Source organism: Alkalihalobacillus sp. FSL W8-0930 (assembly GCA_037965595.1).
Taxonomy (GTDB): Bacteria; Bacillota; Bacilli; order Bacillales; family Bacillaceae_D; genus Alkalicoccobacillus.
Map to the genome: position 1 here is coordinate 3284658 of CP150183.1, position 57671 is coordinate 3342328.

Consider the following 57671-nt stretch of genomic DNA (forward strand, 5'->3'; position numbering starts at 1 on the left):
AGCCTAAATCTCCAAGTCCGCCACCATAGCTCCGGTTGACCCCGTCACTAAAGTTTCCACCAGCATTCCGCTTTTGTTCCTCAAATCTTAAGCGTTCTCTTTTTTCTTCTGGGGTTTCTTTTTGTTGGTGTGCCATCAACTAACCACCCTCTTATCATTCTTGTTCCAACTCAGCACGTGCCTCGTCTAAACTCTCCACTCGAATCAGTACATCCCCTTGATCCCCATCACTCTCAGAACCCATGACGATCGTATCTTGATCATCAAAATATCCTTCAAAAATGGGATGATAGGAGTCGTTACTTGGATCCGCAATCTCAAGTGTAAACGCATCTTCAGCTGTATCTACAATTCGATATTCCTCCGTGCCACTTCTCATTGGCACATCTCCTTCGTCAATCGTCACCGTCTGATCATCAGATATGACTAAAAACGAATCCAATTTCACACCATCATATACAACCTGCCAAGTCCCAATCGCCCGGTCCTCATTTGATACACTACAAGATGTTAGCAAGCTAATTAAGAACAGACCACCAAACACTTCTTTCCACTTACTCATAATAGACGCCCCCTACAACAATCCTTTTTATTCCATACCCACTTACAATCGTTACCAATCATTATAAAAGGGGTGTAAGGAAAGGAATGTTGGAGCCGTCTTTCTATACCATTAATTGTAACAAATATGGTGAGTTTTAGATATGAGAATGTTCAGAATTTAATACTTTGACATTAAGTTTTACTCACATCTCTATTCCACTACTTTTTCTTTTTGATTGTCGTATAAGTCAGCATGGCTAATGAAAAGACCACAACTCCGATTAGAAAGAAGATAAAGAGATCAATAGTCAGCGTACTCATAATACTGCTCACCTCCACCAATACTTTATTTTACATATTACCTAAAATTATAAATACCAAACAATAATAGAATCTATAACACTCTATACAAAACCGGCTCCTGCTCCCGCCTCACATAAAGAGGATGCCTCGGATGCCCATCGCGCGTAGTCGTCAAACAGTAGACCTCCTTCTCATTAAGCAGGTTGAGCACCATTCGGTCCCGCTTTAACTTGTTCTCCATTGATCCCCATGCAGCGACCACTAGATCAGCCTCATGAACCGCTGCTAAAATCGCCGCATCATTTTCCGCCCCAACAGGCTCTGTATGTACAAGAAGCTGCTTCGGATCTGTAGAACGCAACGCAAACAAGTTCACCACTTCAAGTCCGCCGTACCCCCAGTCCTTCGCAAAGCCAACACATCGACGAATCGTCGGGTCATCCTCTCTTCCATCTGCTGTACTTGGATTTAACATCACAAAGACAACCTTTCCTGTATCTCGCTCCCACACACGGTTCAGTAAGTAACGGTAGGTTCCAGTCGAATCTAGAAATGCATCTGATGACAAGTACTTCATCTATTTCCCCTCTCCTTTTCGCAAAAAATCCACCACCGGACATTTTTGCCCGATGATGGATTTTATTCAACTAAGTTGGTAAAAAGAAGCCATCTTGGTGTTAGATGATTTTTTTGGATTAAAGAGAAACGAAGACAGTTATCATAAATACCATCATTCCTAATATATATGCATATAGTTTATTACATACACGAGGAGTGTTCTTAAATGACAGCTGTAGATCAACTCATAACAAATGCCGTATCATTTAAAAGACAAGGGAAGTTTGAAGAAGCAAAACAGTGTTATATCGATGCTCTAGAGTATAACCCACATGATCTAATGAACTACGTAGGTTTAGGAAAAATTGCTCACTTATCTAACGCACAAGGTTTAGCCATTAATTGCTATTTAGCTGCTGCACATTTACAAATCGCACCTGTAAAAAAAGCAATTGAAGACAATTCTTTGCCATTACCTTTAAAGTTACAATATGATCAAATTCCAGCTGATGTAATGAAACAGCTGCCTCATGAATCAGCATTTATTATTTTAATTGATGCGAACACACCTCGGCATTTAGCCCATTCTTTCGTTGATTTATCAGAAGATTTCTTGGCTAAAAATCCAGGTATCAAGAAGTTCAGTGAGATTTATAGTGCACATATCCTTGGAGATGGAAGCTATCAATCAACTTTAACCAAATGGGAAACCACACAAGACCATCAAATTGAAATGGATGAAACGTTTTATCTACCTGAAGGAAGAGATTTCTTGTTAAAGTACTTGAAATGGGGACAATTAGATTCTATGGATGTGTTGAGCCTTTACTTTAGATAAAAAGATGTGGACCACAGTTGGTCAATACTACGTAATACAACTACATCGTCTACCATCGGCCTTTTGTCGCCGATGGTAGATTCTTTTAATTAAACCCCTTCTGAGATCCACTCGGCACCCTCGCAACAATCTTCATCACTACAAAAGCCAGGCTAAACACAATCAGCCATTCAATCGTCTGATGCACCCAGCCACTCGCTGTTGCCTGTACGCTCACTGACACGGATAGATACGAAATGACAAAAGCAGTTAGCGTGAGAAACCAATTGCTTGATAGAAAAGACATAGTCAGCCCTCCCTTCCTCATGTATTTACTTTTCCAATATCCAATTTACAGGTATTTAAACATATTTTGTTTAAGCAGTCTGTAACCGGGTACTCAAACACAAAGACATGATTAAGGAGGATTGTTCTATGGTTACACTTAAACAGAGGGTAGATCATTCACATTACAGAACCATCATTTCTGGAATTGCAGTTATGCCCATCATCGCCATTCTAGGTTTTTTAAATGTAATTCCTGTCTCTAACACCGTAGCTTGGTTATCTCTAGCTGCATTCTTGATAAGTTTATTTAAGTTCTTCTTTACATTCAAAGGCAAGGACCCAGCAGAGGATATCAATTAAAGACATTCAAAGCGAATGTCTTTCTTCAACTCTTATAAGAAAAATAAAGCCCCTCATACTCCGGATCATACAAATAAGGCTCTTTCCGATTATTCACATGAAAGGCCACATTCCGCCCTGCCTCCACGCCAACATGATTATACCCCTCCTGCGTGTAATGAATGCCATCCTCTTTCATTAGATTCAGCTTGTCTGAGGTCATCCCAGCATAGAGAGTAGACACAAGCGTTGCATGGGGATAGGTCTTACAAAACTCCGTCTGCATCTGTATCATCGCCTTGTACAGATCCGTCCCCTCCTTATTGCCGATCCTAATCATGTAACAACGCTCGACTCCATGTTCCATCATCTCTTCAATCATGTTCGTAAGCTTCGGCACATAGCTATCCTTTGGCATAAGCGCATCTGTCTCTCCTTGGCACCACACCATAAACACATGCCGCGTCTCATATCCGTTCAACTCTAGCCATTCCTTTGTTGTGTGCAGTCTACCAATTGCGTCATCCAAATAAGCCGTACCAGGCTGCCATTCATCTATTGAACTCCCACCCTTTGATGCAGACACAGCTACAATCGGCACCTGCGTAATGAAGTAATACTCATTGATAAAGGCCGAAACGAGCGACCCCGTCTTCGTCTCCTCTGTAATTCCGTCCTCCCTGTTCTCATTCACACCAAAAGGCTCCGTCACAGGATAGAGCTTCGTCGGATCTGTGACTGCACGAAATTCAAACCCATGCCCTTCCGCCACAGTTGGCGCATCCTCTGCAACACCTCTGCCCGCAATATTTGACTGCCCCATAAACAACACAAGATTCACTATAATCACAATGTCCCCCCTTGTTTAGTCGTCGATTTCATCCATCGGAAAACCGAACCGATAGCTATTCCCTACCGCAAATTCACAACATAGTCTAATCTTTTCTTTCATCTCTTCAGTAAATAGGTACTTCTCATGTGTAAAAATAATTAATTCCTTCTCTGTAGCTTGAACCAGCTTAAGCTGACTCTCTACATCCGGGACATGTTCCAGACGCATATCCGTTCGATAAATCGTAAGACCCCTTGTCCTATCCCTTATACGCCCGTCTCGTCTCAATTCATCACACTGCTCAGCACTCAAATCATAACTACGGCGATCATCCTCCGAAGAAAGCAGCCCAGTCACGCCATGTTCAGAATGATCCTTAAATGCTGAAACAGCCTCCGCATTCCCCTCATAGAAATGCGTGCGCACAACCCGATCAATCGCAGCTGCCCCTCCCGTGATCCGGCTTAGCTCCCTTAGCACTTTCTCATAATCATTCTTCGCTTGATCATAAGTAGTAGACTCATAGCGCGACCGCACATTCTCCGCATGAAACCCCCACCTCAACCAATGAGCATTCTCTTGAAACTCACTGGCAAACGTCTCAGGAACCTGAGTCAGATCAAATGATTGATCTTCCGACTCATAAAACACATATCCACTATGCACCATGCCATATTGAAGGTGCATGTCTCTTAAGAAGGACAAAATCGGTTGATCAAACATGCTTGTGTAAGAAGAAGCATAGCGAGCCAAATCTTCAAACATAGTTATCATATCGTCCGTCGAGATATGCATAAAAGACTTCATTAAGTCACCCCTATAAGAAAGCGATTTCAAAAATACCTTGAATAAATCTCTATCTTCAAACTACACTGTAAGAATAGTGTAACGGATAAGGAGGAATGAATCATGTATTTACTGACGATTATTACAACAACTCTATCATTGATCTACGCAATCGTTTTATGGAACACACCTAATACGTTTACGATCGTGTTCACACCTCTGTTTATACTCTCCCTATCTCTAAGCTTCATCAATAAAAAACACAAGCTTACCCTCATAGGCATTAACGCTTTTCTGTTTTTCTTTATGCTAACGATTTTCTTCTTCAGATACATCTTCTTTGCCAATCCATAAATTTCAAACGCTTAGAAGGATTTTGTCTAACCATAGCGAATAAAAAGAGATATGTAAACGCTTAACTAAACCTTGGAGGGATCCACCCATGACAGCAACAACTCAAGACTTCTCATCAAAACATCTCCTAATCTTCGGAGACAGCATTGCACATGGCAATGAAAATAACTTAAAATCATTCGCCACAATGGCTGCAGACAAATTAGCTATGCCATACACCAACTATGCAAGAGGCGGCGCAACGATTACAAGCATCCCTCACCTAGAAAATGATCTACATATCCATATTGAAAAAGCATTAAATGAAGGTGCTAAAGCTAATTACATTGTCTTTAACGGAATGACCAACGATATCGTGGGCTCACGCAACGCGCCACTAGGTGAAGTAACAGAAGGCTACAACAACGAGTTTGATGAGAGTACATTCTGCGGAGGATTTGAATCCATTTGTAAAAAGTTTAAAACAAACTGGCTCGGCGCCAAAGTCCTTTACGTCCGCCCGCACAACATGAAATCAAGAGAAGCTGATAAACAAAAGGCTTTTGGAGATAAAGCATTGGAGATTTGCTAAAAGTGGAGTATTCCCTATGTGGACCTATTTACAGAAGGTGGCCTGAATACCTACTTAGAAGAAATGAACAATGCCTATACCATCAACCAAGATGGAACTCACCCGAATACAGAGGGGTATGAGTTGTTTTATGTGAATCCAGTTGTGGCGAGGTTAACTGGGTTGTAACGAAATGACTGATAATAGAATAAATAAAAGGACAAATCATTTATATGACTCAATGATTTGTCCTTTTATATTGTATTAGACAGAATCATTTGTAGGTATTTAGACTTTATTCATACTAACTTTAGAATTAAATTAGAAATTCATTGGGCAATTAGTGGTAGTATCAAAGAAACACATGATCTGCACAAGGAGAGTATATGGTTGATTCGTTTAAATCTTTTTTCATAACATTTGTGATAGCTCCATCCATTCTTGGAGTTGGGTTTGCCCTTACATACGAGCTCCTACCATTTTTATGGAGTCTAATTACATTTAAAGAAGTTAGTTTAGCATTTAAAAACGTTGGCCTTACCTTTCTTATAGGTTACGTCATGTACCTCATAATTATTGTATACAAAGCAGTTTCCTATAGATTTAGTAAAACAAAAGATGAATAGATTAGTGAATGGAGTTCAGGAGGATACAAAACATGCAGCTAGAGAACATCAAACAACTTGAACACTTCACATTGGGCAAGTCGTATATATTAAAACGAATGCAGTACACAGAAGACCTCGTGATCGAGAACGACCTGGGAGAACTAAAACGACTGGATCTAAAGGCGACTACCATTAGTGAGGTTGACCGAACCGAATTAAGATGGTTAGGTAGGTACTTTAACTTTACAAGTGACGAGAGTGAAATGCCTATGGTTCGGCAGACCGGGAAACAAAAAAGAGTAGTCACACAACTAAAAGTTGGGTATTGGATGTTTCTTGGTTTCGTTTGCATGGTCACTGTAGCTATCATGAATATACTTTTTCACTTTACTAACGCATGGATAGATCAGAATACGTTCTTCTTGCTCGACCTTCTTTATTTTGTCGTACAATTCATTACTGCAGGAGCTATTGGCTGTGCTATTTTCATGGTATATGAGCGACTCAGCGCAAGATATAAAAGAAAGAAATCAGGACTGCCGATGATAACATTGAGGATGGAACATATATAATTCTTCATTATAAAGTCTGATGCAAGGAGCTCTAAGATTAACTTCAAAGGAAGGTATAAATGGACCTAAATAAGGTGAAAGAAAAATTTATCAAACACGCTTAATTTATGAGGAAACAGGTAACTATAAAAGAGGCAACAAGTCATCAAAAATTCTCTTTACCTTATCTGAAAAAATCAGACGTGACTCAGTGAACGGTCCTATTATTATAGACAACCTCTTGGAAGAAACGAATCCAAGTGTGCTTATATGGACAAGTGTCATATCCATTCAAATGAACTATCGTAAAAAGGATTCGATTGCCATTCTTAGAAGACTTGCCAAAGATCGCAACATTGGTCAACAACGGTTTAATGCTGAAATGACTCTTAGGGAATACGGATAAAGCAAAAAACCTCTCAAATTCGATGAGAGGCTGTTCATGTTATAGAAAATCTTAACTAACATAATTAGGTTGAATCGTTTCCTTAAATTGGTCTAATCTCGTTTTAGGATTTCGAGTAATTTGAAGTGATTGGTCATAACGATCTCTGCCTGTACCATATGCCTTAATATAAGGACTTCCGTTAGTCGTCCTCATCGCCACAGTTCTGTTTGGTGTCTGATAATCAATTCCTAAACATTCTTGGAGCTCTTTAATACTTAGAAAGGCAATCTCACTTTCTCTAAGTCCGAGTCGTCCACATACAAATGCAAAAATGAATTTCTCGTTAGGACTCAAATCCCTTATCCGTTTCAGTTCCAATTCACTAAACTGAAACTGCCAAGTACTATCTTTCTTAGATTCAGAACTAGTCTTAGATAGATATTTAGAATAAAAGACATAATCGTAATTAGTCGTTATCTTATAAATCTGATTGGACTCTCCCTCTTCTATTATAGCCGGGACGAATCCTGTTTTAACTAACAATGATAGCAATGCTCCAAAGTAGAAGTCTTGCTTTGATAACTTCATACATAACCTCCTTGAGATTAATTATGGAGTATCACACCCCAAAGTTCTCAATTAAACTCCCTCTAATAATCAACCGATCCTCAGGGTCTTTCGCTCCAATTGGCGTACACGTTACTAACGTCACCACAGCTTCTCCTGTATCTTCTAAGACACTGACATCCGTTTCATGTACGACAAACACGTCTTCTACAACAAACACATACTGACCATAACGAGAGATCACGTCAATGGTGTCGCCTTCATCTACCTCACCTAACCGGTTAAATAGTTTTCCATCCGTGACTGAACGGTGGCCGGCAATGGACACATTCGATTTTCCTAATTCATCAAAGCTTGTAATGCTCCCTAATCCTCGGTCTAGATTCTCATTGCTGGCCCCTTCAAAGATAGCTAACTCCAAATCAATCGCTTCAAGTCTCAAGATTCCTACTACATCACTGTCTCCGATACCTTGCAGCCCATTATTAGACACATCAAGCGTATGTTCCTCGTTTTCATCGACGTCAATTGATGATAGCAGCTCAAACTCCCTTACTAAATTCTCTTGCTCTCCTGCAAAGTAGAATGCCTCTAGCTTTGGATAGAGTAATAAGCTCACCCCAACAATCACTAGAAATACAATCAATAGTTTTCTAAGCACAGCCTGCCCTCTTTTCTATAAAAAACCATCCCTAGGCTCCCCTAGAGATGGACTCTCTATCGTTTAAGCTTCCTTACGTTTTTTACGACCGACTGTTAAACCTAACGCACCTAGTAAAGCAGTAATGCCTAGCATAGTCATCCAAATAGGATATGCTTCACCTGTTTGTGGCAAGCTTTCTTTGTTTGAATCTTTGTTATTTGTTTTAACCTCAGACGTTTCTTTCCGATCCGATGTATCTGTATTCAAAACAAGGTCACCCTTACTAGATTCATTGTCTTCCACCGTTTCAGTCACTTCTAGATCGGTTTCTTCATTTTGCTTAATCGCATCCTCAGTTGCCTTAGTGCCTACCTCAGTATTTGTCTCTTTAACACCTTCAGTGACATCACGACCTGTTTGATTATCTTCAGTCTTTTTGTCGTCCTCGTTACTAACAGGTGTTTCACTACCTAACTCGTCATCCTTGCCTTCTTGACCAGTAGCACCTTCAACATCATCCTCTTCAGTTTCTGTTCCTGTTTCAGCTGGTACTTCAGCAGACTCTTCTTCCTCTGTCTCTGTACCCTCTTCTGTTCCTGGTTCAGTTGGAACCTCAGCAGACTCTTCTTCCTCTGTCTCTGTACCTTCTTCTGTTCCTGGTTTAGCTGGAACCTCAGCAGACTCTTCTTCCTCTGTCTCTGTACCTTCTTCTGTTCCTGGTTTAGCTGGAACCTCAGCAGACTCTTCTTCCTCTGTCTCTGTACCTTCTTCTGTTCCCGGTTCAGTTGGTACTTCAGAAGTTTCTTCCTCTTTCACAGGAGCCTCCACTTCCACGTCTTCTACGACAACAGTTCCAGTCTCACCATCACTAGGCAGCTCAGACCCTCCAATGGTTTCTCCACTTGTCGTAACAAATGAAACTGACGCAATCTCATATTCACCTGGATTAAATTGCGTACGGTCAAACTCAATCACATAACGCTCATTCACAACATCCGCTGCAAATGGAGTCATAAATCCAACACGTAATCCAGCTAATGACATACCGTTTGCAACAGCTTCTTTTCGAATGGTTGCTTCAGAGGTTACAGTGTGACCCGTTTCTTTATTTTTTAATGTCACGATCACTTTATCAAATTCAGAAACATCACCGTCTAACTCCACCTCTACTGCTACTTTGTCTGCACTTGCTGCTTCAACAAACTTAGCTTGTTTTACGTTTGGTGCTACAGGAGTGACATCATCTTTCTCAGGGAATTCTTCTTCAATGTTTTCGTCTCCCCAAACTAGAGGTACAGTTATTAAACCAACAAAGATACTCCCATTCGGACCATATAGTGCAAATCGAAAGTATACTGCTGATTGACCTTTTTTAATCCCTTCCATTGTCAGTGAGTCATCATCTAACATAAGCATACTTTCAGTACCCTTAATTGGATCCTCAATTGTTAGTTCAGTTGCGTCATCATCCATCATGACAGGATCTAGAGTTATTTCCTGACTATGCATCTTTATAGTCTCAATATGAGATAAAGCACTAATATCAGAAATTTCATTGTGGTGAAGAATGATCTCGGTAAGCTTTGTATTAGCAAACATACTTACATCTGTTAGATTAGACTCAGATGCATTTAATGATCTAAGACTTTCAATAGAAGCAATCATATCTAAATCAGATTGCTTAACAACCCCTCCAACGGCCAAAACTTCAAGATTCTTAAAACGGACGAGACTTTGAATGTCTTTTACTTCTGTGTGTCTAATATCTAAATTAGTTAAACTTTCATTCGAATTAATTAAATTTAAATCATTAAAATTACTATACGGGGTCAAAAAGGTTCTCAAAGTAAATTCACTAATTGAAGACCAATCTTTTACAATTGATGAATCTATAGAAAGTTCACTAAGATTTAACCCTTGCAGAAAATCGAGGTTATCTATCCTAACACCCATCAAGCCAAATGAATTTAAATTCTTGCTATTTGTTAAAGGTGACCAGTCTTTCGCTTTAACGCCTTCTAAATTTAGATGAGTTAAGTTTTTAGTATGCTCCAGAAAAGATAAATCAACCGTGTTATCAACAGAGTAAGTAGAACCGATATGCAATGACGTTAAGTCATGGATCATGGATTCAGTTACTTTACCATCTTCTGGATAATCCCAACTAAGAGTTTCATTAATTTTCAGCTGCTCAATTACATAATTACGTACATGCCTATCCTCTAAGAAATTATCACCATTAATATCTTGTTCGGACGCAGGAAGTGTTTTACCTTCAATACTTTCTTCTTCAACCTCATCGAATTGTTTTATATCTTCTTCGTATTGGTACTCTTCATATACTTTTTCTACGACCGGATGTTCAATGTTATCTTTTACCTCAGATTCTTCAACTTGCTCTTCATAATCCTCATCATCTATAAGGATCTCTTTCTCCTTATCTGCCTCTACATTCTCATTATTCTCTACCTCGGATTCTTCAAGCAGCTCTTCATGGTCCTCATCATCTTTAAGGACCTCTGCTTGCTCATCATCCAGTACATTCTCATAATCAACTAATTGCTCGATTGTTATACTGTCCATTTCTTCAACTTTTTCTGCATGTGCAGATACCGGTGCCACAACTGGCCCTAATGCTAATACGGTTGCTACTGTTAACTTAGTTGCTTTGTTCAAATACGCCATCCCCTAGTTTATAAAATAGTGTAAATTGGACTTCTTTGGAGAAACGATCCTTCGGATTACCAATAAATGTATTTATGTTTAATGCATTTCTTTACGTCTCTTTCGGAAAACGATTAAACCGAGTGCACAAAGTAATGCTAAAATTCCTGCGATCGTTGACCATATAGGATATACTTCACCCGTTTTTGGTAATTCCTCTATTTTCGGGTTCGCATTTTTTTCTTTCGTTCGGTCACTTCCTTTATTGAGTGATTCATTTTTAAGGTTGGGTAATAACGTTTCTTCGGTTTCCTTTTTCGCTTCCACTACTTTCTTATCCATACTCTTATTAGAGATTTCATCTTGATTTTCAGAACTTATCTCATCAGATTTGGTGTCACCTTTTGATTGGTTGTCTGGTGTAGTCACAACAGAATCCTGTTCTTCTTCATTGCTCACATCAAATACAGAAAACGTGCTAAAGTGGGTGGTAACAGCTGATACCTTTCCATCTGAGTACGCACCACCGATCAATTCCCACTCATTTGTTTTCTCATTTAAAACATGTACTTTTAATTGATTTGGATCGCTTGCTCCTGCTTCTACATCAAAAGTTAAAGTGACTCCTTCATCAAACTGACTGATATTTGAATGACCTTGTTGAATCGAGAAGTCATAGACGGAGCTTTTACTTTTATCAACTCTATCCAATTCCTTGAGAGTAATTGTTACTTCCTCATCTTGGTTATTGAATACGGAAGATGGAATATCTAATTGAACCTTCTCATTTACAATGGAGAGAGGCAGATTATTTTCAATAAGATGGCTCAATTGGTTAGCACTTAACTTAACCTCTGAGTGATCAAAAACGGAGACCTCCCCTGCATGATTGACTACAAATCCTTGAGCAGCTGGGAATGTGTTTACTAGATGTAACATGTCGATCCTTGAATAACTATCCTTACACTCAAAGGTCTCTCTATTCAGTTCACATAGTCCTCGTTCACTAATATATTCATACGATATTCCATTCTTCTCGTACGATAGAACGTATATACCATCTGAGATTAAGTGTTGAATGGTCCGATCATCGTCAACCGAATTTCCAAGCATTCTTATTCTCTTATTCTTATCTGCCCATGAAATCTGCTGAAGAGGAGAGATATCTGTAATGTTGTTATTGGTAAGAAGTATTTGCCAAAGTCCATTATTTGAATTCATTTCAATTAAAGGTGTAAGATTGCTAATGTTATTATCTTCTAAATATAATAGCCCTACCTTCTTTAAATTAGCTAATGGGGAGAGATCATCAATCTTGTTACCATTAAAAACAATTGCAATGAGTCCAGTTAAGTCAGACAACGGTGAGAGATCCTGTATTTCCTGATTCTCCAAACCAATCTGAGTTAAATTCTTTGCGTATTGAATGCCCTCTAGCGATTTTATCTTTGTTTCTGACTTGTCACCGTATAATGACAAAGTGTCTAATGTCAAAAGGTCCTCTTCAGTTAGTGGGGCTTTAGTGTTAAGTTCTTTTGCAATAAGTGCTTCCAGCTTCGCATCTTTAAACTGGACAGTCGGAGAAGATTTTTCTTTTTTCTCCTCATTGCTTTTTTCATCATCTACTTGTTGTTCTGGATCTGATTGTTCAAGATTACCTTCTTGCTTATCATTTAGATCTGTTACTATTTCTTCTAATTCAGTCTGTTCCTCCGTCACTACCTCGTCTGATACGTCCTCTTCTTCATCAAATTCAACAGTCTCTTCCAAATCTACTAAATCTGTTTCATCGACAAGCTCTTCTGCTTTCATGCCTTGTAGTGGCAACATGAACAACACGATGGTCATAGCAAACGTAAATAAAATCTTAGAACTATGTAATTTAAACATCCTATCACCTGCAACCTTTCGTTAGTTAAAGATTTAAACCATATGAATCATTTCTTAATGAAACGCTTCACGATCACTCCTTTATTCTCAAATTTAATGCTTACATACATACTATCGGTATAATAAGGATCTTTTTCAATAATTTTCTTCCGCTTTGACATATGAATATACATATTTCCACACTCGACTAAGAGCCCACCAAAATAACAGTTCTTAATAACTTATAATTATCCAAATTATACTATAAACAATCTAAAAAATCATGTAATTTAACGATCGTAGTATGTTAAGGTAAAGCTATTAGAAAATTTAGCTAACTGAAAAACATCCCTAGAGATGTTTATTTAAGATCAGAGTATAGTTGCTTTATACCGAACTTCTAATTCTCCTCTCTCATCAAAATCAGTTTAATCTCCGTCAACATCGTGCTCGCAGATTGCTTTAACTTCTTATAACACTCATTTCTTGAGAACATCTCTATTGCTTTTTCCAAGTAGTATAAAGCTGTGCTATATTGATTCACCCGCTCATACAATTCCACTACTTTATTGTTGTAAGATTTGTTCACTCATTGTTATTCGAAATCGATTCCAAAAAGCTCTCTGCACTCTTATAAGAACGAAGCTTCTAAAACAACAACACACTTAAACTCATCTAAATATTGATTTAATTATCTTTTTATACAATATATAATATTAAATATGAGAACTTCATTATTTAACTAATACTGTATAATGTACGATAAAGAAAGTAGAAGAAATAAGTGATATAGAAATGGAGATAGCCTATGAATCCGATACGTAAAATCTTCGCTGGACTAACATTTACATTAGTATTAGTCGCCTGCGGGGGACCAAATGAAGAAAAGATTCTTGGAGGGTGGAAGGTTGTACCAGAGGAATATGAAGAGATTGAGTTATTTCTAGAGATTTCAGATGAGCGAATGATTCACCGAGAGGTTTCTGATGATGACCCCGTGAGTATTGATTATCGTCTAACAAATACTCAAAATGATCGATTTATTATAGATTACACTGATCCAAGTTCTGGACAAAGCGAGTTCCTCTTTGAGGGATACTTTGAAAATAAAGATAAAATCATTATTGAGAATGGTAATGGAATTCCAGACTCATATGAATTAATTAGAGTAGACAATATTGCAAAAGAGATAGCGGAAGAAAAGGCAAGGCAGGAAAAAGAAGAGGCTGCCGCATCGAAGGAAAGAGAAAAGAAGTATCAAGAAGAGCAAAAGCGAGCAGCTAAAGAAGAAGAGAAACTACAAGAAGAGAAAGAGTTAGCTGAAAAAGAAGAAGAGAAACGTCAAGAGGCAAGTGCAGATGAAAAGGTAGGTGAGGATTCAAGTTCAAACCAAGGAACCTCTGAAACGGGACTCCAAGCTTCGTATTTGCGTTATGCAGATGAACTAGAGGCGGGTATCATGGCAGAAGCAAAGGAACTGTATGAACAGGACACAGAACCAGGCTTTTATGGTCAATACTATGAAGAATGGGATAGCTTGCTACAAGGGGTTTGGGATGAGTTACAAGGAATTATGCCTGAAGTTGAATTTGAGAATTTAAGATCAGAACAAATTGATTGGATTAATATGAAAGAGAGTACGTTTGCTGACATGCCAGCCGATGTAGCAGTAGAAAGATCACAAGGGATGGATTATCTTGCAACGGAAACGAAAGATCGTACGTATTATTTGATTCATCATTACTTAGACTAGTCTTTAGTTAAGGAAGCAGCACACAACGACATGCTTGCCGTAAAAATGCACGGTGCTTCCTTTATAATGTTCTGTTCGTTTTTGGAGCTCTTTATAATCAGTCTCCATTGGTTGCTCCAAATACAGATTTAGGTTAATTGTTTCAATTTGGTACTGAGCCTCTTCGTATTCAGCAGATGATTTCTTCACCTTTTTTAATTCAGCTATAGCTAAATCAGGCTCTCCTTCTCCTAGAAATTCTGCTGCTACAACCATATGATCGATTTGTTCAGCTTCATTTTCCTCAGGAGGTTCTTCTTCCTCAGTAGCACTTGCACGATTAGAGGAATCAAAAAGGCTGCTAACACGATCAAGTTGTTCATCCTTAAAAGTAGATACTGTATCTAGTCTATCTTTCACATGTTGCGTGACATCTCCAAAATGATTTGTTGGTTCAGTGAGATACATAGGTACAAATAGCATGAAAAATAACATACCTACAACAAAGACCGTTTGGAGCATAGCGATATAGGGGTTGCTCTTGGATAGTTGAGCAAACGATTGAGGCTGTACAATTACTGAGAAGACTAGACCACTAATCAGTGAAGAGAGATAAGAGATCCAAGGAAACTGAGGGAACGCATAGGTGTAAGCCACGATACTAAAAACCGATAGCCACATAAAAAGACTGTGATTCGAGTTCATCATGGATTTACCTCTAAGGAGCAGACCGATCTGCAAGCCGACTAGTCCAAGTAAGCTAATGCTAGCTCCTCCGACAACGTCATCCAGCGGTAAGGTAAAAAGAAAAGAACCTCCAATCATTCCAGTGACTATAAATAATAAAGTAAATTTAACAGATCCATAGACTCGCTCAAGTGGTGGTGCAATGAAAATAATAGCCGTAAGCATAACAATGAAATGAAAGAACCCACCCGTTTCAACAAAGATATAAGAGGCCACCTGGTACCACTGTTCAAACGGGTCACCTCCCAATTGGATCGCTCCAAAAGTGATAGCCATTCGATCAGAGCCATCTCGTAAAAGGTTGATACATAGGTACACACTACTTATCAATAGTACAAAAAAGATGACGGAAGGAAACCTGCGCAAATAAGATTTTAAAGTAGCTGAGTCGATGAATGAGAACATAAGCGTAATCTCCTTGTCTATACTTCAATTAAACTAAATTACCTTCTCCAAAACCGTCTTCTTCTTTTCCTTTTAAACTCAACTACGTTATCTTTAGGTTGTTGTTCCATGGTATGATAGTTCCTCGGGACACTCTCACCAACGCGTGGATTCTCCTTGAAATACGCTTCATTCATTCCTACTTCTGAAGGCGATAGTGTATTCATTAAAATTCTTTCATACCTGTCTTCCTCTTCATTTAACGAATCGATCTCTTCCCAATACTTTAAAGCCTTACAGTAATCCATCGAATACGCTCGTGCATCTCGTTCAACAAAACAATTGATATACTCACTAGCAGAAGTATACGATGTCGCGTAATATAAATCCGGATAATAAAAGTATTGATGCGCATGTCTCATTTCATGTGAAAGAATACTAATTAAATAATAATGGTCAAGAAGCTCAATATGATTCCGATCCGGATGATAGAAACCACCCATTCCACCTGGAAGTTCATAGCTTCTAGGATAGATAGAGACTGTGGGATAGACCTTTAAGTTTTCTGCGATCCGGTTATAATTCTCAAACAACGTACTCTGTGTAAAATGATCCACTCTTCCGTTCACCTTAATTTTGAATCTCGCATGCGAGAAAAGATTTTGCTCAGTCATCGAATTGTATGTAAGTGTGCCGTTCGCAAACAGCTGCTTGGCTTCCTCATAGGTGTTATCCATCTGCTCTCTCCTCTATATGAGTCCCCTAATATAGTTTGAATGAAATTCCTTGCTCTTCAGAATCTTTTTTGTCTCATCTTCTATGATGTGTTCAAGTTCACGATCAGAGTACTGAATGAATTCATCATTTGCCCTAAGCGTTCTAATAAGCTTTTCTTTGAAACTCACTAAAATCATATGGTTAAGTGTCCCTGTCTGATCAAAGACTTTCTTAATCAGCCTTAATGAGCTAGAGTGCGTGAGAATGTGTGCTCTTAGTTCCTTTCGCAAGCGTTTTTCTTTCGTATGGAAGATATTCTTTTTAGGTGTAGTTGCTTGTTCCCTTAGGTCCCTTTTAAACACAGGGGATTTAGTATCTTTTCTTTCAACCGTCACAGGTTTGATTGCGACTTCTGGTTGAATAGCTACTTGCGGCTTAACTTCAGATTTCGGCTTAATTGGAGGACTTACTGTTGTCGTTTCCCACCTCTTCACAGGCTTCGACTTTTTAATCGTTCGCTTTTTTTTCTTACGGTTTGTTCGTTCCAATGTTTCTAAATAAGGGGCTCGAATCACAAAAAGATGGACTATGGAAATGACCCAGCTAATTAATAAAACCATACTCCATGCTCCGGAGGTAGGGGCATAAAAAAAGAAGAATAGAATTGAGGTATACAACACACCATACACTTTCCACCTTAAACGCCTTGCCATAAACCCAACATAGAAAAAAGCAAGAAAACTAGTTAACCCAAACGGCACCAGTGACAATAACAACCACCAGCTATGAAACATCCTCCAGAAAAATCGACGCATATATATGTTCACCCCACTAGACTAAGAGACCACTAATGTATTAGGTCTTACTTACTTTTAATTATCCAAATTATACTATAAAATTCGGTAGAAAAATATGTAATTCGAAATATACTAAATTCGCATGAGTCTCACCTAAAAAAATATCCCTAAGTTATCCTTAGAGATAGATCATACCGAACGTACCAAAATTAATTATTGTGAGATTGCCTGATAACGTTCTTTAAACTGAGTATTTGGTTCAATCAATAGTTCAACATTCTCTAAAAGAGCCCTCACCAATTGTTCAAATTGCCTGTCTTGCATTGAGAGCTTGTCTAATGCTCTTTCTAAGTACAAAGCTGCCCTGACATACTGGTTCATACCGTAAAAAAGCTCCACTACTTTAAGATAAAACTCTTCCTTCTCATACTCGTCAGGGATTCGATCCAGTAATGCCTCAGCTTTAATAAAAGATTGAAAAGCAGTTTCGTATTGTTCCTCAATTACGTCTTGCTGACCTCTAAGAAAAAAGTACATATATCTTAAATATGGATGTAACATATTAGTCTCTTTTAATCTCCTAATATCTAAAGTTGATCGTTTAAACACCTCGTTATAGCGATACATTAATAATGAAAAATAAGAGATTATTTTATCGTCCGGTTCCATATCTCTAATCAATACTGAAATTTCACTCTGAATAATGGTAGCTCTCTCTTCATTATTCGAAAGGATACTCTCATAAAAGTCAGCACATTTTGATCCGACATATGCTGATGTAATACTAACAAGCATGTTTCTACCCCCTATACTAGTAATTAGATCGGTCAACTAACTACATATATATACCTTTTTTAATAATATAATTACATAAAAGGTATACATTTAGAGTGTATTTCAGGGTATAGTAAGTAAAATAGCTTAGCTAATGACTCTCCTATTGCAAGAAAAACCTTCTGACAATATTCTTATTTGCTCTCCACTATATCGTCCAATTAAAATTTAGTTTTAAGAGAAATTAACTACTCTTTATTAAGTTCGAGTCTAACTGAGAATCACTATACCTTGACTATCGATATATTGAGTGATAGCACATATATATATCGACAGTCAATATATCGGGGGCGATAATAATTAATACAGCACTTTCTGAACCAACCTATCTAATTATATTAGCATTGTTCCATAAACCTATGCACGGATATGGAATTATAAAGAAAATAAGCAAATTTAGTGGAAATAATTATGACATTGCTCCAGGAACACTCTACGGCGTGTTAAAGAATTTAGAAAAGCAGAAATTAATTGCAACTTTGAGTGAAGATGGACAGAGAAGGAAGAAAATTTATTGTATAACTAAAGATGGCAAGGATTTAGTTCTTGTAGAATATAAAAGGTATCAAAAATTACTAAACTTCACCAATGAGATATTATCAAATCAGGAGGATACAATATGAATGAGAAAGTAAAAAAGATTTCCAAAACATTCTCTAATTTTAAAGAGGAAGAGAAATGGTTAAAAGAAATGTCTGACGCTGGTTGGATGTTAATAAAGTATGGAACTGAAGTCGTGTCCGATAATACATACGTATTTAAAAGAAATTTAAAAACTAAATACATTATATTTAAAGTAGATTATAGGGAATTTAATGCAGTAAGCGAATATGAAGAATACAAGGAAATTTCCGAGGATTCCGGCTGGATACTTGTTTCTAAAAATAAAAGCTATTCTAAACACATTTTTTACACAGAAAGCATCAATCTATCAAAAGTAATTTTTTCAGATTCTCAATCATTTAAAGGTAGAGAGAGTAGAAAAATGCATTCATCTCTGATGACATTTTTTAGCACGTTGATCGTTTTCCTTATTTGTATTCTGCTTTATTCAATTTATGGATGGGCAGGTTTTGGAGGCGTAGGACTACTCACCCTTTTTGGGAGCTTTAAATACTTAATGGACTATATTAAACATCGGAAAGTTTATAAATCGATTATTTAAGACTAGGGAATTTGTTTACTTCACAACACCAATGATTGTTAACCCTCAATTAACAAACACTACAAAGTAAAGAGAAGTTAAGAAACGACCTTAATGGCGGTTAACATGAGAAATCACACCGCTGCTGGTTTGGCGATGTCCTTAATCTATAAAGATAGAGAAAAAAGATCTCATTCACTTTTTTTCAAGTGGACGAGATCTTTTTTGTATCAAAAGATAGTTATATTCCAGCCTCTTTTTACTCAATTATCATTTGGCAGTACTATACTCTTGAAGAAACCTCTTTAATGAATCCTTCCAATGAGGCATTTCTTTAATATTATTTAATCTCAGATTCATCTGATCAAACACTGAGTAAGCCGGTCTTTTAGCTGGCCTAGGAAATTCCTCAGATGTTAGAGGATTTACTTTTACTGATTTATTACTTAATTTAAATATCTCTTTAGCAAACTCATACCAACTACAACTTCCATTGTTAGCCACATGATATGTACCGTACTTTTCAGTTTTGACAAGTTCATTAATAACATGTGCCAAATCAACTGTGTAAGTAGGGCTTCCTATTTGATCACTTACTACACCAAGCTCATCCTTCTGCTCTGATAGTTTAAGCATAGTCTTTACAAAGTTGTTTCCATTTAACCCAAACACCCAGGAAGTACGAACGACAAAGAATTTATTACTTAAATCTTTTACGTATTGTTCACCTGCAAGTTTAGATTTTCCATATATTCCTAATGGCGACACTGCTTCGAATTCGTTAATAGGTTCTGTAGCTTCACCATTAAAAACATAATCAGTACTAACATATACCAACTTGGATCCGTAGCAATCTGCTTCAATTGCTATGTTTCTACTGCCTATTGAATTTATTAAATAGGCAGTTTCCTGGTCGTTTTCAGCATTATCTACCGCTGTATAGGCAGCAGAATGAATTACTATCTCTGGCTTAATATTAGAGAAAACTTCTTTTACTTTCTCTTGATTCGTGATATCAAGTTCTTCTCGACTTAAACCGAATACTTCGTAGCCTTGGCTAGCAAATTGCTTAACAAGATCATTACCTAATTGTCCTCCAGCCCCTGTAATTAAGACCTTCTTAGACATTTATTTTACCTTCATATTGTTTAGCATAATAGTCCATATAGTCACCGGACTTAATACGCTCCCACCACTCACGATTATCTAGGTACCATTGAATCGTTTCTTTAATACCAGTTTCAAAATTGTACTTAGGCTTCCATCCAAGTTCAGACGTTAATTTCTCTGGATCGATTCCGTAACGACGATCATGCCCTAATCTATCTTCTACATAAGTGATAAGGTCTTTAGAAGCACCTAGCGCTTCAATAATGGTCTCGACAATTTGAATGTTTGTACGTTCATTATGACCACCTACATTGTATACTTCTCCGGATTCACCTTCATGTAATACAAGGTCAATGGCTGAACAATGATCCTCTACATGCAACCAATCCCTTATATTCTGCCCATCTCCATAAACAGGAAGTGGCTTTCCTTCAAGTGCATTTGAGATCATTAATGGAATTAATTTTTCTGGGAATTGAAGTGGACCATAGTTATTTGAGCATCTTGTAATATTTACGTTCAAACCAAATGTTTCGTAGTATGCCCTAACTAATAAATCTGAGCCGGCTTTACTTGATGAATAAGGGCTGTTTGGTTGTAACGGTGTTTCCTCAGTAAAATAGCCTTCTTTACCTAAAGAACCGTACACTTCATCCGTAGAGACTTGTACAAACTTAGTAAGATCTTGTTCCTTTGCTACATCTAAAAGTACCTGAGTTCCAACTACATTAGTTTGAACGAAAATACTAGGGTTGCTGATACTTCGATCCACATGTGATTCAGCGGCAAAGTTAATAATTGTATCAATCTTATTCTCTTCAACAAGACTTGTCATAAGAGCTTTGTCACAGATATCCGCTTTTACAAATTTGTAATTGCTATGCTCTTCAATATCAGTTAAATTCTCTAAATTACCTGCATAAGTTAAAAGATCTACATTTAGAAATTGATAAGTTGGGTATTTACGTACCATATATTTAACAAAGTTACTTCCTATAAATCCAGCCCCGCCAGTAATCAAAATGTTCATTTACTTATTCCCCTATCTCGAAGTTATTATCTGCATTTTTAAACAAAGGGTGTTTGCTATCTTTATCTGATAAGATTGGCTCTGAAACTGGCCAGTCAATATTTAAGTTTTGATCATCCCAAGCAATACCACGATCGTGTTCTTGGGAATATAATTCATCAACTTTATATTGTACTTCTGTATCAGGTGTCAATGTACAAAAACCATGTGCAAATCCTTTTGGTACTAGTAATTGTCGTTTATTTTCAGAAGTTAATATAAACCCTTCCCATTGACCGTATGTAGGTGACCCCTTACGAATATCAAGAATCACATCGTAAATAGCTCCACTAGTAACTCGAACCAGTTTGGTTTGAGCCTTAGGTGCAAGTTGATAATGTAATCCTCTTAAAGTACCAGCTAATTGAGATAATGAGTGATTATCTTGTATGAACTCTATATCTATTCCCAAAGAGGTGAATGTATCCTTATTATAGCTCTCCATAAAGAAGCCACGGTGATCTCCAAATACGTTTGGCTCAAGAAGGAATGCATCTTCAAACTTTGTTTCAACTTTTTTCATCCTTTTAAGCCCCCCACTAAAACATCTACTTCTATTTGATCAGCAAGTTTAATTAAATATTTCCCATACTCATTTTTCTTCAAAGGTTCTGCTAGGTGTAAGAGTTGTTCCCGCGAAATGTATCCTTTACGATATGCAATCTCTTCTAAACAGGCGACCTTTAAACTCTGACGTTGTTCAATCGTTTCAATGAATGTCGATGCCTCAAGCAAAGATTCATGTGTTCCAGTATCCAGCCATGCAAAGCCACGTCCTAGAAGTTCAACATGTAAGTCACCTCTTTGAAGATAAGCTTCATTAACAGAAGTAATTTCAAGCTCCCCTCGCTCAGATGGAACAATATTCTTTGCAATATCTACTACATCATTATCATAAAAATATAGCCCTGTTACAGCGTACGAAGACTTAGGCTGATTAGGTTTTTCCTCAATAGAAATAGCTCTTCCACTGTGATCAAATTCCACTACGCCAAAACGTTCTGGATCTTTAACATTATAGCCAAAAACAGTAGCACCAGTTGATCGACTTGATGCTCTTTCAAGCATTTTAGTAAAGCCATGTCCATAATAAATATTATCACCTAATACCAAAGCTACAGAGTCATCACCAATAAAATCTTCTCCAATAATAAAAGCTTGAGCAAGACCATCCGGACTTGGTTGTACAGCATAACTCAATGTAAGTCCTAAAGATTCACCATCACCTAATAATTGCTCAAATCTTGGTGTATCTTCTGGAGTGGAGATAATGAGAATCTCTTTAATCCCCGCTAACATTAAAACAGATAACGGATAATAGATCATAGGTTTATCATATATTGGTAATAACTGTTTTGATACGGATCGAGTTAACGGATAAAGTCTTGTACCACTTCCACCTGCTAATATTATACCTTTCAATTCTCAGTCACCCTTTCGTTTTTCCAATAAAAATTATGCATACTTATTCTCCTTTTTAATCTAATAGGTATGATAGTCTCATTAACCCCCAATCTATAACCTAAATATTTCATAATATTCCTAATGAAACTAAAAGGAATTAAATGAATTTTTTTCTTTGATAGAATATAACTCATTTCGCTTTTTATAAATTTTAATCCCTCACCTTCTGCAGATGAATATTCTGATTTAATCCATTTTTCTTTTCCATAAAATACACCTATATCAAAGTATCTACGAAATTCTTGCATAATAGTATAATTATGCGAATGCTTAATTTTAGCCTCAGCATTGTAAGCAATTTTATAACCTAAATCCAACATCTTAGCAGCTACAAAGGTATCTTCACTCAAAATTACATTTGAAGGAAATCCCCCAACTTCTATTAGTACATCTTTCTCATAAGCTGCAAATGAGTTGCTATTAAAAATTGTTTTTATACCATATTTTTCTGCGTCTGATTTTTGTCTAAGTTCACTATTTTTCTTGTAATTGAATTTTCTAGCAAACTCACCAAATATACTAGCATTATCATGCGGAATCTGGCGTCCATATGCAACTGATGTGTTTTCATTATTACAAATACTCTTTGCTAAATTAAAGATTGAATTCTCATCAACTGGAATGGCATCCTGTGTAAGATATACGACTATTCTTGCGGTAGTGTATTCCAACCCTAAATTCCGAGTGCTACCGTGATTAAAATCAGCCTTATCAATTCTTATTATATCGACATTATCGTAATTACTTACTATCGAATCAGTATTATCAGTGGATGAAGAATCAATTATTAGAACATTGTATGAAATCAAAAATGGTAAACTTTTCTCTAAATATTTTGAGCCATTATAACAAGGTATTATTACAGTTATATTATTTTTATCTAACACTTAGTTTTTCACCTTCTTAAAGAAACTTTCTTGCATTTGAGTAGGAATCCAGGGTAGTAAAATCTCAAATCCTATTACCATAGGATCCTTATTAAAGATCTTTAACATTTTTGCAAAATTCACGAACCCTCCAGTCTTTTGATAATTCAATCTAGTTTCGCAGTGTTTTTCCCAATACTCTATAAACTTTTTATTAGTCCCTAATCTTTCAACATACTTCTTTAAAAATTCTAATCTTCCTAAATTAATATTCATTTTCTTAACTAAATAATCATTTGAATTATTGATTCCAGAAAGTAAACTATCTCCTACTTGATTATTTTCATGAATTCTATACTTTACTGTAGGAACGGGTGTATAAGAGATCTCACCTTTAAGTGAAGCCGTTAAAGCCAACCAATGATCATGAACATATAACTCTTTCTCGGGAAAAGGGATAGCTTCTTTAGCAATTTCAGACTTCATTATCATAGAGCAACCCGTAACCGAGTTACGTAAAACGAATGAACTAGATCTATTTTTTCCATATACATGCTTAATCCTTCTAGATTGTTTTTTTAAACTATCATGGATCAAGTTACCAAAACTATCAATAATTGAAAGATCCGAATACACAAGTGTAGAATTATCATGTTCAATTATATTCAATAGTCTAGTTAGTTTATCTTCATTCCATATATCATCTTGATCGCAGAATGCAACATAATTAGAATTCGATTTATTTACTAGTAATTCAAATGTTTTATTGCTACCTAGATTAAGTTCATTTCTGTAGAGCGAATATTTAAAATTTTGTATATGATGTTCAAGCAAATTACCTATTTGTTTATATTTTTCTAAATCAGAACAATCGTCTACAACTATTAATTCAACATTAGGAAAGTCTTGATTATTAAGACTAATTAATTGTTCTTTAAGATAATTTAGATTTGGATTATAAGTTGCCAATAATATATCTATTTTAATCATGAAGTTCTCCTTTTAAAAACAAATAAACATTTAATCTTGCAAAATTGTATCTTTTAGCTAGTAATAGCTTTATAATTCTACCAAATAGTTTTACTTTATAAGTTAAATATTCTTTTCTTGTTTTACCATTACTATAAAACTTATTCTCACTGTTAATATAACTTCTATATCTATTTTCGCTAACACTATCCATATTATCTAGTGATAACTCATGTTCTAGCACCGAATCTAATATAAACACTGATCTTCCTTCAGTATAAATTTTTTCATAGAACCAATGATCGAGATAATCTAGAGGAAATTCACTATTGAAATAGCCTATACTTTCTAAGAAATTCAAGCGTATTACACTAGTTGAATTTATTGCCATAATTTTCTTTTTGTAAATTCTACTTCCAGGACTATCTATCGGTCTTAACAAACCAAAGATATTAACATGTCTAGGTGACAAATAATAAGAAGCTGTTTTTATTTTTGGGACGAGTGCCACAATATCTTCATTATTACCTTGTGTTTCTATTTGATCAATAACTTCATTTAAATATTTCATATCTAGACAAGTGTCTTGATCTAATAGAACTACCCAATCCTTTTGATATTTTTCTTTACTAAGCTTTGCACAATAAGTATACGATTCCGCTAAACCCTCATTTTCGCTCTTATTAATGTATAAAAAAGGAAAATTTATCTTATTTCTATAGTCATATTCATTATTACTAACAACTGAGTTATCTTTTATTATAATTTTCAATAATTTTTTTCTCTCATCAGTTAATTTTATATATAATTCATTTAATGAATTTAACGTATTAGATTGATCATATCTCATTTCATACATTACTATAATTAGAGCAAGCATAACGGACCTTCTTTCAAAATATTTTTTCTTACCTTACATAGAATAATCCTTTAAATGATGGAATGAATGTTAATATTAGTGGATAGGCTAATTGAAAACTTAGCCCACTAAAATTTATCATATTAGAGAAAGTATTAAAAAGAAATATAGTTGAATAAATAGAAACTGCTATTAAAAAAAATGGAGATTTAATACTTCTTAGTACTATTATATAAATAAAAGAGCTCAAGATTAAAAAACTAAAGGTTAACAATGGACCTAGCCACTCTAAGTATATATAACTTCTTGAGTAAACAGTACCTACATTTAATTCGGGTGAAATTTGCACAACGTCTGGTCTTTCAATCCTATACTCATCAGCTAACCTTTTACCTATAAAATCATATAAAATTTCATTATTATACCAAGAAATAAAGTCTTTAATTTTGATATCATTATTTGAATTTGAAGACTCATTTACTGTAGATTGAAAATTAGCTAAAGGAGAAGATATGTAAATGTATCCCCAAAAAAACGAATTGGGAATAATAGAAGATTCAAATTTGCTGTCAGCCCCCCCGATAGACATTATCAGTGATGACTTAAATGGATCCTCTTCAACTCCATACGCATCGTTGACACGTAAATTACCCATTAACCCAAAAATATATAATCCTAAAAGTGCTAAACATATCAAAGATATTAAATTTTTAAATTTCATCCTTTTGAGGCTTAAGATAAAAATATAAGTACAACAAATCAAAATCATTATAATCATACCACGATTAAAAATTAAAACAGAAGGTATAAGTAATAATAAAAAAATATACGCATAATACTTTTTCTTATCAGAAAGCCATAGATGAAAGACTGTAATAGATACAAATGAATGAAATGTTACCAATATTACGTGAAAAGTTGGAATCCCAAATTCAGCATAAACGATTCCCCCTTCTCTAAACAAATCAATTAAAGGAATTGTCCGATGATATATAAATTCAATTAAGTAACCAGCATATATAATAATAGTTAATGTATGTAATGAACGGTCATTTTTTATATATAATTTTTCGAACTGAATTAATTTATTTTTTTCAACAAACTTACCTACTGCAAATGAGGCGATAAAGGTAAATAACAGAAATAAAATTAAACCACTACTTAGCTCTGGAAATTTATTTGACCAATTAAATTGATAAACTACAATTACTAAAACAAAAGCATATATATAAATATAAAATGGATTTTTCATCATAGCCCCTTTTTTAAATCGAATATTCTTTGAAAATAACTATCCACCTCTCTAAATGTTCAAACCTGTCCTTAAATATATCACTATCTTCTATAATTTCCAATTCTTCAATTATTAATGTTATAAATTCTAGTTTAAAAAATAAATCAATTTCAATTAAATTTAATTTATTTTTAATTCCTCTTTTCTCACTCAATTTAGACATTGAGTTTCTTAGTTCAAATTTAAATTTTTGATGTGATGGTCTATCAGCAAATTCAAGTGTTTTATAATATAAAGTTAGTAGATCAAAAAATTGAGTCCTAAAACCCATGGTCTCCCAATCAATCAAGTATATTTTATTATTTTGATCAATTAACATATTAACTTCTGATAGGTCACCATGTGTAAAATATAAATCTATTGTATTTACATCTACATTTTTTTTGTAGTTTTCCTTAACTTGATTTAATAAATCACTTATCATATAACATATATTACTTGTCTTATATTGAATGAATTTCTTTCTGTTCAAAATATTTTTATTTCTATCTTCTAACATTAGGATGTAATCTTGATAGTTTACTTGTTTTTTCTTTCGATAATTTAAAACTGTATCAAACACATTTATTAGAATCTCATTACTAAGATGCCAATCAATATTGAGTCGTTTTAATTGAGTTCCATTTATGTATTCTTCAACAATTAATAACTTAGCCTGATTCGATTCAATTATTCGTGGAGTAATATTCAAGTCATCAATTTGGACATTGATATTTCTTTGTTCATTAAAAGAAAATACGGTTTCATAGAAAGTGTAAACCTCGTTTTTCTTTAAATCGAATAATTTGTAACCACCTTTTCTTAATTTTATGCCGACATGACAATTCTCCCCATCAGCAGTTTCTATGTAATCACTAGAACTTTTATTATAATAATTATAGATCACTCTTGTGATCCTTATAAATTTAATAAATCTAGAAGGTACGATCTTCCATTTTTTATTAATTGGTTTTCTACCGAAGTTAAAAGTATTTCCTTTAGTGTAAAGCATCTTAAGTAATATAAAGATTTTTAAGTTTTCTTTAATATATAGGTTATTCACGGTATGAAAGAACTTATTAGATTTTGACATCTTTTACTCCTAAATAAAGATTTATCGTAAACTAGGCAACATCCAGAATCCTAAATTCTTTTTTACAAAAATGACAGATAATATATTTTTAGCTGACAGTGAAATCGCAGTCGAAATCGCAGCACCGTTCATTCCTAATATAGGAATAAGAATAATGTTTAATATCAAATTCATTAACGCACACATCATAACATTTCTTTTGTAATATTTTTCATTACCAGACATTATAAGCAAACTGCCTACTGGGCCTGTTGCTAGCGCAAAAAACTGACCCAATATTAAGAATGAGAATGCTGTTGTTCCTAAAATGAATTCATCACCAAACAATAACATAATCTCATTTCTAAAAATGAATAATATTGTTACAATCAATATTGAGATCATGGCAGTTAATCCAGTAATCTTACGGGATAAGCTTTGGAGTTTTTTCAATTCACCTTTGCTATAAAACACCGAAAACTTTGGACCTATAACACCATTAACTGCATATAATAACATACTCGACATAAAAGCTATTTTAGCAGCCGAACTATAAATACCAACTTCTTCACTAGTTGATAATAATCCAATCATTATTGTATCCATTGTATCAATAATCAGACTCATTGATGAAACCCATAACAGTGGAAAGCTAGTCCTAACTAATTTTTCCCTATCAAAAACACCTTTTATACCCTTAGCATGATAAGTAATTCGTATCCAACCCAGCCATAAAGTGAATATAACTATTAAATTCGCACTTAAATAAGTTAATATAGCAAGAGTAACTGTGATATTGTTATATAAAGATAACAATAATAATATATTCACAATTGGAATGCATGCACCTTGTAAGAAGGTCGCCAATTTAACCTTCCCCAAGCCTTTATAAATCTCACTATATAAATTGATCAAGGCGTTAGGAAGAATAACTAATGACATTATTCTTAATGGTGTTTCAAGAGCTATATTTCCAAAAATAAACTTAGATATCCAGCCCGCATTCAAAATAATTAACACAGTTGCAACTAAACCAATTGTTATAGAAATTCTCAAACTTTGATTATGAAGACCTTTAATACCTGCCCAATTTTTATTAGAATAACCCTCTGCTATAAACCTTAATAAAGCATTATCTAAACCAAACTTAGTAATTACAATACTTAATGCTGTAATCGAAATAGATAGATTGTATACTCCTATTCCGCTTGCTCCTAACTGCCTAGCCAAAACAACACTAATTGTAAAACCCAAAACTGCCCCAATTATTTTAAAACCAAAAGAAAAAACAATGTTTATCAAATCTTTATTAATAAATTTATTTGACAAAATAACCAACCTTCTTCTAAAAAATCTTTAAAATTAATATGCTTTTGAATTTATCATAACTAGAACAGTTGATATTATTAATTTTACGTCAAAAACTAAAGACCTACACTTCATATACTCAAGGTCCATTTCAACCATTTGATCAAACCCCACTTCATTTCTAGCACTGACTTGCCATATGCCTGTGCACCCTGGTGTCACTAATAAACGTTGTTTATGATAATTACTGTATTCTTTAACTTCTCTCATTAAAGGTGGCCTTGGTCCAACCAAGCTCATATCACCTTTTAAGACATTAAATAATTGGGGGATTTCATCTATACTTGTTTTTCTAATAAATTTCCCTACTCTTGTAATTCGAGGATCATCTTTCATCTTAAACATTAATCCACTCACTTCATTTTTATCAAGTAAATCTTTTAACATATCTTCAGCATTTGTAATCATTGATCGAAATTTGTACATGTTAAATTTTTTCCCATCTTTACCGACTCTAACTTGTTTAAAAAAAATAGGTCCTTTTGGATCTTCAACCTTTATCATTACCGCTAAAATAAAAAAAAGCGGTAAAAACATTAGTAGTCCGGTTAATGACCCGAAAATATCTACTAATCTTTTAACCAACAAATAACTTATTGAATCATTAATTTCTAACTCGTTTGTTTTTTTATTTTTAGGATTCTGAACTTTTTCGAATTGTGATTCTTTCAATTAGAACTCTCCTTAAAAAATTTAATAGCTAATAATTAAACTAAAGAACCTGAATTTATTGATTCTAAAAGTATAAATTTCAAAGACCATTTTAACTTTATTTTACGGTGGTTACATTTATGTAATATTCAGTACAGCTCAAAAAATATTATCTTTTTAAGAGTAAAGAAACATTAAAGTAAATAAAGTATAGTATTTATCAAGAGTATGTACATGTAAGTAATTCCAATTAGTAATTCAATATTACTACATATAAAGCTAGAAATCGATAAGTTTCCCAATATCTTTTTTTATTTCAAATTATTTTTATAAACACTCAAAAAATTAGCTCCTAGTTAATAACTAGAGAGCTTCTTTTTTAACGAAAAAATGTAAACAGTCTCTTTTTTTCTTTTTCAATATATTCAGGCGGATACATTATTAAATTTTTATCTTTATAAATATTTTCTGCATTCTCTTGAAAATAATAGAAAGAATTATTGCCATGATCTTTTTTTATTAGCTCTAGCGCTTCTTTCATACGAAAAGTGCGGGCTTTGAGATTATGTGCATCGGAAGCAAGAACATGTACTAAATTAGCTTCAATAAGCCTATTCGTAAATTTTTTTATACTTGAACCAAAATCTCCAGTTACGCTAGAAGTCGTAATCTGCGCAATTGCACCGTTTTTCACAAATTCGTAAAGCATTTCAGGTTTATTCAAAAAAACACTATTACGTTCTGGATGAGCTATAACTGGAATATAGCCTTTTAAGGCTAAATCGTAAAACAACCTTTCACTATAAGCTGGTACCGAGGTAGTCGGGAATTCTACTAATATATACCTTCCTTCACCTGTTAATGGAATAGAACGACCAAGATTAAGATCATCAATTAAATCTCCAAATATTCGAATTTCCTGACCTGGTTTTATGGTTAGAGGGATATTTTTAGAGTCAAGGGCTTCATTTAAAGTCTTTACTCCCGAGATCATTTGCTCTAACGTTGTATCAAAATATGGATTTGCATAGTGTGGTGTAGCGATTATCGTAGTTATCCCTTCCTCAACAGCTTTAAGAGACATCTCGATACTATTGTCAAGTGATACAGATCCATCATCTAAGCCAGGAAGGATGTGACAATGAATATCAATCATACTTAAAATCTCCTTTTAAATATTCTAAGAATAATAGTAATAGCTTTTTTCATCTACAGGCTTATTGTTAAGTATCACGCCAAGTATATTTGCTTTTGTTTTATCGAGAAGCTCTTTAGTTTTAATTATTTCTTCCTTATCTGTTTTACCACTTGATGTAACTAAAATTGTACCATCCACTTTGTTCGCTAATAACTGGGCATCTGTAACTGCCATTACTGGAGGAGCATCAAAAAATACTATATCAAACTGCGCAAGTGCTTCTTTCATCATTATTTCCATCATTTGAGAATTCAACAACTCAGCTGGATTAGGAGGTATAGGACCACATGTTAATATTGACAAATTATTAATATTTGTTTTTTGTACAGTTTCTTCTAGCAAACTTTGTTTAGATAATACATTAGTTAACCCACGTGTGTTGGCTAAATTAAATGTATAGTGTGCAGTTGGCCTTCTCATATCTGCGTCAACAATCAGAACTGTATTCCCATTTTGAGCCATCACAATGGCTAAGTTAGCGACACTAGTTGACTTCCCTTCTCCAGGTCCTGCCGATGTTACTACAAAACTTCTTAGTTCCTTGTCTACAGATGAGAACTCAATATTTGTACGAATTGTTCTATATTGCTCCGAAATGGGTGAGTGTTTATGAAGATCAGCTATTAAATGCCGTTGAGTTTTATTTCTTGAATTTGTTTTTTTTTGCACTTTTTGCCTAGAACGTGTCATGTGAATTTATCCAACTTTCTATGTGTATTTCTTAGTGCTTTCTTGCATGGTATCCATATTGGAGACGGACCCTAGTAACGGTAATTTTAAAGCTTCCTCTATATCCTTTTCGGTCTTTATTGTTGTATCAAGATATTCTAATATAAATACAACTGCTATTGAAAGCATCAGCCCTACTACCGCAGCAATGGCCATATTTAGATAAGGATTTGGACTTATAGGAGAAAGACTTTCGTCAATCTTAGCTGGAGATAGTATATTAACATTATCAACATTCATGATTTCAGGTATCTCAGATTCAAAAACCTGTGCAATAGTATTTGCTAACAGAACAGCTTGTTCAGGCGATGTGTCTTCAACAGATATTTTAATAACCTGAGATTCATTAGCTGTACTAACAGTAATCATTTTATCAAGTTGGCTAGTAGTTAGATCAACATTAGTTTCTAATATTACCGGTTCTAATATCCGAGCATTTTTAATAATTTCATTATATGTATTTATTAGCTCAATGTTTGTTCTAATTTCTGTTTGAGTAAATGCCTGATCTAACCCACCATTAGTTTGAGAAATTAGTAATTGTGTATCACTTTGATACTTAGGTGTTAATAAAAAAAAGCTAACTATTGCAGTAAAAGCTATTGCTATAACTGGTAATAATATAAGTAATTTAAATTGCCCCTTAAGTGTATAAAGTATATCTTTTAGACTAGTTGTTTCTTCCATTCGTTTTGAAGACCCCCTAAATTAAGTAACTTTCTCTAACTAAATTGGATTATATCATAGTTTACTGGAGCTTTACGATTAAATTTTGCTTGTGTATCTGTAATTTATTTCATATACTAATGAAAGTATTGTGCCTCAGGGGTCTTAAGTCCTATAAAACTTCAAAGAAGGGCGTTATTATTTTATGAAAAAAGGTTTTAAGATTGCGATAATTGTTGTTAGTGTACTGTTTTTAGCAGGTGTTGGCTTTACTTATTACGTTTATGATTCAATTCGCGACACTGCTAATGCAATTCATGAGCCAATTAGTGGTCGCCAACTCTCCACTCGTGATGTAAACATCGAAAACTCAGATCCTGTCTCCTTTCTCATTGCTGGAATTGATGCACGGGGGGATAATTTGTCAGGTCGTTCAGACACAATGATCCTGGTGACTGTAAATCCAAAATTAAATTCCATAAAAATGTTAAGTGTTCCTCGAGATACGCGAACTGAAATCGTTGGAAAAGGAACAATTGAAAAGATTACTCATGCTTATGCCTACGGTGGACCAGCCATGGCCATGGATTCAGTTGAGAACTTATTTAATGTTAATATTGATCACTATGTAACAATTAATATGGAAGGTTTTAAAGAGCTTATTGACGCACTTGGCGGAGTTTCGGTTAATAGCGATCTAGCGTTTAGTTGGGAAGGATATAGTTTTACAGAGGGCCCACAATTCCTTAACGGCGAAGAAGCTTTAGCGTATACGCGTATGAGAAAAGAAGATCCTCGCGGGGATTTTGGACGTGCCGCACGCCAACGAGAGATTGTTGAAGCTGTTATTAAAGAAGCTGCACAATTTAGTTCAATTACAAAAGCAGGCGACATGCTAAATGTTGTTGGTGGTTCTGTTAAGACTGATATGTCATTGGATGATATGTGGACTTTACAAAACAATTATCGTAATGCGTTAGGTACTATTGACCAGCTTGAATTTGATTATACTACCCCTACTATTGATGGTTTATCTTATGTTGTCTTAAGTGATGAAACGATCGCAGATATTAGTAAAGAGTTACGCGAGCATTTAGAACTAGATTAATGAACATGAACCCCCCTGTAGCTAGTACTACAGGGGGGGTTGTTGTATAGTGAGTAACATGTTGTTTTTTACACTTTAATTGTTAAGGCGGCTGAACTCCTATTAATTTGGAACCTCACTACCTCTTCGTTTTTTCCCACAAATAATACACTCATCGGTGTAATAACTATATTTGTGCTTCTTTTGAAATTTACATTTAAACCATGCTTTTAATTTCATCTTTATTACACCCTCTTTTATTAATATTTAATAGACCGTAAAGAATACTTATCTTATTCTACATGAATTGGCAAAATCCTTTGTTGAGTCAGGGTGTGAAATTTCTTAAGATCTTGTGATATTTTACCCTGAATCTCAAAAGGTAAACGCTAACTGTGGGTGGGAGGAATTTGACGATTGATAGAGAAGTTGTTTTGAACGACTTTTTGAGGAGTGATTTTTGTATGTGTGGGATTCAACTCTAGCTATTTACTAAGAGATCAGGATTTGCCTAAACAACGCTTAGCCTTGCAACAAAGAATTGAGGGTGACTTACTTCAGGATAAACGCATAATTGGCGTCTTTTATGGAGGGTCGATTGGAACGAAGACTACAGACATCTATTCTGACATTGATGTGCGTATTGTTGTGAGTGATGAGCATTATGAACGCTATCGATTGGCTAAACGAGTGCGAGCTAAATGTTGGGGAGATGTGCTCTTTTTTGAGGATCTGCCTTGTACGAATTATAGTGTGGCTCACTATGATTCTTTTTTAAAGGTAGATTCGTTTTATTATCGAACACGGGATCTTGTGGCCTCGGTATGGCTTCAGAACGTTAAGGTTTTGTTGGATCGGGGTGGATTTTTACATGAGCTCGTTGCAGAGTCGAGGAAACTGCGGTATGAGCCGAGTGTTGAGGAAGTCATAGTATTGCGAACGAAGTTTCTCGCCCATTCTCATGAGGTCTATCGACGTGCGAGACGTGGTGAGTGGAATTATGCTCTCAACTGTCTGAATTACTTACGAATGATTGTAGTGACAGCCTGGTGTATGGATAAGAGAATCCAGCCGAATACACTTGGAGATTGGGCCAAGTATGAAGGTGCGCGGAGTCAATTAGATGAGTGGCAACTTGTGTTCTTGGCCGAGTGGGATGGAAGGCGAGATGCTGAGGATATGTTGAGTAAGGTGCGGATGATGTTTGATGAGTTTAAGACTGTGCACCGGAGTTTGTGTGCGTGTGTTGGGATTGATGAGGAAAGTGAGATGATGGATCGGGTGATGGGGATGGTTGTTTAGAGTTGTTCGTATTGTATGCGAGCTCGAATGCAATAGTGCTTACCTTTCTTTTTTCGCGTTTTAGTTGGTTCATAAAGGGTAAGGTGTAAATAAAAAGGATGTGTTTGTCATGGACGATCCGAAAAAGATTAAGAACCCAAAAGCTCCATCTCAGAAAAAGATGTTCATTGCAAGTACGCTCGGGGTAATCAGCGGGGCTATCATATACACCTATTTCCTTTAACATTAAACCAATCTGGTGAGCGCACCAGATTGGTTTTCGTGTTTTAAGTGAATTCGAGTTTAAAAGAAATAAGGAATAAAAATGAACATTTTTATCACTGCATTGGAGTTTGTGGGGGTATTCACGGAGAACTGGAATTGAGAGGGTTGCTCTCTTTACTAAGACGCCCCTCCCCCCACTCTCTCAGGTTTAGTCCTCCTGAGCTTTTCTGGGCCAGCACAAAATAATGACCACAGAAATAACAAGTGAACACAGAGGAAGTATAACATTCCAAGAGGTGAAGCCGATGTCACTTCCAGGGTAATAATATCTGCTATACCAAGTTTCATACAGTAGATTTAGAAGTATCGTTACGATAGGAGCAACCCACATCTTTTTGAGAAGAATTGATACGAGCACCCCTATTCCAATAACAACCGATGGAACAATATATAATTGCATTAGAAAAGGATCTACTGCCTCCATCATGCTCAATTTGTAAGCTCACCTCTATTTCAATTATTTGCATCTAACATTATCCTTCAGTAACCATATGTTCAACTGACTCTTTGTTAAGATTGCGTGTTAATTGTTTGAATTTCTTAAGTAGGTTTTGTTTTTAAGTTCAATGAAATAAGGAATAAAAATGAACATTTTTATAACCGCATTGAAGGTTGTGGAGTTATTCAAGAAGAACTGGGCTCGGAGCAAGAACTTTGAGTGTGTTACCAAGCTGAGAGAAGCTTTAGTAAGAGGAATAGAGGTTTTAGTAAGCCTGGAGCGAGTTCTATTAAGATGCAGGGTACGTTACCAAGGTCGGAGCGTCTGTTAGCAAGATCGGACCTCTGTTACCAAGACTCCAGCGCCTCATATCAAGAACTCTCTCCGCCTTAGCAAGAGCTTTGTCCTCTTTACCAAGATCCCCTCGCCCCCACACGCAAAAACCCCCTCCGACACGGTCAGAGGGGGTTTAAATAAACGTTTAATTAAAAGCGTTTTGCACCGATGTAGCGTGGTTTCCAGTAGCTGTTGTCCATGCTTGTGATCGTTACGCCTGAGCTAGATCCGGAGTGGATGAACTGGTTGTTTCCGATGTAGATTCCGTTGTGTGATGGGCCGGCTTTGTATGTTTCGAAAAAGACGACGTCTCCCACTTGTAGGGAGGATACGCTTTTTCCGGCGCTGTATTGTGATGCTGCGGTTCTTGGGACTGAGATGCCTTGTTGTTTGAAGACATATTGGATGAATCCGCTGCAGTCAAATCCAGATGGTGAGCCACCGCCCCATTTATATGGTACGCCGATGTGCTTAGAAGCTTCGGCTACGATGTTTGTAACGGTTGCACCTGAGTTATTGTTGTTGCTTACTGTTTCACTTTTCACTTCAGTGTTTGGCTTGTATGTTGAGCCTTGTCCTAGTTTCGCGAATGTTTTTGGACCTGCAATTCCGTCTGCTGTCAGCCCATTGGCACTTTGGAATTTACGCACGGCGTCGCGTGTGTCATTTCCGTAGTAGCCTGTTGGATTCTGGTTGAACACGCCAACGGAGCGTAGTTGCGATTGAAGCTCAGTTACCGCAGCTCCTCTGCTTCCAACACGTAGGATGCTTGATGTTGCAGATGGGCTTGAGTTGGTGTTCTTTGTTGTTTGGTTTGATGGTGCTGGTGCTTTTGAGCCACCTGTGTTATTTAGTGCTGCAAATGTTTTTGGACCTGCAATTCCGTCTACTTGTAGGTTCTTGCTACGTTGGAATGAGATGACTGCGTCTTTTGTTGTGTTGTCGTATTGTCCGTTAGGTTCTTTGTTTAAGAATCCAGCAGAACGTAATTGTGATTGTAATTGTTTCACTTGGTTGCCACTAGATCCTACGCGTAAAATGCCTGAGTAGGAAACATTTGTTGATGCTTGTGACGATGAAGTCGCTTTTTGAGACGATGATCCGCCTTTAAGTGCACCGATTGTTTTCGGTCCAGCAATTCCATCTGCGGATAATCCGTTTGCTTGTTGGAACTTACGAACAGCGTCTGTTGTGATCGTTCCGTAGTATCCAGTTGATTTTTCGTATGTAAAGAAACCTTTTGACTTCAGCTCGTCTTGAAGCTGAGTAACGTCTGAGTGACTCATCCCTTGGCGAAGTGTCTGATCTCCTAGTGCTGCGTCTGCGATGGTTGGAGCGGCAAGTACGATTCCTGTAGCGACAGTTGTTGTTAATACGGCCTTTTTCATCTTAGTTGCTTGGTTCAAAAAAAGAACCTCCTCTATCTCTAGTTTATGTGGTATGTTTCGGCTGCGTGAGTCTAATGCGTCTAAAGTCCTATTTATTCCCGCATAATAATCTTACAAAATAAGGGATATAACTCGAATATAAACTAAATTTTACACGAATTTTGTCTTCTAATCTATCATTGTAACGAAACTGTAATATTACATTTTGAACGTAACGAGAGCGTTCATGACAGGGATTAAAAGAAGTAGAGACACACAAAAAATCCCCCAAGCGTGGGGGTCATCGCGCTTATCTTTATTTATTTTTTATAATTGATGTGTCCTGCCAGTGCATAAAGCGCAAGGGTTGAGGCAAAATGTGAGGAAATATCGTTTGCGTCCTGCTGAGGGTAGACTTCAACAAAATCCATTCCAACAAGTCCTCTTGATGCAAATTCATAGACAAGAGTCAGTAATTCATAGCTTGTGAGACCATTTACGTCGGCGGGTCCTCCGGGATTAAAGGCCACATCTAATACATCACTGCAAATAGATAGGTATACTAAATCGACATTGGCACTAGCCATGTCATATAATTCACCCGCGAACTCTCGTAGGTCAGTCGCTTCACGAATCTGGTTCACAGTCACCGTTTTGGCCCCGGCTTCTTTCGCATAACGTCCGGTCGCAGGCTTATTACGCGGTCCGTGAATTCCTGTGTGAATCAAGCTCTCATTCACTACGCCATCCAGCTCATATAATCTAGCAAATGGTGTAGAGCGAGCGTACTTTTCGCCTTCATGGTGAGGCATATTATCGTAATGCGTATCTAGGTGTAAAATACCGATTTTCTTATCAGGGTATGCTTCAGTTAAGCCACGCACGATTGGATAGGTAATCCCATGATCGCCTCCAAGTGCGATTGGAAACGCCTTTGTTTTCCAGACATCCTTTGCAAACTTCGCAATACGGTTCATCGTCTCATCTACGTCGGCTGGAACGACATCTACGTCCCCTAGATCTGCTAGAGTTAAGTGCTCAAACACATCGATGTGATCGAGCTCCGGTAAATACCCTGAGTAACGCCCAGAACATAAGCGCATCACTTTAGGTCCGAGCTCACAGCCTGTGTAATCTCCCCAGGTGACAGCACCTTCCCATGGCACACCATAAATCAGAACATCCGCCTTTTCATAGGAATCGGTTGTTCCATTAATCGCTCCGAGAAAGGGCGGGGTATTTCCATACAGCATTGAATTGTTGGTAGACATCCACTCATCCTTTCCTACAAACTCTTTGCTCATTACCCGTTTTGCAGATTGTTTAAACGTTTGTTTAATAAAAAATGGTGCGGAACCATTGAGGTCCGCACCTTTTCCTTTATTGAAAGTTTTGTAGGAATGCTTGGCATCTGTGTGCTTTGGTTAGCGCGCCAAGAAATTGATTGTGTGAGATGTCAAAGAAAACTTTGGTACGGTCCCTGAACGTGACCTGTGTACCATTCTTTCCTTCTTGATTCGTTTCATCAATTGCTACTACGTGCCTTGAAAAGAACCACTCACATCTTGGATTTGAAGGTGAATGTGTCGGTGCCGCGATAATCGCTTGGCTTTCACTGATTAAGATCGGGGGCTTAGATTTGATTCCTAGACTTGACACACTAAACGTTGAACGGCCATCGAAGCTTGAACCGTTTGTTAAGCAAGCTTGTTTAATTAACTGAAGAGGCGTTTGTTTTACGTAGTATGTTTGATTCGATTCCATGATTACGGACGAGAATTCAATATCATATAAGGGTTTAATCAGTAACGTATCCTGAGTAATCTCATAATCGTCCGCGTGCTGAATGTGTGGTGTATATGTTGTCATAATGAGCCTCCTTAAGATTTTTAAAATGATACTTTTCTTTAAAAAGAACGAATTAAAAGCTGTCATTTGTGTATAATCTTGAGGTCATTTTTTGTAAAACTGGCCTTCCTCTCTTCCCGTTTCCCCTTTTTACCTACATGCACAAAACCCGGAACTCTCTTAATCTGTATCTACCGCGGAATCCATAGAAAGCGCGCTTTCAGATTGGTTTATACAATGAATTCTACGTTCGATCAGGTACTAACTCAGTACACCCCACTTATTAAGAGTCAGATTAAACGACTAAGTCTCATGCAGCATTATGATGAAGCCTATCAAGTTGCGATGATCGCCCTGTGGGACGCTCATCGCCGCTTCTCTCCGGAAAAAGGGGAATTTGCAGCCTTTGCACAGCTGCGTGTACGCGGTGATCTCATTTCCTACTTGCGTAAGGAGATTCGCATGGCAGAACGATTTGTACTGACGGATGAATCCTCAGAACATCTGCTTGAGAATCTTTCTATCGAAGATGAATACGAGAACTCCGGGTTTTACTTCACTCCTTTCTTGAACCAATTATCACCACGCGAACTGCTCTACGTTGAACAGGTGCTTATTCAAGGAAACAGCATCAAGTCTGTTGCTGCCAAAGAACATGTAACAGTGAACACTGTCGCCAGCTGGAGCAAAACGGCGCGTCGTAAACTCCGAGAAATGGGAAAAACCCTCGGAGATCCACGAAAAATGAAGGATTAACTTACATTTTGTAATTCAGTTAAAATTATACTTGTCTGATAGCTGTCATGCAATTAATTTATCAAAATATTCTGTCAAATTATCTAACAATAGAAATCATGGATGGTATACCCCACCCCATGAATGGTTTGGATAAAGCAAGGGTCCCCTTCTTTTAAAGGAAGCTTCTTTCGGATGTTACTAATATGAACCATGACTGTACCAGGATCATAGGGCCGCTCATCTCCCCATACATGGTAAAACAGCTGGTTCGAGCTAAAGACAGTGTTTGGACTGTGCGCAAGAAATGTCAGGAGCTTAAACTCTTGGGCTGATAGATCAATCTGTTTATGATGATGCTGGACTTTCTGTGATATTAAATCAATGGAAAGACCATTGAGCTGGAGCTCACACTGTTGTTGATCACGCGTTCGCTTATAATGATTCAGGTGTGCTTTTACACGTAACAGCAACTCTTCATACGGGACAGGCGTTGAAAGAAAATCATTAGCTCCCGCTTCGATTACGTTTTCCATCGTGAATGTTTGTCCAAGAGTCATGATGATGGGGATCACTGTCTGACCTCGAAGGAGTGTGCATAACTCGAGTGGCTCCCTGTCTAGTAAGGCTTCTCCAAGAATAATGAGCTTAGGTTCGAGCATCTGCATGACTCTTTCAAGCATGAAGTCACTTCGTTGCCTGATAAGAATAAACTTTTCTTTCTTTGCATCTCGGTCCAACTTTTCGTACAAATCATCACTGTCATCTATCAGAAGAATTTGTGCCCTTGCCATCTTTCTCTTCCCTCGCTTCTACTTTTTTATAGTATACGTGGTAAAGAAGGATTTTCATAGTAATAACAAGGACTTTTGTCACAAAATATTTGCCTAACTTCATAGGAAAAAGACCCCTGTCTATGCAACAGGGGTCTTCTGCCATCTATTCGTCTGATTGCTCGTCCGATTCGACCGAGCCACCGTCCATTCGTTCATCATCATTGTCCATTAGCTGTTCGTCCGACGATTCCATTTGGAACTCTTCTTGATCTTCAGCTGATTCTGGCTCATCAAAGGTTGCCGGATCTTCAATGCTATCGCGGTCGCTGCTATTTGAGGACGGTGTATCTTGTCCGTCATCATCTCCACATGCGCTTAGAACAGCTACAGATAAAAAGGCTGCGGCTAGAATGCCTGTTGACTTCTTCATACGTTGACCTCCCGCAATGCGTAGTTGTTTTGATCAGCTATCATCTTACCAACGCCTGCGCCAGTCGTCTATTAAACAAGCCCGAGTTATACATTCTTTTGCAGGAACACACGGTCTCCCATATTGCACACATCCAATGATTCACGTAGCACGCCTTATAGACGTGCCATTAACTGTTTTGTTGCAGGGCAAACGTCATGTCTGCTTCCACAGCCACTTCGCCGTTTACTGTTGCCACACCATGTGCTTTAGCCACAGGTCCTTTTAAACGAGTGATTTCAACTTCCAGACGAAGCTGATCACCGGGCTTTACCTGACGCTTGAAACGACATTTCTCAATGCCTCCAAACAAACCAATCTTCCCTTTGTTCTCTTCCTTTGTCAGAATCGAAACCGCTCCCGTCTGTGCAAGTGCCTCTAAGATCAGCACACCTGGCATCACAGGATAGTCCGGGAAATGCCCGTTAAAAAACTCCTCGTTTGCTGTTACATTTTTAATTGCCACAGCACGTTTGCCCTCTTCTACTTCATCCACACGGTCAATCAATAAGAAGGGATAGCGGTGGGGAATAATCTCTTTAATTTGTTCAATTGTTAACATCGTCAACATCCTCTCATACGTGGTATCACAGGAAATTATATCACATTCAGATGCTAAGCGTTTTAAGTGAAAAGTTGAGGGGATTCAAGTACGATAACCCTATCAACTAAAAAGGGAGCGATGACATTGGCTAGTTTTCACGGACACTTTGTACCAGAATCACTTGGCATGCAAACCGGACTACAGATTATTCTTCCCGAACACACGCAAACCACACACCCAAGAAGAACCCTCTACCTCTTGCACGGGCGAGGCGATAACGAAACCAACTGGGTCAGACGCACCGCAATCGAACGATACGCCGACACACATGGCATTGCCGTCATCATGCCAAACGCCGATACCAGCTTTTACACCGACATGGCCTACGGCAAAAACTATTGGACCTACATCTCAGAAGAACTCCCTCACATCGTAAACACTCACTTTAAAATCGAAACCAGCCCCGAGCACACCTATGTCGCCGGCCTCTCTATGGGCGGATACGGAGCATTCAAGCTCGCCCTTAACCACCCAGACCGCTTCCGAGCAGCCGCAAGCTTCTCAGGCGCAGTTGATGTCCGAGGCTTAATGAGCGCCGTCCCAGAAGAACAGCAAGATGAGCGCGAGCGCAGCTTAACCAGCATCTTCGGCCGCGATCCCGATCTCGATGCAATCGGAGCCGACCTCTTCTCTCTAGTAACGAAGCACCAGCAAGCAGGACGCGCGCTGCCCGAGCTTTATCAATACTGTGGCACCGATGACTTTTTGTATGACATGAATATTAGATTTCGCGATCATTTGAAGGATCGCGGTGTTGATGCGTATTACGAGGAAGAGAAAGCAGATCATACGTGGGACTATTGGGATTATTGTATTGAATCGTTTTTGGAGAAGATTTGTAAGTAAGAATGAAAAGAGGAGACAACGCTTAGGCGTTGTTTTTTTGTGTGGGTGGGGGTTGCGGAGCGGGGTTCTTGGTTGGAGGGGTTTTGGGCTTGGTATTGGGGTCAAAGTTCTTAGTGTTTGGTTTGTTGCTCTTGGTATAAGGGGTGCGGGCTTGGTGTTTTTGGTTTGGGCTTGGTATCGGGGGTCTTTTCTTGGTGGAGATGGCTGCGGGCTTAGTAATTTGGCGTTTGCTCTTGGTGCTGGGTTCATCTCTCTTGGTAACGCATGTAAGGGCTTGGTATTGGTGCTGTTGAGCTTGGTTCTGGTTTTGAGTTCAGTGCATTTGGAAAAATGAACATTTTTCATCCTTATTGGGTTGTGGTTCTTGGTTGGGGTGGCTTGCAGCTTGGTATTGGGGTGAGTGTTCTTGGTGTTTGGTTTGTTGCTCTTGGTATGAGGGCGGCGGGCTTGGTATTTTTGTTTTGAGCTTGGTATTAGGGGTCTTTTCTTGGTGGAGATGGCTGGGGGCTTAGTGTTTTAGCGGTTTTTCTTGGTGTTGGGTTCATCTCTCTTGGTAACGCATGTGGGTTCTTGGTATTGGTACCGTTAAGCTTGGTTCTGGTTTTGAGTTCAGTGCACTTAGAAAAATGAACATTTTTCACCCTTATTGGGTTGTGATTCTTGGTTTGGATGGTTCGGAGCTTGGTTATGATTTCAGAGTTCTTGGTGTTTGTCCCGCTGTTTTTAATATTTCTGTTTTTTGTCTTTATAGGTGATGCATCCCAACCATCAGCTTGGTCTTTTTCTCATTCATTCTTAGAGGAGTTTAAACTCTATCTCATATTTTTCCGATTTTTAAATGAAACTCGTTCAGGACTCGTCGACGCTTCATATTAAATGTTTTACCTGAGAAGTCGATAAAAAGAATGTTGCATTATACATATCATTTAATCCGGAATAATGAGTGGGAATGTATGTTGCAAAATAAAACATATAGGAGTTCTAAACAAGATGAAAACAAAAAAAGAGAAACAACCAACCGGTAAAACGTTGTCAATGCGTTCAAAATTAATATTGGCTTTTTCCATTGTGCTTATTTTGCCTAGTATCATTATTGGATTTAGCTCATATCAAAGTGCAAGCTCAAACATTGAAGATAAACTACAAAGTTCAACAACAGAAAGTTTATCAATTATTGATGATACAATTAGTAATTTTATTCAATCTCAAAAAGAAAATATTGCCTACATTGCAGACGCTAGTGATATTGAAAATGGGTTTCTGGAAGAAGAGACGGAAGAACAGAGAATATTGCTTGATACGTTCCAGAATACAAAAGCAGATGTAGAACAGACCTTTGTAGGTACCGAAGAGGGAAACTTTATGAACTCTCCTACATCGTTTCAAAATCCTCCTGACTATGACCCGCGTGAAAGACCTTGGTATCAAACTGCTATGGACGCGGGACAAGAAATCATTCTTACCGCTCCATATATCTCTGCTTCATCTGGGGAGCCAGTAACAACAGTCGCTAGAACGACCGCAGATGGACTTGGTGTTGCCGCTCTTAATTTAAAACTTAGTGAAATTACCGATATGTTAAATAATATTACAATAGGTGAGAAAGGCTATGTCTTTCTATTAGATCAGAATAATATGTATGTATCACACCCTACCGAAGAGCTTGGAGAGCCTGCTGCTGAAGAATTCCTCTCATTCCAGGATTCAGTAAGTGGAAAAATAGATTATCTTTATAACGAAACCGAGCAAACGTTAAATTATTTAACAAACGAAGAAACAGGATGGAAGATTGTTGCGGTCATGGATCAGGCTGAGATTCAACAAGCATCAACACCTATCCTACACACAACATTACTTGTATTGGTTTCCTCATTAATCGTCGGACTAATTGTTATCTTCTTCTTGTTGCGTTCGATTGTTGGACCAATCTCACTTTTGACGAAAGTGGCGGAGCGAATGAGTCAAGGTGATTTGGGCACAAAATATGAAGTGCATCCAAATCGTAACGATGAGATTGGACGTTTAGGAAAAGCATTTGAACATATGAGATTCGCATTATCAACCATGCTAACAAGTGTCCAAGATAAAGCACAGCACTTGGCAGCTTCTTCAGAGGAGCTTGCTGCAAGTACGGAAGAGAATACACGAGCTACCGAACAAATATCGGATGAAATGCAGGAGATGGCCACCGGTGTAGAAACGCAGAGTGAAAGAATCAAACAAGGAAACACTGTTTCTATCCAGATGGCACAGTCTGTTCAAACCGTCTCACAGCGTACTGAACAAGTTCAAAACACAGCATCTAATGCATCTCATTTAGTTCAAGACGGGAATAAAGCCATTCAAACAAGTGTAGAACAAATGACTCAGATTAAAGATACCGTCCAAGAATTATCCGCAAGTGTTCAGGGGCTTGGTAAAAGCTCGGATGAAATTAGTAAGGTTGTTGATGTGATTAAAAGTATTGCCGAACAAACAAATCTGTTAGCTTTAAATGCAGCGATTGAAGCGGCTCGTGCAGGTGAACAAGGAAAAGGGTTTGCTGTCGTGGCTGAACAAGTAAGGAAGCTTGCTGAACAGTCTGCAGAATCGACACAAGTCATTGGTGGTATTATACAATCCATTCAAAAGGAAACAACGCACACGGTGAAAAAAATGGATGAGAGTACAAATCAAGTTGAAAAAGGAATTGAAGTGGTTCATGTTGCAGGTAAAGCGTTTACAGAAATGAAGAAGTTTGTAGACGAGGTAGCAATGGAGGTCGCTGAGGTCTCAGAACAGACAAAGCAGATGGCTGCAGGGACTGATCAATTTGTAAAAACCTTTAATGATATTTCTACCATATCTGAAAATACAGCAGCTAGCACCGAAACAGTGTCTGCTTCAACGCAGGAACAGCTGGCTTCTATGGAAGAAATCTCTGCTTCTGTTGAGACATTAACAGGACTTGCTGAAGAACTCCAAGGATTAGTTCAACAATTTGAAGTAAAAGAAAATGATTCTATTTAATTTCTTTGCTAGCAAAGTATTTAAAGCAGAAAAACTGGCTTCTTATATGTTACATGTTACGAATTATGACCATCCTCTTGCTTTAACGCTGTATAACGCTCTTCCACCTCGGTTGTCTTAATAATAAATCGCTAGTAATAACTTATTCTTTACGCTTTTTTTATAAATGACCATACAATTTAAACAATAAAAAAGTAGCTACGTTTTTCTTCGTAGCTACTTCTTTATTATATTAAAGGTTTACAAGAATTTAAATTATTTATTAAAGTTAACTTATACCTAACCCTGCACTTGCATAACCAGCAACAGCATTAACTAAGCTAACCCCCGCAGCCGTTGCTGAGAAAACAATTAAAAGACGGTCTCCTGCAGTTACTGGAATGGAAAGTCCTGTTACGTTACCAGTAGAAATAGTTCCTATAGACACTAATCCCGTTAATGGTGGTGTCAGCGTAACAGATGCTCCAGGTATTGCTGTTAAGATATTTGTTGCGACCGGACCTGGAGAACGGAAAACTTGCGCTGTTATTGTTACAGTAGTACCAACTAATGCTAGTGCAGCAGTGGTACTGAATAAGGCCGATAATGAAGTGATTACACCATCCCTTGGTACGATAAATGCAAAGTTTAGTAAGGTACCTGCAGCCCCTGTTAAATCAATCGTGTCGCCTCCGAGTAAACTTACTCCTGTTACAGAGTTACCAAACCCGACAAGACTTGTAGTACCAACTAATCCCCCAAGAACTGTAGTTAAGGCCGTTGGAAGACCAGATGCAAATGGGATAATCGCTCCGTTTCCAGCCACTCCTGTTGCTCCCGTTGGCCCTGGGGCTCCTGTCCCTGCTGGTCCTGTTGATCCTGTTGGTCCCGTTGGTCCCGTTGGCCCTGGGGCTCCTGTCCCTGCTGGTCCTGTTGGTCCCGTTGGTCCTGTTGGTCCTGTTGGTCCCGTTGGTCCCGTTGACCCTGGAGGTCCACTCGGGACAAATAATTGACTGGAAGAAATTAGTGCAACATCATCAATGACAATGTCAGACCCACCAACAATAGGGGCAATAGTGAACGTAATGGTTGCTGAGGCTGCTCCTACTGGTACGATTGGAGTGGTTTCATACACAGTTAACCACGTTTCATTTTCAACAACTGGTAAACCAGACGTTTCAATGACCACCGAAGTAGTCGCCCCAACAGCATTAAAGACTGCATCGAAAAATTGAACGGTTAAAACCACCTGTGGAGATGGAAGTCCAGTTGTTCTCGCCAGCGAGGCCAATACCTCAAAGCTCTCACCTGGTTCTATCGCAACATTTTGAGAAAGACTTGCACCTGTAGCACTAGAAAGTTGAACCGCATAGAGACCTGTATGGCTAAATGACGTAGTAAGAAAACCATTTGTAACAATCCATGGAACCAATGTTCCCGTTTCAAAACCACTGTTTAAAAGACGGTTAATTAACATCTTTACCTCCTTAGTAACTCCAATAATATTAGAGCTTTGATATCTTATGGGAAAGATAGATGTTGGAAACTCGATACGCCTATATGCATGTATAATTCAGCAGATAGATGGATAGTAAATAATTTAGTGGATTTACCAAAGAATACTTGTAACAGATATATGGGTTTGCCCCTTAAATGGCATTCAATAGATTTAAATAGTTGATATCAACTTCACATCACTGTAACTTAAATGGCTTATGGTGAATAAAATATTGTTAGTAAGTTCTTACATCAATTTTTCTTTGGTGTATGGCTTCTCCTCTACCTTTCCCCTTAATAGGAGCATTAAGGGGGATTTGTTTATTAAATAACTTTTTACAAGAAGAACGGTACTACATATGGTTATGTAGAATGATATTTTATACTCAGTACAACAAAATAAAATCCAAAACGCTTTTAGAGATCTCGCTCATTCTTGCCCTCAGGCATTCCCCATGTCAACAAACGTTGTATCTTAAACCTTCATCTTATCTCTCTACCCAGTTGTGGAGCATCTGTTCAGTCATATCTAATTCCCTACCTACTTCAGCTATCCGTTATCTATCCGTTCATACCATTTCAACTGTTTGAACCTTGAACTCTACCTGTATCCAAATTTACCTGTCCATTTTTTTACTAGCATCACTTTGCTGATGGAGATTGTGGGCTTGGTGAGTTGGTGCTTTCTCTTGGTGTTTGGTTCATCGCTCATGGTAAAGAGGGTGATGATTGGTATTTGTGCTGTTGCTCTTGGTTTAGACTTGAGGTCTAATGCACTTAGAAAAATGAACATTTTTCTTCATTATTTGGCTTTGGTTCTTGGTTGGGTCGGGTTTCAGCTTAGTGATGCGGAGAGAGTCCTTGGTGTTTGGTTCGCTGTTCTTGGTATGGAGGGGGCGGGCTTGATGTTTTCATTTTTGTCTTGGTGTGGAGGGTCCTTTCTTGGTGGAAGTTGCTGGGGGCTTGGTTAGGGAGCGGTTTCTCTTGTTGTTGCTCGCGCGGTTCTTGGTAACGAGGGTTCGGGCTTGGTATTGGTTCTTTTTTTCTTGGTATTAGGTTTGGAGTTCAATGCTCTTAGAAAAAATGGACTTTTTTCATCCTTATTTTCATTTGAATTTTATCGGTTCAGTGTACCACCTCCCCCGCTCACCCCATTTCAGTAAAAAAAGGTTTTTCCTTCCTTCTCCTCTTCAATCACCTGCCATACCTGCATCCGCCTTCTTTCTCCATCGCCTAATTTCACTTTTTTCTCCAAATACTGGTTGCACATTTCTATATCATGGTGTACTATTCAAGTAATACACCATAACAGAACAGGGAGTGGAGAGCATGGGAGATCAGCTAGCTCGGCCTTTGGTTGTCGAGAATGTAAGTAAGAGTTTAGGTGGAAAGAAGATTATTAAGAATATGTCTTTCTCTGTGGAAGCTGGGAAAATTTACGGATTTCTTGGCCCAAATGGCTCGGGGAAAACAACAACGATTCGTATGATTGTCAGCTTGATCAGTATGGATGAGGGCGATGTGAAGATTGGCGGCCACAGTATTCGTACGGAACGAGAGCAGGCTCTCTCCAAAATTGGTGCGATTGTTGAGAACCCGGATCTCTATGAATATATGTCTGGTCGCAAAAACCTCATGCATTTCGCACGAATGTCCAAACAGAAGATTTCTCCTGAACGCATTCAAGAAGTGATCAATATGGTTGAGCTTGACCATGCCATTGATAAAAAGGTCAAAACGTACTCGCTTGGGATGAAGCAGCGTCTGGGGATTGCGCTCTCCATTTTACATGAGCCTAGTATTTTAATTTTAGATGAACCGACAAACGGACTTGATCCAAAAGGGATTCGCGAATTGCGCTCGTATCTGAAGGATCTTGCACGCAACGCGGGTGTTGCGATTCTTGTATCCTCTCATCTGTTGTCCGAGATTGAGCTGATGTGTGACCGCGCCATCGTCATCAAGGCTGGCCAGGTAATCAATGAGCTTGCTGTCAGTGAACAGGAGCAAGGGGATCATCAGGAAGTGGCGGCTGTGTTTGAAGTCACTCAACCAAAGAAAGCGGAAGAAATCTTAGCCCAATACGGAACCGTGCGTAAAGAGGAGAAGAACCTAGTGCTCGAGGCAACCACAATTGAGCAGGTTCCTTCTATCGTAATGGCCCTCGTGAAAAATGAGGTTGGCATTTATCATGTGTCCTATAAGAAATCACTCGAAGATACGTATCATTCGTTAACAGAAAAGGAAGTGATGTAGATGTTTCTTTCATTAATGCAGAATGAGTGGACGAAGGCATATTATCGGAATAAGTTTTTGATTTTCTCGATTGTGATGGTTGCATTGCTGTTTGTAGGAGTAGCAGGGACGCTATTCTTCCAGAACTTTGATTTTGGTGATGATATACCCGCTATCCAAGTGGAACCAGTTGGGTTTGCTGTGGGTGCTGTGGATACATTGTTTGTCTTTGTCCTCATTTTCAGCATCGTGATGTTGATATCTGGAATTGCCACGGAGTACAAAAGTGGAACAATGAAGCAACTGTTAATTCGTCCGATCTCTCGGACACAAATTCTTCTTTCTAAATGGGTCACGATCTACCTTGTAACGATTGGAATCTTTGTTGGAATTGCGATTCTCAGCCTTCTTATTGGTTATGTTTTCTTTGACTCTAACACAGCATTTGGTGAATCAGTTTCTACATTATTTCAATTAATCTTGTATCGTTTACCAATGCTATTCTTTTATCAGGTGCTTGCATTACTTTTAGCGATTCTCACTCGGAGCACCGCGCTCGCTCTATCACCAATTTTGATCCTACATTTTACTGGGTCCATTGTTATGGTATTCTTAGAAAGGTTTGAGTGGTCAAAATTTATTATTATTCCAAACTTAAATCTTCTTTATTATAGCTCCAATGAACTCATCCAATATCCGGGTGGACCGTATTCAGATGGCATGACACTTGGTTTTTCTCTAGCAGTCATCGCAGTGTATTCCATCATCCTGCTGGTCATCGCTCATCTTGTCTTTAAAAAGAAAGACGTTTTATCATAAAAGCAGCTTAGTTAAACAACAGAAAGGGGTGATCTCTAGGTGACGATTGAGTTTGACCCGTCAAAGCCGATTTATCGGCAAATAGCGGATTACTATTATCAGAAAATCAGTAATGGCGAACTCCGCCCTGGGGATAAACTTCCCTCGGTCAGAGAAACGGCCCAGTCCTTGCGCGTGAATCCAAATACCGCTTCACGGTCCTATCTTGAAATGGATCGTGAGGGGGTTACTTTTACGAGAAGAGGTCAGGGAACTTTTGTAACAGAGGACGAAGAGGTGGTAAGAGAATTGAGAGTACAATTGGCACAGTCTCACATTCAGGAACTAATTGATTATCTGCATAAACTAGGATTTTCCGACAACCAAATTAAAGATCAGCTTCATTCGTTACTTGAGGCACGGGAGGACGGGTCAGATGCAGAAAATTGAAATCACTCAACTATCAAAGTCATACGGGCGCAAAGAAGTGCTTCGAGATCTGAATGTAACACTGGAGGGCAACCGCATCTACGGAATCATTGGAGAAAATGGAACAGGTAAATCCACACTACTCCGCATGATCAGTGGCCTTGCCCGCCCCTCAAAAGGAAGCATTTCCGTAAATGGCCATACCACTGCAGAAGGCCGGCGGAGCCAGGTTGCCTATCTATCCGACCAAGAGATGCTGGACGGCTTCTCAACGCTCGAGTACCAAATTCAATTTCACGAAAAAATGATTCCGAACTTTCAGGTGAATCGCGTGTACGAAATGTTAGATATGATCAAGCTGCCGGTCGATGGCAAAATTAAAAACTTATCTAAAGGCCACCGCAACCTATTTAACCTTGTGCTCACACTTGCGAATCCAGCACCCGTTTTGATTATGGATGAACCACTTTCGGGGATTGATACGAATAAAAAAGAGGATTTGTTACATCTGCTTTCTTCCTTTACATTGGATGAGGAACGACTTATTTTGTTCGCCACGCACGAATATGATGAGATTGAATTTTTGATTGATGGATTGGTCATTATTAAAGGCTTCAGTATCGCGTATTTTACCGAGGATTTAGAAGAAATGCGGATCGAACAAGGCAAAACGGTTCAGGAAATTTTCAAGGAGGTGAGCAAATGACCTCGTTTCTTACTCTATTAAAGCGTGATCTTAGACTGCAAGTGCCGATGATGGTGATTTATTCAGCGGTGTTGGTGTTGATTGCGGTGGTGTTTACGTGGTTGGCTGTGAAGTTTAATGAAGTGGCTTACGAATTTATACCATTCCTTTATTTATCTCAATTCATTTTTTTGGGAATTGCCTTACCTATCAATGCAATTTGGAAAGAATGGCGCATGAAAACAGTGGCTCACTGGTTAATGCTCCCCACTTCTGTTCATAAGAAAATTTGGAGTAAAGCTTTATCTGTCGTCATTTGGACACTTTATATTATAGTGCTTGTTATTATACTATGGGCTATAACTGGATTAATAGGCAAATCGCCTATACATGATGGTTCATATGAATTACTTAAATTCATTTTATCTAGTGACCTAATGTACTTAATTCCCTTTTCAGTAGTCTTTCTTACCTTAGGGATTTTTCCATTCTTCATTGGTGTTATCATGGTGAAAGGTGAAAAAGGTTGGAAGGGACCTGTATTTGCACTATTACTTATCATCCTCTTTGTTGGGGTTCATCCTTGGATTGAAGTTGCTGAAACTTTTTCATTTCTAGAGATTGGTCCAATCTACATGGAGACTAACTTTACTCAAGCTGAATTTACATTTAGTAATAGTGAGGTTACTTTTAGTACAACAGGTAATTCCGATGAACCTATTACGTACGTAAGTAGCTTAATTTTTGATTTAATTCTTTATTCATCATTTTATTTTCTAACGTGGTGGTACCTTGCTAGAAAAGTAGAGATTTGATCGTTGAGGCTGTCCGGGTGGGCAGTCTTTTTTTGTGGTTTAGTTTGGTGGGGGTGTGGGTTTGTTGATTTTGTTTGCTCTTTGTTGATTCCGCTTCCTCTTTGTTGATTCTTTCCTCTCTTTGTTGATTCCGCTTCCTCTTTGTTGATTCTTTCCTCTCTTTGTTGATTCCGCTTCTTCTTTGTTGATTCTTTCCTCTCTTTGTTGATTCCGCTTCCTCTTTATTGATATCTTCTTCTCATTGTTGATTCCGACTCTTCTTTGTTGATTCTTTCCTCTCTTTGTTGGTTCGGCCTCCTCTTTGTTGATTCTTTCCTCTCTTTGTTGATTTAGCTTCCTCTTTGTTGATATCTTCTTCTCATTGTTGATTCCATCCTCTCTCCGTCGATTCCATCCTCTCTCCGTCGATTCCGTCCTCTCTCCGTCGATTCCGTCCTCTCTCCGTCGATTCCGTCCTCTCTCCGTCGATTCCGTCCTCTCTCCGTCGATTCCGTCCTCTCTCCGTCGATTCCGTCCTCTCTTCGTCGATTCCGTCCTCTCTCCGTCGATTCCGTCCTCTCTCCGTTGATTCCGTCCTCTCTCCGTTGATTCCATCCTCTCTCCGTCGATTCCGTCCTCTCTTCGTCGATTCCGTCCTCTCTTCGTCGATTCCGTCCTCTCTTCGTCGATTCCATCCTCCTCTTCGTCGATTCCCGCTCCCCCTCCATCAATCCTGCGTCCCCCATCGTCCCTCCAAACACAAAAAAAGACTAACGCACGCGTTAGTCTTCTACACCCTTCATCAGGTCGACGATGTGGTACCATGTGTCGAGCTTGAATACTTCGAAGGGATCCTCTCCTCCGATGGTGCCGTAGCCTACCATCATTCCGAGGAAGAGGGAGGCACCGATGAGGGTGAGGATGATATATAGTCGCAGCCAAATGGGCAGGATGCGGATCCGGCCTTTTTTGACGCGGGCTGGTTTTTCGGCCTTCTGCTGAGCTTTTTGTTCAGCTTTTTTCTTGGCTTTGGCTTCGCGAATTTCCGCCCGTGTTATGGTTTTGGCTTTGGTTTGTTTTTTGGGTGCTTCAGTTGTCTTCTTTTCCGACTTCTGAGGCTTTTCTTGGTTCTTGTTCATGTATCTCTCTCCAGTCGAGCAACGTTTGCAATTAGCGACGGATACCGTTGACGAGGCCAGCCATTTCGTCAGCGATGGATAGGGAACGAGCATTTAGTTGATAGTGACGCTGGGTTAGCATTAAGTCACTCATTTCTTTTGCCATGTCGACGTTTGATCCTTCAAGGGCTCCTTGTTGGATAAGCTGGTCCGAGGCTGCAATCATTTGCATCCGGTTGTCTCCGTCAGGCATGAGGAAATCGGTATTGCCTGCAGCTTCGAGCAGCTGAGGTTTCTCTACCTCAACTAATCCAATTTCTCCAATGGCGGCCGTTGTCCCGTCTTGAAGCAGAGCTTCAAGCTGTCCATTTGCATTCATTTGAATGGATTCAAATGTGTAAGGAACCGTCATTCGCTCACCGTTATTATCCAGTAGGTAAAAGCCATTTTCGTTTGCAAGAACTAGCTCTTGATCATTGTTTGGGTTTTCCGTTAAAAAGAAAGCTCCTTCTCGAGTCAATCTTGTTTCAGAAGCACCGTTCTCATTTCTCTCCACCTGAAAGAAATGATAGCCGTTTGTTAGCGCAAAATCAAGCATTCGTCCAGTTTGCATCGCAATGCCCGGGTCATTGGATAGACGAGTCTGGGCAATTTTTGCACCTGAACCAACACGTAGGCCAGGAGGGGTTAATCGGTTGCCCTCCGTTGGTTGGTTCGTATATTCCTGGTTTAATAAATCAGAAAAGGTAACATCTCTGCGTTTATACCCTGCCGTTTCGCTATTGGACACGTTGTTTGAAATTGTATCAAGCTTACTTTGAAGCTGTCCCATTGTGACTGATGCAATGTTGGATGAAATATTCATGAACAATCTCCTTTATAAGCCTTGGTGTTAGCCAATTCTGCCTACTTCATTCACTGCTTTATCTAAGCTTTGATCATATGCCTGCAGTACTTTTTGATTCGCTTCAAATGTACGCATCGCACTCATCATATCTGCCATCGTCTGGTTAGAGTCTACGTTCGACTGTTCCACAAAACGCTGACGAATTTGAAAATCAAAGGCATTTGCTGGCAGCTCTTCTTCCGCGCGTAGGAGTCCATTTCCTTCTTTTACAAGGGTCTGTGCATCTTCCGCATAGGCAATGCCAATCTGACCAAGGTTCACACCCTCAGAGCTTGTAATGGCTCCTTGCTCATTGATTAAAAATTCCTCGTTCTCTACCTGAATCGGTTGTCCTGCTGCGTTTAATACAGGGTAGCCTTCTGTTGTAACAAGCTGTCCAGAATCACTAACCGCAAACTGACCATTACGCGTATAACGAGGTGTCCCGTCATCCCCTTGCACCGTAAAGAATAGCATAGGGCGCGCACCCGCATCACCCTCAGGAAGCACGCCATCAAGTAGCGCAAAGTCCGTGCCATTTCCCGTTTCAACTAGAGATCCCTGAATGAAGTTTGGAGTGGCCTCCTGCATGTAGGTACCCGTTGAAAGGGAGCCAATCTGGTACCCTCTCCCCGTAACTGTATTGACGTTTCGTGCTTCTAAAAGCATCTCAGGGAAGGACCTGATACTTGCTTGATCCGCTTTATATCCTGGTGTTTGGGCATTGGCCAGATTATTTGTTAGCATTTCCTGACGTTGTTGCTGAGTCAGCATTCCGGCTGCTGCTCCGTATAAACCACGTAGCATGACAACTCTCCTCTCAGATTAGACGCGAGCTCGTTTCTTACTCATTTTATCTAGGTTTTCTAAAATTAATCCTGTACCCTTTGCTACACAGTGCATTGGGTCTTCTGCCACAAGAACTGGTACTTTAAGCTCTTCAGCAAGTAACTCGTCAATTCCGTGTAGAAGGGCTCCCCCACCTGTTAAGATGACTCCGCGATCGATGATATCTGCAGATAACTCAGGAGGTGTTTTTTCAAGTACTTCTTTTGCAGCTTGTACAATGTAAGAAGCTGATTCAGTAAGCGCTCCTTGAATTTCTTCTGTACGTACCGTAATCGTTCTTGGAAGACCACTTACTAGGTCACGCCCACGAATCTCGAGTTCCTCTTGACGTCCGCCTGGGAATACGGTGGCTACGGTTTTCTTAATGTTTTCAGCTGTACGCACACCAATTAACAGCTTGTACTGCTTTTTAATGTACGTTAAAATTTCCGAATCAAAACGGTCCCCAGCGACTTTAATTGATGAGGCGGTGACGATATCACCCATGGAAAGAACAGCAACATCTGTTGTTCCACCGCCTATATCAATGACCATGTTTCCGCTAGGTTGAAAAATATCCATACCGGCGCCGATTGCTGCGACCTTAGGCTCTTCTTCTAGATAGACATCCTTCCCACCGCTGCGCTCAGCCGCTTGACGGATGGCCTTTTGCTCAACAGATGTAATGTTGGTTGGGCAACAGATTAAAATACGAGGCTTTGAGAACATGCTTCTTACTTTAATCTTATCCAGAAAATGCTTCAGCATCGATTCAGTTAAGTCAAAATCAGCAATAACGCCGTCTTGCATTGGACGGATCGCCACAATATTCCCAGGAGTACGTCCTACCATCCGATATGCTTCCTCACCTACAGCTAATACGCTTTTCGAAGAGGTTTCCATAGCCACAACAGATGGCTCATCAAGGACAATTCCACTTCCCTTTACAAAAATAAGTACGTTCGCCGTTCCTAAATCAATTCCAATATCTCGACCAAACATGATTCGTTCCTCCCTATAATTCGAACATTATGTCATCATTTACAATTTTCTAAAGGCTATCGTCTCTTCTTACCAGCATCCGACTGAGTCACCCTTACAAAATTGCAAACATGCATCGTCGTGGGGCGGTACTCAAAATGTGCTCGAGTCCAGATTGACAGGCCTATATACCTAATTGTAGATTTTATCATATAATGTTTGATTAGGGATGATTTTGGGGAAATTTATTGACGAGATTTTACAATTAAATGGTCCGAAACATCTACAGTCTTTCGATACTTGACTTTCGTCGCTTCTCCACCGCGCAAATGGCGAATCGATTTGTGATACTCAAGAATGTCCTTCACCTCATTTGCCAGCTCCGCATTAATTTCGGGCAGACGCTCCGTGAGATCCTTGTGTACAGTACTTTTTGAGACTCCAAACTCTTTTGCAATCGTCCTCACCGTTTTTCGAGTCTCAACAATGTACCTGCCTATCTTGATAGTTCGCTCTTTGATGTAATCATGCACACGACTCGCCTCCCTAATTCTGTGTTGGTGATTGGTACAGTTTATTAGGGAGTGGATATAGATATACCACCTTATTATAAGGACGAGCGCGGTTTCTGCGTGTACGAGCTTACAAAAGAGGCAGCACGTGTATCATAATTAGCTTACAGACTTCAGACCTATAACAGAAACGAGAATAATCGTAATGAACAGAACCCTCTTCCAATCACGAGATTCTCCGTAAAAAAACATGCCGATTAAGGCTCCACCAAACGCTCCAATCCCAGTCCAGACCGCATATACAGTCCCCATCGGGAGCGAATCCATCGCATAAGACAATAACGCGAAACTAGCCGCAAACCCTAGTATGAGACCGATAATCGGCTTCGGACCTGGCTTACTCTTCAACTGGTTCATCATCGTTACACCAAACAACTCACACATTCCAGCCAAGATCAAACTAATCCATACCATGTTCGCTCACACTCCCTGTATCGGCTTCTTTTGTCACCATCTTTAGCCCAACCACCCCAATTAAAAGAGTGATAATAAATAGTAATTTTAGCGAGGGAAGCGGCTGTGAAAACACCAGCGTATCCACCGCAACCGAACCAACCGTACCAAGCCCCACAAACACCGCATACGCCGTGGCCACAGGCAGGACTTTAGTCGCCTGAATCAGCAGCACAAAACTACAAGCAATCGCAACAATCGTGAGCCCCCACTCAAGCACCGACGACGCCTTATTTAAACCCATCACCCAGCCAACCTCAAACATGGCTCCGATGATTAACAACATCCAATTTCTCATCCTACTCTCTCCTCTCTACACACACGAAAAAGCCCGGAAGATCCGCACACCTCACGTGTGCAATCATCTCCCGGGCTTTTGTCCCTCCGTGTCACAGCCAAACGCTGTGCGCCCCCTCTCGGACCAGACCTGCAGCACAGTGGCAGCAGCGGAACCCTAGGCGGTCAATTTTGCTATTATAACGTAGGATGGCGGGGAGATCAATGGGAGAGGTTGGAGGTGAGGCGGGTGTGGGGGGTGGCTTCTTGGTAAGTGTGCGCTCTTTCTTGCTGTAGGTGCTTCGGGGCTTGGGATGGGTCTTGGTATCGAGGGGACGGGCTTGGTAACGCCGCCGCTCTTCTTGCTATCAGCTCTCTCTTCTTGGTTGGCCCCCCGCTTTTTCTTGATGGATTGTACGTTCTTCTTGGTAAGAGGGGTGGGTTCTTGGTATTTCTGCCGTTCTTCTTGCTAATTCCCTAGACGTTCTTACTAAAATGAAAAATGTTCATTTTTTTCCTTATGTCAGTGAGGATTCTTGGTATTGGGCCGGTGTTTCTTGCTTCAGCTGCTCACGGGCTTGGTATCGCGCTCTTTCCTCTTGGTATCGAGCGCCCAATCTTGATAACGCCTCCGCTCTTCTTGCTATCGGCCCTCTCTTCTTGATTGGACCCCCGCTTTTTCTTGATGGATTGTGCGTTCTTCTTGGTAAGGCTCCTCGGTTCTTGGTATTTCTGCCGTTCTTCTTGCT

General features: G+C 38.5%; 63 protein-coding genes and 1 riboswitch (1 of these 64 only partly in view). Of the genes, 20 read left to right on the top strand and 43 right to left on the bottom strand.

Annotation, left to right across the window (positions count from 1 at the left end; all coding sequences use genetic code 11):
* From NSQ54_17105 to NSQ54_17115, 3 genes are all read right to left on the bottom strand, one after another.
* A protein-coding gene (locus NSQ54_17105; protein ID WYP26023.1) for a DUF6366 family protein crosses the window boundary here: on the bottom strand, positions 1-136 show its 5' portion. 86 nt of this gene lie to the left of the window's left edge; the window shows 136 of its 222 coding nt (coding positions 1-136); the start codon lies at positions 134-136; its stop codon lies beyond the left edge, outside the window.
* 18 nt (positions 137-154) lie between these two features.
* Positions 155-562, bottom strand: coding sequence for a hypothetical protein (locus tag NSQ54_17110; protein ID WYP26024.1), 408 nt, complete (start codon positions 560-562; stop codon positions 155-157).
* Positions 563-937: 375 nt separating this feature from the next.
* The gene (locus tag NSQ54_17115) at positions 938-1423 is read right to left on the bottom strand and encodes a DUF1643 domain-containing protein (protein ID WYP26025.1); all 486 of its coding nucleotides are present in this window, start codon (positions 1421-1423) and stop codon (positions 938-940) included.
* 207 nt (positions 1424-1630) lie between these two features.
* On the opposite strand from NSQ54_17115, the gene NSQ54_17120 reads away from it, so the two are divergent.
* On the top strand, positions 1631-2242 hold the full coding sequence (locus NSQ54_17120; GenBank protein WYP26026.1) for a hypothetical protein: 612 nt from the start codon (positions 1631-1633) through the stop codon (positions 2240-2242).
* Positions 2243-2327: 85 nt separating this feature from the next.
* Here NSQ54_17120 and NSQ54_17125 read toward each other — a convergent pair whose 3' ends face one another.
* Entirely contained in the window at positions 2328-2528 is a 201-nt protein-coding gene (locus NSQ54_17125) for a hypothetical protein (GenBank protein ID WYP26027.1), read from the bottom strand.
* A 128-nt stretch (positions 2529-2656) separates the two neighbouring features.
* On the opposite strand from NSQ54_17125, the gene NSQ54_17130 reads away from it, so the two are divergent.
* Positions 2657-2869 (top strand): hypothetical protein, encoded by a 213-nt coding sequence (locus tag NSQ54_17130; GenBank protein WYP26028.1) that lies wholly within the window; start codon positions 2657-2659, stop codon positions 2867-2869.
* Between the two features lie 25 nt (positions 2870-2894).
* On the opposite strand, the gene NSQ54_17135 is transcribed toward NSQ54_17130, so the two are convergent.
* Together NSQ54_17135 and NSQ54_17140 are read right to left on the bottom strand one after the other, a co-directional pair.
* Complete coding sequence (locus NSQ54_17135; GenBank protein ID WYP26029.1) at positions 2895-3698, bottom strand: sialate O-acetylesterase; 804 nt, start codon at positions 3696-3698, stop codon at positions 2895-2897.
* Between the two features lie 15 nt (positions 3699-3713).
* Positions 3714-4487 carry a hypothetical protein gene (locus tag NSQ54_17140; GenBank protein WYP26030.1) on the bottom strand — a complete coding sequence of 258 codons (774 nt, stop codon included), beginning with the start codon at positions 4485-4487 and terminating at the stop codon, positions 3714-3716.
* 102 nt (positions 4488-4589) lie between these two features.
* Here NSQ54_17140 and NSQ54_17145 point away from each other — a divergent pair, with 102 nt between their 5' ends.
* The 5 genes from NSQ54_17145 (at position 4590) to NSQ54_17165 (ending at position 6935) form a co-directional block, all read left to right on the top strand.
* Positions 4590-4820 (top strand): hypothetical protein, encoded by a 231-nt coding sequence (locus NSQ54_17145; GenBank protein WYP26031.1) that lies wholly within the window; start codon positions 4590-4592, stop codon positions 4818-4820.
* 88 nt (positions 4821-4908) lie between these two features.
* A complete protein-coding gene (locus tag NSQ54_17150; GenBank protein WYP26032.1) occupies positions 4909-5391 on the top strand; it encodes an SGNH/GDSL hydrolase family protein in 483 nt (160 codons plus the stop codon).
* Positions 5392-5409: 18 nt separating this feature from the next.
* Positions 5410-5559, top strand: coding sequence for a hypothetical protein (locus NSQ54_17155; GenBank protein ID WYP26033.1), 150 nt, complete (start codon positions 5410-5412; stop codon positions 5557-5559).
* Positions 5560-6028: 469 nt separating this feature from the next.
* Positions 6029-6550 carry a hypothetical protein gene (locus tag NSQ54_17160; protein WYP26034.1) on the top strand — a complete coding sequence of 174 codons (522 nt, stop codon included), beginning with the start codon at positions 6029-6031 and terminating at the stop codon, positions 6548-6550.
* 190 nt (positions 6551-6740) lie between these two features.
* Complete coding sequence (locus tag NSQ54_17165; GenBank protein WYP26035.1) at positions 6741-6935, top strand: hypothetical protein; 195 nt, start codon at positions 6741-6743, stop codon at positions 6933-6935.
* A 51-nt stretch (positions 6936-6986) separates the two neighbouring features.
* Here NSQ54_17165 and NSQ54_17170 read toward each other — a convergent pair whose 3' ends face one another.
* The 4 genes from NSQ54_17170 to NSQ54_17185 form a co-directional block, all read right to left on the bottom strand.
* Positions 6987-7505 (bottom strand): hypothetical protein, encoded by a 519-nt coding sequence (locus tag NSQ54_17170; protein WYP26036.1) that lies wholly within the window; start codon positions 7503-7505, stop codon positions 6987-6989.
* Positions 7506-7536: 31 nt separating this feature from the next.
* Positions 7537-8145, bottom strand: coding sequence for a class D sortase (locus tag NSQ54_17175; GenBank protein WYP26037.1), 609 nt, complete (start codon positions 8143-8145; stop codon positions 7537-7539).
* Between the two features lie 63 nt (positions 8146-8208).
* Positions 8209-10803 (bottom strand): LPXTG cell wall anchor domain-containing protein, encoded by a 2595-nt coding sequence (locus NSQ54_17180; GenBank protein ID WYP26038.1) that lies wholly within the window; start codon positions 10801-10803, stop codon positions 8209-8211.
* An 87-nt stretch (positions 10804-10890) separates the two neighbouring features.
* Positions 10891-12681, bottom strand: coding sequence for an LPXTG cell wall anchor domain-containing protein (locus NSQ54_17185; GenBank protein WYP26039.1), 1791 nt, complete (start codon positions 12679-12681; stop codon positions 10891-10893).
* 787 nt (positions 12682-13468) lie between these two features.
* On the opposite strand from NSQ54_17185, the gene NSQ54_17190 reads away from it, so the two are divergent.
* The gene (locus NSQ54_17190) at positions 13469-14413 is read left to right on the top strand and encodes a hypothetical protein (protein ID WYP26040.1); all 945 of its coding nucleotides are present in this window, start codon (positions 13469-13471) and stop codon (positions 14411-14413) included.
* A 3-nt stretch (positions 14414-14416) separates the two neighbouring features.
* Here the strand turns inward: NSQ54_17190 and NSQ54_17195 are convergent, their stop codons facing one another.
* The 4 genes from NSQ54_17195 to NSQ54_17210 form a co-directional block, all read right to left on the bottom strand.
* Positions 14417-15544, bottom strand: coding sequence for a rhomboid family intramembrane serine protease (locus NSQ54_17195; protein WYP26041.1), 1128 nt, complete (start codon positions 15542-15544; stop codon positions 14417-14419).
* A 38-nt stretch (positions 15545-15582) separates the two neighbouring features.
* Complete coding sequence (locus NSQ54_17200; GenBank protein ID WYP26042.1) at positions 15583-16260, bottom strand: DUF6782 family putative metallopeptidase; 678 nt, start codon at positions 16258-16260, stop codon at positions 15583-15585.
* Between the two features lie 12 nt (positions 16261-16272).
* The gene (locus NSQ54_17205) at positions 16273-17055 is read right to left on the bottom strand and encodes a hypothetical protein (protein ID WYP26043.1); all 783 of its coding nucleotides are present in this window, start codon (positions 17053-17055) and stop codon (positions 16273-16275) included.
* A 195-nt stretch (positions 17056-17250) separates the two neighbouring features.
* On the bottom strand, positions 17251-17832 hold the full coding sequence (locus tag NSQ54_17210; protein WYP26044.1) for a hypothetical protein: 582 nt from the start codon (positions 17830-17832) through the stop codon (positions 17251-17253).
* A gap of 658 nt (positions 17833-18490) precedes the next feature.
* Here NSQ54_17210 and NSQ54_17215 point away from each other — a divergent pair.
* Positions 18491-19036 (top strand): DUF2812 domain-containing protein, encoded by a 546-nt coding sequence (locus NSQ54_17215; protein ID WYP26045.1) that lies wholly within the window; start codon positions 18491-18493, stop codon positions 19034-19036.
* Between the two features lie 249 nt (positions 19037-19285).
* Here the strand turns inward: NSQ54_17215 and rfbD are convergent, their stop codons facing one another.
* From rfbD to NSQ54_17285, 14 genes are all read right to left on the bottom strand, one after another.
* A complete protein-coding gene (rfbD, locus tag NSQ54_17220; protein ID WYP26046.1) occupies positions 19286-20143 on the bottom strand; it encodes a dTDP-4-dehydrorhamnose reductase in 858 nt (285 codons plus the stop codon).
* Positions 20136-21155: a dTDP-glucose 4,6-dehydratase gene (gene rfbB, locus NSQ54_17225; GenBank protein WYP26047.1), complete on the bottom strand. Its 1020-nt coding sequence runs from the start codon at positions 21153-21155 to the stop codon at positions 20136-20138. Before rfbB ends, rfbD begins: the two co-directional genes overlap by 8 nt.
* A 4-nt stretch (positions 21156-21159) precedes the next feature.
* Positions 21160-21717 carry a dTDP-4-dehydrorhamnose 3,5-epimerase gene (rfbC, locus tag NSQ54_17230; GenBank protein ID WYP26048.1) on the bottom strand — a complete coding sequence of 186 codons (558 nt, stop codon included), beginning with the start codon at positions 21715-21717 and terminating at the stop codon, positions 21160-21162.
* Positions 21714-22616 carry a glucose-1-phosphate thymidylyltransferase RfbA gene (rfbA, locus tag NSQ54_17235; GenBank protein ID WYP26049.1) on the bottom strand — a complete coding sequence of 301 codons (903 nt, stop codon included), beginning with the start codon at positions 22614-22616 and terminating at the stop codon, positions 21714-21716. The genes rfbC and rfbA overlap by 4 nt, the downstream gene beginning before the upstream one ends.
* Positions 22613-23545 (bottom strand): glycosyltransferase, encoded by a 933-nt coding sequence (locus NSQ54_17240; protein WYP26050.1) that lies wholly within the window; start codon positions 23543-23545, stop codon positions 22613-22615. The genes rfbA and NSQ54_17240 overlap by 4 nt, the downstream gene beginning before the upstream one ends.
* Entirely contained in the window at positions 23546-24514 is a 969-nt protein-coding gene (locus NSQ54_17245) for a glycosyltransferase family 2 protein (GenBank protein ID WYP26051.1), read from the bottom strand.
* Positions 24507-25373, bottom strand: coding sequence for a glycosyltransferase (locus tag NSQ54_17250; GenBank protein ID WYP26052.1), 867 nt, complete (start codon positions 25371-25373; stop codon positions 24507-24509). Before NSQ54_17250 ends, NSQ54_17245 begins: the two co-directional genes overlap by 8 nt.
* A gap of 28 nt (positions 25374-25401) precedes the next feature.
* Positions 25402-26604 carry an O-antigen polymerase gene (locus tag NSQ54_17255; protein ID WYP26053.1) on the bottom strand — a complete coding sequence of 401 codons (1203 nt, stop codon included), beginning with the start codon at positions 26602-26604 and terminating at the stop codon, positions 25402-25404.
* Positions 26605-26617: 13 nt separating this feature from the next.
* Positions 26618-27718 (bottom strand): phosphotransferase, encoded by a 1101-nt coding sequence (locus tag NSQ54_17260; GenBank protein ID WYP26054.1) that lies wholly within the window; start codon positions 27716-27718, stop codon positions 26618-26620.
* A 21-nt stretch (positions 27719-27739) separates the two neighbouring features.
* Positions 27740-29026 carry a flippase gene (locus NSQ54_17265; GenBank protein ID WYP26055.1) on the bottom strand — a complete coding sequence of 429 codons (1287 nt, stop codon included), beginning with the start codon at positions 29024-29026 and terminating at the stop codon, positions 27740-27742.
* Positions 29027-29059: 33 nt separating this feature from the next.
* A complete protein-coding gene (locus NSQ54_17270) occupies positions 29060-29674 on the bottom strand; it encodes a sugar transferase (GenBank protein ID WYP28583.1) in 615 nt (204 codons plus the stop codon).
* 421 nt (positions 29675-30095) lie between these two features.
* Positions 30096-30872: a CpsB/CapC family capsule biosynthesis tyrosine phosphatase gene (locus tag NSQ54_17275; GenBank protein ID WYP26056.1), complete on the bottom strand. Its 777-nt coding sequence runs from the start codon at positions 30870-30872 to the stop codon at positions 30096-30098.
* A gap of 24 nt (positions 30873-30896) precedes the next feature.
* A complete protein-coding gene (locus NSQ54_17280) occupies positions 30897-31604 on the bottom strand; it encodes a CpsD/CapB family tyrosine-protein kinase (GenBank protein ID WYP26057.1) in 708 nt (235 codons plus the stop codon).
* Positions 31605-31622: 18 nt separating this feature from the next.
* Positions 31623-32330 (bottom strand): Wzz/FepE/Etk N-terminal domain-containing protein, encoded by a 708-nt coding sequence (locus NSQ54_17285; GenBank protein ID WYP26058.1) that lies wholly within the window; start codon positions 32328-32330, stop codon positions 31623-31625.
* 184 nt (positions 32331-32514) lie between these two features.
* Here NSQ54_17285 and NSQ54_17290 point away from each other — a divergent pair, with 184 nt between their 5' ends.
* Both NSQ54_17290 and NSQ54_17295 read left to right on the top strand, forming a co-directional pair.
* On the top strand, positions 32515-33417 hold the full coding sequence (locus NSQ54_17290; GenBank protein WYP26059.1) for an LCP family protein: 903 nt from the start codon (positions 32515-32517) through the stop codon (positions 33415-33417).
* Positions 33418-33903: 486 nt separating this feature from the next.
* Positions 33904-34698 (top strand): nucleotidyltransferase domain-containing protein, encoded by a 795-nt coding sequence (locus NSQ54_17295; GenBank protein WYP26060.1) that lies wholly within the window; start codon positions 33904-33906, stop codon positions 34696-34698.
* 1188 nt (positions 34699-35886) lie between these two features.
* Here the strand turns inward: NSQ54_17295 and NSQ54_17300 are convergent.
* The 3 genes from NSQ54_17300 to NSQ54_17310 all read right to left on the bottom strand — a co-directional run bounded on the left by NSQ54_17300 (position 35887) and on the right by NSQ54_17310 (position 38973).
* Positions 35887-37143 (bottom strand): peptidoglycan-binding protein, encoded by a 1257-nt coding sequence (locus NSQ54_17300; protein WYP26061.1) that lies wholly within the window; start codon positions 37141-37143, stop codon positions 35887-35889.
* Positions 37144-37424: 281 nt separating this feature from the next.
* On the bottom strand, positions 37425-38375 hold the full coding sequence (locus NSQ54_17305) for an agmatinase family protein (protein WYP26062.1): 951 nt from the start codon (positions 38373-38375) through the stop codon (positions 37425-37427).
* A 109-nt stretch (positions 38376-38484) separates the two neighbouring features.
* Positions 38485-38973 carry a competence protein ComK gene (locus tag NSQ54_17310; GenBank protein ID WYP26063.1) on the bottom strand — a complete coding sequence of 163 codons (489 nt, stop codon included), beginning with the start codon at positions 38971-38973 and terminating at the stop codon, positions 38485-38487.
* 216 nt (positions 38974-39189) lie between these two features.
* Here NSQ54_17310 and NSQ54_17315 point away from each other — a divergent pair, with 216 nt between their 5' ends.
* Positions 39190-39708 carry a sigma-70 family RNA polymerase sigma factor gene (locus NSQ54_17315; protein WYP26064.1) on the top strand — a complete coding sequence of 173 codons (519 nt, stop codon included), beginning with the start codon at positions 39190-39192 and terminating at the stop codon, positions 39706-39708.
* A gap of 83 nt (positions 39709-39791) precedes the next feature.
* Here NSQ54_17315 and NSQ54_17320 read toward each other — a convergent pair whose 3' ends face one another.
* The 3 genes from NSQ54_17320 to fabZ all read right to left on the bottom strand — a co-directional run bounded on the left by NSQ54_17320 (position 39792) and on the right by fabZ (position 41494).
* Positions 39792-40481, bottom strand: a complete 690-nt coding sequence (locus tag NSQ54_17320; GenBank protein WYP26065.1) for a response regulator transcription factor — start codon at positions 40479-40481, stop codon at positions 39792-39794.
* A 145-nt stretch (positions 40482-40626) separates the two neighbouring features.
* A complete protein-coding gene (locus tag NSQ54_17325) occupies positions 40627-40893 on the bottom strand; it encodes a hypothetical protein (GenBank protein WYP26066.1) in 267 nt (88 codons plus the stop codon).
* A gap of 169 nt (positions 40894-41062) precedes the next feature.
* On the bottom strand, positions 41063-41494 hold the full coding sequence (gene fabZ / locus NSQ54_17330) for a 3-hydroxyacyl-ACP dehydratase FabZ (GenBank protein WYP26067.1): 432 nt from the start codon (positions 41492-41494) through the stop codon (positions 41063-41065).
* Positions 41495-41620: 126 nt separating this feature from the next.
* Between fabZ and NSQ54_17335 the strand changes: the two genes are divergently transcribed.
* Complete coding sequence (locus NSQ54_17335; GenBank protein ID WYP26068.1) at positions 41621-42382, top strand: alpha/beta hydrolase family protein; 762 nt, start codon at positions 41621-41623, stop codon at positions 42380-42382.
* Between the two features lie 990 nt (positions 42383-43372).
* The gene (locus NSQ54_17340) at positions 43373-45391 is read left to right on the top strand and encodes a methyl-accepting chemotaxis protein (GenBank protein WYP26069.1); all 2019 of its coding nucleotides are present in this window, start codon (positions 43373-43375) and stop codon (positions 45389-45391) included.
* A 268-nt stretch (positions 45392-45659) separates the two neighbouring features.
* Here NSQ54_17340 and NSQ54_17345 read toward each other — a convergent pair whose 3' ends face one another.
* Positions 45660-46847: an NTTRR-F1 domain gene (locus NSQ54_17345; GenBank protein ID WYP26070.1), complete on the bottom strand. Its 1188-nt coding sequence runs from the start codon at positions 46845-46847 to the stop codon at positions 45660-45662.
* Between the two features lie 688 nt (positions 46848-47535).
* Between NSQ54_17345 and NSQ54_17350 the strand changes: the two genes are divergently transcribed.
* The 6 genes from NSQ54_17350 (at position 47536) to NSQ54_17375 (ending at position 51829) form a co-directional block, all read left to right on the top strand.
* On the top strand, positions 47536-47838 hold the full coding sequence (locus NSQ54_17350) for a hypothetical protein (protein WYP26071.1): 303 nt from the start codon (positions 47536-47538) through the stop codon (positions 47836-47838).
* 358 nt (positions 47839-48196) lie between these two features.
* Positions 48197-49123 (top strand): ABC transporter ATP-binding protein, encoded by a 927-nt coding sequence (locus NSQ54_17355; protein WYP26072.1) that lies wholly within the window; start codon positions 48197-48199, stop codon positions 49121-49123.
* Positions 49124-49921, top strand: coding sequence for an ABC transporter permease (locus NSQ54_17360; GenBank protein ID WYP26073.1), 798 nt, complete (start codon positions 49124-49126; stop codon positions 49919-49921).
* Positions 49922-49960: 39 nt separating this feature from the next.
* Entirely contained in the window at positions 49961-50350 is a 390-nt protein-coding gene (locus NSQ54_17365; protein WYP26074.1) for a GntR family transcriptional regulator, read from the top strand.
* Positions 50337-51035, top strand: coding sequence for an ABC transporter ATP-binding protein (locus NSQ54_17370; GenBank protein ID WYP26075.1), 699 nt, complete (start codon positions 50337-50339; stop codon positions 51033-51035). Before NSQ54_17365 ends, NSQ54_17370 begins: the two co-directional genes overlap by 14 nt.
* A complete protein-coding gene (locus tag NSQ54_17375) occupies positions 51032-51829 on the top strand; it encodes a hypothetical protein (protein ID WYP26076.1) in 798 nt (265 codons plus the stop codon). The genes NSQ54_17370 and NSQ54_17375 overlap by 4 nt, the downstream gene beginning before the upstream one ends.
* Before the next feature lie 329 nt (positions 51830-52158).
* On the opposite strand, the gene NSQ54_17380 is transcribed toward NSQ54_17375, so the two are convergent.
* From NSQ54_17380 to NSQ54_17415, 8 genes are all read right to left on the bottom strand, one after another.
* Positions 52159-52503 carry a hypothetical protein gene (locus NSQ54_17380; protein WYP26077.1) on the bottom strand — a complete coding sequence of 115 codons (345 nt, stop codon included), beginning with the start codon at positions 52501-52503 and terminating at the stop codon, positions 52159-52161.
* An 87-nt stretch (positions 52504-52590) separates the two neighbouring features.
* On the bottom strand, positions 52591-52947 hold the full coding sequence (locus NSQ54_17385) for a DNA-directed RNA polymerase subunit beta (GenBank protein WYP26078.1): 357 nt from the start codon (positions 52945-52947) through the stop codon (positions 52591-52593).
* A 31-nt stretch (positions 52948-52978) separates the two neighbouring features.
* Positions 52979-53791: a flagellar hook-basal body protein gene (locus tag NSQ54_17390; protein ID WYP26079.1), complete on the bottom strand. Its 813-nt coding sequence runs from the start codon at positions 53789-53791 to the stop codon at positions 52979-52981.
* A gap of 27 nt (positions 53792-53818) precedes the next feature.
* The gene (locus tag NSQ54_17395; protein WYP26080.1) at positions 53819-54619 is read right to left on the bottom strand and encodes a flagellar hook-basal body protein; all 801 of its coding nucleotides are present in this window, start codon (positions 54617-54619) and stop codon (positions 53819-53821) included.
* Between the two features lie 18 nt (positions 54620-54637).
* Positions 54638-55642: a rod shape-determining protein gene (locus NSQ54_17400; GenBank protein ID WYP26081.1), complete on the bottom strand. Its 1005-nt coding sequence runs from the start codon at positions 55640-55642 to the stop codon at positions 54638-54640.
* A gap of 224 nt (positions 55643-55866) precedes the next feature.
* Entirely contained in the window at positions 55867-56154 is a 288-nt protein-coding gene (gene spoIIID / locus NSQ54_17405) for a sporulation transcriptional regulator SpoIIID (protein ID WYP26082.1), read from the bottom strand.
* Positions 56155-56292: 138 nt separating this feature from the next.
* Positions 56293-56607 carry a multidrug efflux SMR transporter gene (locus tag NSQ54_17410; GenBank protein ID WYP26083.1) on the bottom strand — a complete coding sequence of 105 codons (315 nt, stop codon included), beginning with the start codon at positions 56605-56607 and terminating at the stop codon, positions 56293-56295.
* On the bottom strand, positions 56594-56944 hold the full coding sequence (locus NSQ54_17415) for an SMR family transporter (protein WYP26084.1): 351 nt from the start codon (positions 56942-56944) through the stop codon (positions 56594-56596). Before NSQ54_17415 ends, NSQ54_17410 begins: the two co-directional genes overlap by 14 nt.
* A 65-nt stretch (positions 56945-57009) precedes the next feature.
* A riboswitch (guanidine-I (ykkC/yxkD leader) is annotated at positions 57010-57115 on the bottom strand.
* Positions 57116-57671: the final 556 nt, after the last annotated feature.

Bases quoted from the DNA above. Each gene is read 5' to 3' on its own strand.
- NSQ54_17320 (WYP26065.1), bottom strand. From the start codon at position 40,481: ATGGCAAGGGCACAAATTCTTCTGATAGATGACAGTGATGATTTGTAC.
- NSQ54_17150 (WYP26032.1), top strand. From the start codon at position 4,909: ATGACAGCAACAACTCAAGACTTCTCATCAAAACATCTCCTAATCTTC.
- rfbB (WYP26047.1), bottom strand. From the start codon at position 21,155: ATGAACATTTTGATTACTGGCGGGGCTGGATTTATAGGAAGTAACTTT.
- NSQ54_17310 (WYP26063.1), bottom strand. From the start codon at position 38,973: ATGACAACATATACACCACACATTCAGCACGCGGACGATTATGAGATT.
- NSQ54_17280 (WYP26057.1), bottom strand. From the start codon at position 31,604: ATGACACGTTCTAGGCAAAAAGTGCAAAAAAAAACAAATTCAAGAAAT.
- NSQ54_17245 (WYP26051.1), bottom strand. From the start codon at position 24,514: ATGATTAAAATAGATATATTATTGGCAACTTATAATCCAAATCTAAAT.
- NSQ54_17315 (WYP26064.1), top strand. From the start codon at position 39,190: ATGAATTCTACGTTCGATCAGGTACTAACTCAGTACACCCCACTTATT.
- NSQ54_17375 (WYP26076.1), top strand. From the start codon at position 51,032: ATGACCTCGTTTCTTACTCTATTAAAGCGTGATCTTAGACTGCAAGTG.
- NSQ54_17390 (WYP26079.1), bottom strand. From the start codon at position 53,791: ATGAATATTTCATCCAACATTGCATCAGTCACAATGGGACAGCTTCAA.
- rfbC (WYP26048.1), bottom strand. From the start codon at position 21,717: ATGAAAAAAGTTGAAACAAAGTTTGAAGATGCATTCCTTCTTGAGCCA.
- NSQ54_17285 (WYP26058.1), bottom strand. From the start codon at position 32,330: ATGGAAGAAACAACTAGTCTAAAAGATATACTTTATACACTTAAGGGG.
- NSQ54_17380 (WYP26077.1), bottom strand. From the start codon at position 52,503: ATGGAATCGACGAAGAGAGGACGGAATCGACGAAGAGAGGACGGAATC.
- NSQ54_17415 (WYP26084.1), bottom strand. From the start codon at position 56,944: ATGAGAAATTGGATGTTGTTAATCATCGGAGCCATGTTTGAGGTTGGC.
- fabZ (WYP26067.1), bottom strand. From the start codon at position 41,494: ATGTTAACAATTGAACAAATTAAAGAGATTATTCCCCACCGCTATCCC.
- NSQ54_17345 (WYP26070.1), bottom strand. From the start codon at position 46,847: ATGTTAATTAACCGTCTTTTAAACAGTGGTTTTGAAACGGGAACATTG.
- NSQ54_17215 (WYP26045.1), top strand. From the start codon at position 18,491: ATGAATGAGAAAGTAAAAAAGATTTCCAAAACATTCTCTAATTTTAAA.
- NSQ54_17290 (WYP26059.1), top strand. From the start codon at position 32,515: ATGAAAAAAGGTTTTAAGATTGCGATAATTGTTGTTAGTGTACTGTTT.
- NSQ54_17410 (WYP26083.1), bottom strand. From the start codon at position 56,607: ATGGTATGGATTAGTTTGATCTTGGCTGGAATGTGTGAGTTGTTTGGT.
- NSQ54_17325 (WYP26066.1), bottom strand. From the start codon at position 40,893: ATGAAGAAGTCAACAGGCATTCTAGCCGCAGCCTTTTTATCTGTAGCT.
- NSQ54_17110 (WYP26024.1), bottom strand. From the start codon at position 562: ATGAGTAAGTGGAAAGAAGTGTTTGGTGGTCTGTTCTTAATTAGCTTG.
- NSQ54_17200 (WYP26042.1), bottom strand. From the start codon at position 16,260: ATGGATAACACCTATGAGGAAGCCAAGCAGCTGTTTGCGAACGGCACA.
- NSQ54_17385 (WYP26078.1), bottom strand. From the start codon at position 52,947: ATGAACAAGAACCAAGAAAAGCCTCAGAAGTCGGAAAAGAAGACAACT.
- NSQ54_17275 (WYP26056.1), bottom strand. From the start codon at position 30,872: ATGATTGATATTCATTGTCACATCCTTCCTGGCTTAGATGATGGATCT.
- NSQ54_17190 (WYP26040.1), top strand. From the start codon at position 13,469: ATGAATCCGATACGTAAAATCTTCGCTGGACTAACATTTACATTAGTA.
- NSQ54_17205 (WYP26043.1), bottom strand. From the start codon at position 17,055: ATGCGTCGATTTTTCTGGAGGATGTTTCATAGCTGGTGGTTGTTATTG.
- NSQ54_17125 (WYP26027.1), bottom strand. From the start codon at position 2,528: ATGTCTTTTCTATCAAGCAATTGGTTTCTCACGCTAACTGCTTTTGTC.
- NSQ54_17145 (WYP26031.1), top strand. From the start codon at position 4,590: ATGTATTTACTGACGATTATTACAACAACTCTATCATTGATCTACGCA.
- NSQ54_17120 (WYP26026.1), top strand. From the start codon at position 1,631: ATGACAGCTGTAGATCAACTCATAACAAATGCCGTATCATTTAAAAGA.
- NSQ54_17305 (WYP26062.1), bottom strand. From the start codon at position 38,375: ATGTCTACCAACAATTCAATGCTGTATGGAAATACCCCGCCCTTTCTC.
- NSQ54_17370 (WYP26075.1), top strand. From the start codon at position 50,337: ATGCAGAAAATTGAAATCACTCAACTATCAAAGTCATACGGGCGCAAA.
- NSQ54_17115 (WYP26025.1), bottom strand. From the start codon at position 1,423: ATGAAGTACTTGTCATCAGATGCATTTCTAGATTCGACTGGAACCTAC.
- NSQ54_17170 (WYP26036.1), bottom strand. From the start codon at position 7,505: ATGAAGTTATCAAAGCAAGACTTCTACTTTGGAGCATTGCTATCATTG.
- NSQ54_17260 (WYP26054.1), bottom strand. From the start codon at position 27,718: ATGTCAAAATCTAATAAGTTCTTTCATACCGTGAATAACCTATATATT.
- NSQ54_17160 (WYP26034.1), top strand. From the start codon at position 6,029: ATGCAGCTAGAGAACATCAAACAACTTGAACACTTCACATTGGGCAAG.
- NSQ54_17130 (WYP26028.1), top strand. From the start codon at position 2,657: ATGGTTACACTTAAACAGAGGGTAGATCATTCACATTACAGAACCATC.
- NSQ54_17140 (WYP26030.1), bottom strand. From the start codon at position 4,487: ATGAAGTCTTTTATGCATATCTCGACGGACGATATGATAACTATGTTT.
- NSQ54_17195 (WYP26041.1), bottom strand. From the start codon at position 15,544: ATGTTCTCATTCATCGACTCAGCTACTTTAAAATCTTATTTGCGCAGG.
- NSQ54_17185 (WYP26039.1), bottom strand. From the start codon at position 12,681: ATGTTTAAATTACATAGTTCTAAGATTTTATTTACGTTTGCTATGACC.
- NSQ54_17255 (WYP26053.1), bottom strand. From the start codon at position 26,604: ATGAAAAATCCATTTTATATTTATATATATGCTTTTGTTTTAGTAATT.
- rfbD (WYP26046.1), bottom strand. From the start codon at position 20,143: ATGTCTAAGAAGGTCTTAATTACAGGGGCTGGAGGACAATTAGGTAAT.
- NSQ54_17400 (WYP26081.1), bottom strand. From the start codon at position 55,642: ATGTTTGGTCGAGATATTGGAATTGATTTAGGAACGGCGAACGTACTT.
- NSQ54_17210 (WYP26044.1), bottom strand. From the start codon at position 17,832: ATGCTTGTTAGTATTACATCAGCATATGTCGGATCAAAATGTGCTGAC.
- NSQ54_17340 (WYP26069.1), top strand. From the start codon at position 43,373: ATGAAAACAAAAAAAGAGAAACAACCAACCGGTAAAACGTTGTCAATG.
- NSQ54_17395 (WYP26080.1), bottom strand. From the start codon at position 54,619: ATGCTACGTGGTTTATACGGAGCAGCAGCCGGAATGCTGACTCAGCAA.
- NSQ54_17355 (WYP26072.1), top strand. From the start codon at position 48,197: ATGGGAGATCAGCTAGCTCGGCCTTTGGTTGTCGAGAATGTAAGTAAG.
- NSQ54_17250 (WYP26052.1), bottom strand. From the start codon at position 25,373: ATGCTTGCTCTAATTATAGTAATGTATGAAATGAGATATGATCAATCT.
- NSQ54_17360 (WYP26073.1), top strand. From the start codon at position 49,124: ATGTTTCTTTCATTAATGCAGAATGAGTGGACGAAGGCATATTATCGG.